46 protein-coding genes, 1 tRNA gene and 4 pseudogenes (1 of these 51 running past the window's edge) are annotated in these 57,671 nt (G+C 60.9%); 24 read left to right on the top strand and 27 right to left on the bottom strand.

Features of this window, described 5'->3' with window-relative positions; all coding sequences use genetic code 11:
- The 4 genes in view from coaBC to LKO31_RS01870 are tightly spaced (at most 3 nt apart) and all read left to right on the top strand, a layout consistent with a single transcriptional unit that may run on beyond the window.
- On the top strand, positions 1-1,250 hold the 3' portion of the coding sequence (gene coaBC, locus LKO31_RS01885) for a bifunctional phosphopantothenoylcysteine decarboxylase/phosphopantothenate--cysteine ligase CoaBC (RefSeq protein WP_227688431.1). The gene continues 1 nt to the left of window position 1, outside the view; only the last 1,250 of its 1,251 coding nucleotides appear in the window; its start codon straddles the left edge of the window (only 2 of its three bases are visible, at positions 1-2); it ends in the stop codon at positions 1,248-1,250.
- Positions 1,219-1,695 (top strand): dUTP diphosphatase, encoded by a 477-nt coding sequence (gene dut, locus LKO31_RS01880; protein WP_227688388.1) that lies wholly within the window; start codon positions 1,219-1,221, stop codon positions 1,693-1,695. The genes coaBC and dut overlap by 32 nt, the downstream gene beginning before the upstream one ends.
- 3 nt (positions 1,696-1,698) lie before the next feature.
- Positions 1,699-2,493: a HesA/MoeB/ThiF family protein gene (locus LKO31_RS01875; protein WP_227688387.1), complete on the top strand. Its 795-nt coding sequence runs from the start codon at positions 1,699-1,701 to the stop codon at positions 2,491-2,493.
- Positions 2,490-2,846 carry a hypothetical protein gene (locus LKO31_RS01870; RefSeq protein WP_227688386.1) on the top strand — a complete coding sequence of 119 codons (357 nt, stop codon included), beginning with the start codon at positions 2,490-2,492 and terminating at the stop codon, positions 2,844-2,846. Before LKO31_RS01875 ends, LKO31_RS01870 begins: the two co-directional genes overlap by 4 nt.
- Before the next feature lie 20 nt (positions 2,847-2,866).
- On the opposite strand, the gene LKO31_RS01865 is transcribed toward LKO31_RS01870, so the two are convergent.
- The 6 genes and pseudogenes from LKO31_RS01865 to LKO31_RS01840 form a co-directional block, all read right to left on the bottom strand.
- The gene (locus LKO31_RS01865) at positions 2,867-3,583 is read right to left on the bottom strand and encodes a class I SAM-dependent methyltransferase (protein ID WP_227688430.1); all 717 of its coding nucleotides are present in this window, start codon (positions 3,581-3,583) and stop codon (positions 2,867-2,869) included.
- A gap of 14 nt (positions 3,584-3,597) precedes the next feature.
- The gene (gene prfB, locus LKO31_RS01860) at positions 3,598-4,725 is read right to left on the bottom strand and encodes a peptide chain release factor 2 (RefSeq protein ID WP_227688385.1); all 1,128 of its coding nucleotides are present in this window, start codon (positions 4,723-4,725) and stop codon (positions 3,598-3,600) included.
- Between the two features lie 70 nt (positions 4,726-4,795).
- Positions 4,796-7,321, bottom strand: coding sequence for a penicillin-binding protein 1A (locus LKO31_RS01855; protein ID WP_227688384.1), 2,526 nt, complete (start codon positions 7,319-7,321; stop codon positions 4,796-4,798).
- Positions 7,322-7,444: 123 nt separating this feature from the next.
- On the bottom strand, positions 7,445-8,590 hold the full coding sequence (locus tag LKO31_RS01850; protein WP_227688383.1) for a DSD1 family PLP-dependent enzyme: 1,146 nt from the start codon (positions 8,588-8,590) through the stop codon (positions 7,445-7,447).
- Positions 8,587-9,876, bottom strand: coding sequence for a D-arabinono-1,4-lactone oxidase (locus LKO31_RS01845; RefSeq protein ID WP_227688382.1), 1,290 nt, complete (start codon positions 9,874-9,876; stop codon positions 8,587-8,589). Before LKO31_RS01845 ends, LKO31_RS01850 begins: the two co-directional genes overlap by 4 nt.
- A gap of 70 nt (positions 9,877-9,946) precedes the next feature.
- Positions 9,947-10,750, bottom strand: a pseudogene (locus tag LKO31_RS01840) (N-acetylmuramoyl-L-alanine amidase family protein); the annotation flags it as partial.
- A gap of 798 nt (positions 10,751-11,548) precedes the next feature.
- Between LKO31_RS01840 and LKO31_RS01835 the strand changes: the two are divergent.
- The 3 genes from LKO31_RS01835 to LKO31_RS01825 all read left to right on the top strand — a co-directional run bounded on the left by LKO31_RS01835 (position 11,549) and on the right by LKO31_RS01825 (position 18,372).
- Positions 11,549-14,659: an Rne/Rng family ribonuclease gene (locus tag LKO31_RS01835; RefSeq protein WP_227688381.1), complete on the top strand. Its 3,111-nt coding sequence runs from the start codon at positions 11,549-11,551 to the stop codon at positions 14,657-14,659.
- 313 nt (positions 14,660-14,972) lie between these two features.
- Positions 14,973-16,289, top strand: coding sequence for a M48 family metalloprotease (locus LKO31_RS01830; RefSeq protein ID WP_227688429.1), 1,317 nt, complete (start codon positions 14,973-14,975; stop codon positions 16,287-16,289).
- A 55-nt stretch (positions 16,290-16,344) separates the two neighbouring features.
- A complete protein-coding gene (locus LKO31_RS01825) occupies positions 16,345-18,372 on the top strand; it encodes a DsbA family protein (protein ID WP_227688380.1) in 2,028 nt (675 codons plus the stop codon).
- Here the strand turns inward: LKO31_RS01825 and nth are convergent.
- Both nth and dapB read right to left on the bottom strand, forming a co-directional pair.
- Positions 18,365-19,042: an endonuclease III gene (nth, locus tag LKO31_RS01820; RefSeq protein ID WP_227688379.1), complete on the bottom strand. Its 678-nt coding sequence runs from the start codon at positions 19,040-19,042 to the stop codon at positions 18,365-18,367. The genes LKO31_RS01825 and nth overlap by 8 nt on opposite strands.
- Before the next feature lie 2 nt (positions 19,043-19,044).
- Entirely contained in the window at positions 19,045-19,791 is a 747-nt protein-coding gene (gene dapB, locus LKO31_RS01815) for a 4-hydroxy-tetrahydrodipicolinate reductase (protein WP_227688378.1), read from the bottom strand.
- Between the two features lie 118 nt (positions 19,792-19,909).
- On the opposite strand from dapB, the gene cobB reads away from it, so the two are divergent.
- Entirely contained in the window at positions 19,910-20,614 is a 705-nt protein-coding gene (cobB, locus tag LKO31_RS01810; protein WP_227688377.1) for a Sir2 family NAD+-dependent deacetylase, read from the top strand.
- A 40-nt stretch (positions 20,615-20,654) separates the two neighbouring features.
- Here the strand turns inward: cobB and tadA are convergent, their stop codons facing one another.
- Positions 20,655-21,110, bottom strand: coding sequence for a tRNA adenosine(34) deaminase TadA (gene tadA / locus LKO31_RS01805; protein WP_227688376.1), 456 nt, complete (start codon positions 21,108-21,110; stop codon positions 20,655-20,657).
- Positions 21,111-21,239: 129 nt separating this feature from the next.
- On the opposite strand from tadA, the gene rpmB reads away from it, so the two are divergent.
- The 7 genes from rpmB to LKO31_RS01770 all read left to right on the top strand — a co-directional run bounded on the left by rpmB (position 21,240) and on the right by LKO31_RS01770 (position 25,301).
- Positions 21,240-21,533, top strand: a complete 294-nt coding sequence (rpmB, locus tag LKO31_RS01800; protein ID WP_227688375.1) for a 50S ribosomal protein L28 — start codon at positions 21,240-21,242, stop codon at positions 21,531-21,533.
- Between the two features lie 241 nt (positions 21,534-21,774).
- Positions 21,775-22,182: a glycine zipper 2TM domain-containing protein gene (locus tag LKO31_RS01795; RefSeq protein WP_227688374.1), complete on the top strand. Its 408-nt coding sequence runs from the start codon at positions 21,775-21,777 to the stop codon at positions 22,180-22,182.
- Between the two features lie 184 nt (positions 22,183-22,366).
- Positions 22,367-23,449 carry a Ppx/GppA phosphatase family protein gene (locus tag LKO31_RS01790; protein ID WP_407699233.1) on the top strand — a complete coding sequence of 361 codons (1,083 nt, stop codon included), beginning with the start codon at positions 22,367-22,369 and terminating at the stop codon, positions 23,447-23,449.
- The gene (locus tag LKO31_RS01785; protein ID WP_227688372.1) at positions 23,446-24,195 is read left to right on the top strand and encodes an RlmE family RNA methyltransferase; all 750 of its coding nucleotides are present in this window, start codon (positions 23,446-23,448) and stop codon (positions 24,193-24,195) included. Before LKO31_RS01790 ends, LKO31_RS01785 begins: the two co-directional genes overlap by 4 nt.
- A 65-nt stretch (positions 24,196-24,260) precedes the next feature.
- Positions 24,261-24,334 (top strand) — tRNA-Gly (locus LKO31_RS01780).
- Between the two features lie 58 nt (positions 24,335-24,392).
- Entirely contained in the window at positions 24,393-24,599 is a 207-nt protein-coding gene (locus tag LKO31_RS01775; protein ID WP_227688371.1) for a hypothetical protein, read from the top strand.
- A gap of 411 nt (positions 24,600-25,010) precedes the next feature.
- Positions 25,011-25,301: an Arm DNA-binding domain-containing protein gene (locus LKO31_RS01770; protein ID WP_227688370.1), complete on the top strand. Its 291-nt coding sequence runs from the start codon at positions 25,011-25,013 to the stop codon at positions 25,299-25,301.
- Between the two features lie 77 nt (positions 25,302-25,378).
- Here LKO31_RS01770 and LKO31_RS01765 read toward each other — a convergent pair whose 3' ends face one another.
- From LKO31_RS01765 to LKO31_RS01740, 6 genes are all read right to left on the bottom strand, one after another.
- Entirely contained in the window at positions 25,379-26,584 is a 1,206-nt protein-coding gene (locus tag LKO31_RS01765) for an acetyl-CoA acetyltransferase (RefSeq protein ID WP_227688369.1), read from the bottom strand.
- Positions 26,585-26,758: 174 nt separating this feature from the next.
- Positions 26,759-28,198, bottom strand: a complete 1,440-nt coding sequence (locus LKO31_RS01760) for a hydroxymethylglutaryl-CoA synthase family protein (protein WP_227688368.1) — start codon at positions 28,196-28,198, stop codon at positions 26,759-26,761.
- The gene (locus LKO31_RS01755) at positions 28,195-29,031 is read right to left on the bottom strand and encodes a MaoC family dehydratase (protein ID WP_227688367.1); all 837 of its coding nucleotides are present in this window, start codon (positions 29,029-29,031) and stop codon (positions 28,195-28,197) included. Before LKO31_RS01755 ends, LKO31_RS01760 begins: the two co-directional genes overlap by 4 nt.
- Positions 29,031-29,945, bottom strand: coding sequence for an SDR family NAD(P)-dependent oxidoreductase (locus LKO31_RS01750; protein ID WP_227688366.1), 915 nt, complete (start codon positions 29,943-29,945; stop codon positions 29,031-29,033). Before LKO31_RS01750 ends, LKO31_RS01755 begins: the two co-directional genes overlap by 1 nt.
- Positions 29,946-30,026: 81 nt before the next feature.
- Positions 30,027-31,340 (bottom strand): acyl-CoA dehydrogenase family protein, encoded by a 1,314-nt coding sequence (locus tag LKO31_RS01745; protein ID WP_227688365.1) that lies wholly within the window; start codon positions 31,338-31,340, stop codon positions 30,027-30,029.
- Between the two features lie 41 nt (positions 31,341-31,381).
- Positions 31,382-33,727: a TonB-dependent receptor gene (locus LKO31_RS01740; RefSeq protein ID WP_227688364.1), complete on the bottom strand. Its 2,346-nt coding sequence runs from the start codon at positions 33,725-33,727 to the stop codon at positions 31,382-31,384.
- Between the two features lie 410 nt (positions 33,728-34,137).
- Here LKO31_RS01740 and LKO31_RS01735 point away from each other — a divergent pair, with 410 nt between their 5' ends.
- The gene (locus tag LKO31_RS01735; RefSeq protein WP_227688363.1) at positions 34,138-34,488 is read left to right on the top strand and encodes a DUF4286 family protein; all 351 of its coding nucleotides are present in this window, start codon (positions 34,138-34,140) and stop codon (positions 34,486-34,488) included.
- A gap of 53 nt (positions 34,489-34,541) precedes the next feature.
- Here LKO31_RS01735 and LKO31_RS01730 read toward each other — a convergent pair whose 3' ends face one another.
- The 6 genes from LKO31_RS01730 to LKO31_RS01705 all read right to left on the bottom strand — a co-directional run bounded on the left by LKO31_RS01730 (position 34,542) and on the right by LKO31_RS01705 (position 42,959).
- Positions 34,542-35,636 carry a zinc-dependent alcohol dehydrogenase gene (locus LKO31_RS01730; RefSeq protein ID WP_227688362.1) on the bottom strand — a complete coding sequence of 365 codons (1,095 nt, stop codon included), beginning with the start codon at positions 35,634-35,636 and terminating at the stop codon, positions 34,542-34,544.
- 31 nt (positions 35,637-35,667) lie between these two features.
- Positions 35,668-37,281 carry an AMP-binding protein gene (locus LKO31_RS01725; RefSeq protein ID WP_227688361.1) on the bottom strand — a complete coding sequence of 538 codons (1,614 nt, stop codon included), beginning with the start codon at positions 37,279-37,281 and terminating at the stop codon, positions 35,668-35,670.
- A gap of 178 nt (positions 37,282-37,459) precedes the next feature.
- Positions 37,460-38,755 (bottom strand): amidohydrolase family protein, encoded by a 1,296-nt coding sequence (locus LKO31_RS01720; protein WP_227688360.1) that lies wholly within the window; start codon positions 38,753-38,755, stop codon positions 37,460-37,462.
- 32 nt (positions 38,756-38,787) lie between these two features.
- The gene (locus LKO31_RS01715) at positions 38,788-39,654 is read right to left on the bottom strand and encodes a DUF2889 domain-containing protein (protein ID WP_227688359.1); all 867 of its coding nucleotides are present in this window, start codon (positions 39,652-39,654) and stop codon (positions 38,788-38,790) included.
- Positions 39,655-39,864: 210 nt separating this feature from the next.
- Entirely contained in the window at positions 39,865-40,545 is a 681-nt protein-coding gene (locus LKO31_RS01710; protein WP_088440646.1) for a TetR family transcriptional regulator, read from the bottom strand.
- Between the two features lie 176 nt (positions 40,546-40,721).
- Positions 40,722-42,959, bottom strand: a complete 2,238-nt coding sequence (locus tag LKO31_RS01705) for a CoA transferase (RefSeq protein WP_227688358.1) — start codon at positions 42,957-42,959, stop codon at positions 40,722-40,724.
- Positions 42,960-43,507: 548 nt separating this feature from the next.
- On the opposite strand from LKO31_RS01705, the gene LKO31_RS01700 reads away from it, so the two are divergent.
- Both LKO31_RS01700 and LKO31_RS01695 read left to right on the top strand, forming a co-directional pair.
- A complete protein-coding gene (locus tag LKO31_RS01700) occupies positions 43,508-44,437 on the top strand; it encodes an acyl-CoA thioesterase (protein ID WP_227688357.1) in 930 nt (309 codons plus the stop codon).
- A gap of 22 nt (positions 44,438-44,459) precedes the next feature.
- On the top strand, positions 44,460-45,302 hold the full coding sequence (locus tag LKO31_RS01695) for an NAD(P)-dependent oxidoreductase (protein WP_227688356.1): 843 nt from the start codon (positions 44,460-44,462) through the stop codon (positions 45,300-45,302).
- 139 nt (positions 45,303-45,441) lie between these two features.
- Here LKO31_RS01695 and LKO31_RS01690 read toward each other — a convergent pair.
- Positions 45,442-46,739 (bottom strand): annotated as a pseudogene (locus LKO31_RS01690) (transposase).
- A 138-nt stretch (positions 46,740-46,877) separates the two neighbouring features.
- On the opposite strand from LKO31_RS01690, the pseudogene LKO31_RS01685 reads away from it, so the two are divergent.
- A pseudogene (locus LKO31_RS01685) lies at positions 46,878-47,536 on the top strand (NAD(P)H-dependent flavin oxidoreductase).
- 128 nt (positions 47,537-47,664) lie between these two features.
- Entirely contained in the window at positions 47,665-47,856 is a 192-nt protein-coding gene (locus LKO31_RS15155) for a hypothetical protein (RefSeq protein ID WP_407699232.1), read from the top strand.
- A 47-nt stretch (positions 47,857-47,903) separates the two neighbouring features.
- Here LKO31_RS15155 and LKO31_RS01680 read toward each other — a convergent pair whose 3' ends face one another.
- Together LKO31_RS01680 and LKO31_RS01675 are read right to left on the bottom strand one after the other, a co-directional pair.
- Complete coding sequence (locus LKO31_RS01680) at positions 47,904-48,764, bottom strand: SDR family NAD(P)-dependent oxidoreductase (RefSeq protein ID WP_227688355.1); 861 nt, start codon at positions 48,762-48,764, stop codon at positions 47,904-47,906.
- Entirely contained in the window at positions 48,761-49,234 is a 474-nt protein-coding gene (locus LKO31_RS01675) for a nuclear transport factor 2 family protein (RefSeq protein WP_227688354.1), read from the bottom strand. Before LKO31_RS01675 ends, LKO31_RS01680 begins: the two co-directional genes overlap by 4 nt.
- Before the next feature lie 178 nt (positions 49,235-49,412).
- Here LKO31_RS01675 and LKO31_RS01670 point away from each other — a divergent pair, with 178 nt between their 5' ends.
- Positions 49,413-50,252 (top strand): SDR family NAD(P)-dependent oxidoreductase, encoded by an 840-nt coding sequence (locus tag LKO31_RS01670; RefSeq protein ID WP_227688353.1) that lies wholly within the window; start codon positions 49,413-49,415, stop codon positions 50,250-50,252.
- Between the two features lie 62 nt (positions 50,253-50,314).
- Here LKO31_RS01670 and LKO31_RS01665 read toward each other — a convergent pair whose 3' ends face one another.
- Together LKO31_RS01665 and LKO31_RS01660 are read right to left on the bottom strand one after the other, a co-directional pair.
- Positions 50,315-51,343: an acyl-CoA dehydrogenase family protein gene (locus tag LKO31_RS01665; protein ID WP_227688352.1), complete on the bottom strand. Its 1,029-nt coding sequence runs from the start codon at positions 51,341-51,343 to the stop codon at positions 50,315-50,317.
- Between the two features lie 11 nt (positions 51,344-51,354).
- Positions 51,355-52,509: an acyl-CoA dehydrogenase family protein gene (locus LKO31_RS01660; protein ID WP_227688351.1), complete on the bottom strand. Its 1,155-nt coding sequence runs from the start codon at positions 52,507-52,509 to the stop codon at positions 51,355-51,357.
- Between the two features lie 166 nt (positions 52,510-52,675).
- Here LKO31_RS01660 and LKO31_RS01655 point away from each other — a divergent pair, with 166 nt between their 5' ends.
- Entirely contained in the window at positions 52,676-53,557 is an 882-nt protein-coding gene (locus LKO31_RS01655) for an SDR family NAD(P)-dependent oxidoreductase (RefSeq protein WP_227688350.1), read from the top strand.
- Here the strand turns inward: LKO31_RS01655 and LKO31_RS01650 are convergent.
- Positions 53,554-55,152, bottom strand: coding sequence for an AMP-binding protein (locus LKO31_RS01650; RefSeq protein WP_227688349.1), 1,599 nt, complete (start codon positions 55,150-55,152; stop codon positions 53,554-53,556). The two genes, LKO31_RS01655 and LKO31_RS01650, sit on opposite strands and share 4 nt — an antisense overlap.
- A 173-nt stretch (positions 55,153-55,325) precedes the next feature.
- Between LKO31_RS01650 and LKO31_RS01645 the strand changes: the two genes are divergently transcribed.
- Together LKO31_RS01645 and LKO31_RS01640 are read left to right on the top strand one after the other, a co-directional pair.
- Complete coding sequence (locus LKO31_RS01645) at positions 55,326-56,957, top strand: MFS transporter (RefSeq protein WP_227688348.1); 1,632 nt, start codon at positions 55,326-55,328, stop codon at positions 56,955-56,957.
- Positions 56,958-57,011: 54 nt separating this feature from the next.
- Positions 57,012-57,671 (top strand): annotated as a pseudogene (locus tag LKO31_RS01640) (IS3 family transposase); the annotation flags it as partial.

The raw sequence follows: 57,671 nt of genomic DNA, 5'->3' as shown, positions 1-57,671 counted from the left end.
TGACGGCCAAGCGCATAATTTTGATTATTGGCGGCGGCATCGCGGCGTATAAAAGCATCGAACTCATTCGCTTGCTGCGCAAATCAGGTCATGATGTTCGCTGTGTGCTGACGGCATCGGGGGCGCAATTTGTCACGCCGCTGACCTTGGCCGCGATCAGCGGCAACACCGTCCATCAGGCCCTGTTCGACCTGACTGCTGAAGTGGAAATGGGCCATATTGAACTGAGCCGCTCTGCCGATTTGGTCGTGGTCTGTCCGGCGACCGCAAATATGATGGCGAAAATGGCCAGCGGCTTGGCCGATGATCTGGCCAGCACCTTGCTGCTGGCGACCGACAAGCCCGTGCTGGCTGTGCCCGCCATGAATGTGCGCATGTGGCTGCATGCCGCCACCCAGCGCAATATCGCGGTGCTGCGCAGCGACGGCATAGAGGTGATGACCCCCGATGACGGCGACATGGCCTGCGGCGAATTTGGCCCCGGCCGTTTGCCCGAACCCGCCGCCATCCATGCGGCCATCACCGCCAAATTGGCCGCGCAACATGATGTGCTGGCGGGCCAACCCGATTTTGCGCCGCCCACCCCGCGCCCCTTGGCGGGACGCCGCATTCTGATTACCGCAGGGCCAACCCACGAACCCATTGATCCGGTGCGCTATATTGCCAACCGTTCCAGCGGCAAACAAGGCTATGCCATTGCTGCTGCCGCCGCCGAATTGGGCGCAGAGGTTGTGCTGCTGTCCGGCCCCGTGGCCTTGCCCACCCCCGCTGGCGTGACGCGCATTGACGTGGAAAGCGCCCGCGAAATGGCCGAGGCGGTGGATAGCAATTTGCCCGCCGATGCCGCCATTTTGGTCGCCGCCGTCGCGGATTGGCGCGCGGCGGATACATCGCCGCAGAAAATTAAAAAGGATGGCAGCGGCGCGGTCCCCCCGCTGATGCTAACCGAAAATCCCGACATTTTGGCTGGCCTTGCCAAAAGCGATAAACGCCCGCCCTTGCTGGTCGGCTTTGCTGCCGAAACCAATGATGTCATCGCCAACGCCACCGCCAAATTGGCGCGCAAAGGCTGTGACTGGATCGTCGCCAATGATGTCTCTGCCGACCCAATGGGCGGCGAAACCAATCAAGTGCATATCGTCAGCCCCACTGGCGTTACCAGTTGGGACCGCCTGCCCAAATCGGCGGTCGCCCGTAAATTAATGGAAAGCATCGCCGATGAACTCGACGCCCGCGCACCCCTTGGCTGATATTCGTATCGCACTGAAACGTCTGCCGCATGGCGAAGGCTTGCCCATGCCCGCTTATGCCAGCACCGGCGCAGCGGGCATGGATGTGGTCGCCGCCGAAAGCCTGACCTTGGCACCTGGCGCGCGCCATGCCGTCGCCACCGGTTTCGCTATGGCCATTCCAGCCGGATATGAAGTGCAAGTGCGCCCACGTTCGGGATTGGCGCTGAAAAATGGCATCACCTGCCTGAACAGCCCCGGCACGATCGACAGCGATTATCGCGGCGAGGTGAAAGTGATACTCGCCAATTTGGGACAAGATAATTTCACCATCACACGCGGCGACCGCATCGCCCAATTGGTGCCCGCCCCTGTGCAGCGCGCCAGCTTTGATCTGGTCGATGATCTGAACGACACCGCACGCGGCAGCGGCGGTTTCGGTTCAACGGGCGTGACGAGCGCCTGATCCTTGCTGAGTGACGCCGAACTGGATCGCTATGCGCGGCAAATCATCCTGCCGCCCTTTGGCGGGGCGGGACAAGCCAAGCTGAAATCCGCTCATGTCGCGGTGATTGGCGCGGGCGGGCTTGGCTGTCCGGCGATCACCTATTTGGCGGCGGCGGGCGTGGGGCGCATCAGCATTATCGATGATGATGTGGTGGAACTGTCCAATTTGCACCGCCAACCTTTGTTCAGCGACGATGATCTGGGCGCACCCAAGGCGCTGGTGGCCGCCCGCACCGGTCAGCGTATCAACCCCCATATACTGTTCGACCCCCATGTCACACGCCTTGCCAGCGACAATGTCGATGCGCTGCTGTCTGGTGCCGATATCATCTTGGACGGATGCGATAATTTCGCCACGCGATTGATCGTGAACGCAGCGGCGGTGCGCGCAAACACACCCTTATTATCCGCCGCTGTTGGTGCCTTTGACGGACAAATTGCTTTATATGAAGGATGGCGTTCCAACCAACCTTGCTACGCCTGTTTGGTCGGTGATGACCCGCACCGTGACGGCATCAATTGCGCCGAAGCGGGCGTGATGGGGGCTCTGGTGGGCATGGTTGGCACCATGGCGGCGCTGGAGGTCATCCGGCACCTGTCGGGTTGGGGACGTTCGCTGCTCGGGCGCTTGATGTTGGTGGATATGATGGACCGCCAATGGCGGGAAATAGGCGTGGCCAAGGATCCGGCTTGCCCTGTGTGTCACCATCAGACCGCCAGCGACAATCGCGGCCATGCGGGGACTTCCGTCCCGTGAATATCATCATCGCATCCCCTGACACCGGCCGCTTGATCGCCGCCTTGGAATTGGCCCTGACCAGCGCCGCACTGGGCAAATCCCCGCGCCTATTTTTGCAAGGCGAAGCGGCGGCGCTGATCGCCCTGCCCCTGCACGCCCCCCAAGACGCCGTGCGGCAGCCCTTGGGCCTGCCAACACTGGCGGATATATTGGATGAAATTTCCGCTGCCGACATTCCCATGACGGTGTGCCAAACAGGTTTGCTGATCGCGGGCCTTGGTCCCGATGCCATTTGGCCCCAAGCCCAAATGGGCGGTCTGGTCAGCTTTCTGGCCGGACCGGGTAGCGGCCAAAATCCGGTGATTTACTGACGGCGTGATGGACCGACGGATTAGGGGTTAACGCAAACCTGAATATTTTCAGGCGCGGGCAAGGGCGCAGCAGGCACGAAGCGCGCCATATATCCGCCCGCCTGTTGCTTGTCCTTATAGGACATCAGCTTATAGCCCACCGCCTCCATCTCGCAGACCAGCAGGCGAAAGGGTGTGCCATGCTGGGCCACAGGGCGATCGGCGTCGACCACAATCACTTGCCCGCCATCACGCAGCGCAGCGCGCAGCCGCCACAAAAAGGCATAAGGCTCGGCAATTTCATGATACATATGGACCATGAAGATGCGATCAAAGCTATTTTCGGGCAAGCGCGGGTCGTCTTCCGCCCCCAATTTTAACGATACATTATCCAACCGTTCGCGCGCGACACGGTCGGCCAGACGCTCGATCAATTCGGGCGAAATATCTTGCGCCAACACGCGCCCTTCGGCCCCCACCCGCACAGCCAGCCGCACGGTATAATATCCATCGCCCGCGCCAATATCGGCCACGGTCATGCCCGTTTTCACTTCCGCCGCGTTCATCACCTCTTCGGCTTCGTTCACGCGGTCGCGCACTTCTTCGGTGGACCAGTTGGTCGATTCCGCCGCCGCCACCGGACGATCTGCGGCAGGGAACATTTGGGCGCTTTCAACCCGATCTTCGCCGCCAGCCAGCGGCACGTCACAACCCGCCAGCCATGGCAAAACCGCCACCGCCAAACAGGTTGATATCATGCCGCTGCGGGTCATCAATCGATATCCTCGACGTCAGCCTTTTCGCCCGTCACCTTTTGCGACAAAGCCGCTGCCATGAACGGATCCAGCGCACCATCCAACACATCATCTGGCGCGGTGCTGGTCACGCCCGTGCGCAAATCCTTCACCAACTGATAGGGTTGCAGGACATAAGAACGAATCTGGTGGCCCCAACCGATTTCGGTCTTGGCCTGATATTCCCCCGATGCTTCGGCTTCGCGCTTTTGCAGCTCGGCTTCATACATGCGCGCTTTCAACATGCCCATCGCCGTGGCACGGTTTTTGTGCTGCGAACGGTCGTTCTGGCTCGCCACCACAATGCCGGTGGGGATGTGGGTGATACGAACCGCCGAGTCGGTGGTGTTCACGTGCTGACCACCCGCGCCCGATGCGCGATAGGTGTCGATCTTCAGGTCGCTTTCGTTAATTTCGATCTGAATATTATCGTCAATCACCGGATAGACCCACACCGACGAGAAGCTGGTGTGGCGGCGGGCCGAGCTGTCATAAGGCGAAATGCGGACCAGACGGTGCACGCCCGTTTCGGTCTTGGCATAGCCATAGGCGCTGTCGCCCTTGATCAACATGGTGGCGGATTTAATGCCCGCTTGTTCGCCGGCCTGATATTCGACCAGTTCCACCTTCATGCCGCGCTTTTCCGCCCAGCGCATATACATACGCTGCAGGATTTCGGCCCAATCCTGACTTTCCGTGCCGCCAGCGCCCGCGTGAATTTCAATATAGCAATCATTGCCATCGGCTTCACCGGCGAGCAGCGCCTTGACCTTGTCGGTTTCGGCCCGCTCCGCCAAGGCCGCTAGGCTGGCGACGGCATCGTCGACCAAGGCCTCATCACCTTCCATCTCGGCCAATTCGATCAATTCAATCGTATCGTCGCGTTCGGTTTCAATCGCACGGGTCGCCGCAATGGCTTCGTCCAAACGGCGGCGTTCGCGCATAACCTCTTGTGCAGCCTTGGGATTGTTCCACAAGCTGGGGTCTTCCACCTTGGCGTTCAGTTCATCAAGACGGCGCAGCGCGCGATCCCAATCAAGGAATCGGCGCAGCAGCGCCAATGCGCCACCAATCTTATCAATATGATCCTGCGCTTCGGCGCGCATAGCGTTGCTCCTGAAAATTATGGCTCACGCCCATAAAGCGTCTGGGGCGTAAGGGGAAGAAGCAGCAGGATCAAATAATCCCGCCGCGATCCTCCAGAAAATCTTTGTCACTGCGCCGTCCCTCGACGGCAACCGGTGCATCTTGTTTCTTGGCCGGTGCCGATGGGCGAATTTCTTCGGCCCTGATGGTGCGGCGCGGTTCGCTTTCGGGCTTAAAGGCTTCCCAAATCACCGACGCCATAGGGTCGGTGGTTGGCCAGCTGCCATAAACACGGCGGCCCGAACGGCGGTCAATCCGCACCATATGTACGCCCTTGGGCGCCACAAAGGGTATGGGTTGGCGGTCCTTCAGCGCCGCCACCGCAAATTCCCGGAAAATCGGGGCCGCCATATTACCGCCCTGTGCATATCCACCCATGCTGCGGGGCTGGTCAAAGCCCAGATAGACACCAGCGATCACGTCCGGCGTGCCACCCACAAACCACACGTCATTGGGGCCAGAGGTCGTCCCCGTCTTGCCAAAAATGGGAACGCCCAAGTCGCGCAAACGGGTGGCGGTGCCGCGCTGCACCACGCCTTCCAGCATATGTACCACCTGATAAGCGGTGATCGGGTCCATGATCTGTTTGCCGCTGGGCGCAAAGCGCGGCATGGCCTTGCCATCCCAATCCGCCATATTGCACCCATCACATGGACGCCAATTGCGCGGGAAGATCACTTTTCCGCGCCGATCTTGGGCATAATCAATCACCCGCGAATTCAGTTGACGCCCATGGTTGGCCAACATCGCATAAGCATTGGTCAGTTTTTCGACGGTGGTCGAACCCGACCCCAAAGCCGTCGCCAAATAGGGTTCATGTTCGCCAATGCCCATTTTGCGAATCGTGTCGACCACCGGTTCCATGCCCACTTGGCTGGCCGCACGCACCGTCATCAGGTTGCGCGATTGTTCCAAGCCCCAACGCATCGTGCGTTCGCCAGCGCCGCTGGACCCGCCAAAGTTGCGGAAACATTTATTGCCCTGCCGTGCGCCTTGATACACGCAAAATGGACCATCGACGATCATCGTCGCGGGCGTCATGCCATTGTCCAATGCGGCGGCATAAACAAAGGGTTTGATGGTCGAACCCGGCTGGCGTTCGGCCTGTGTCGCGCGGTTGAACGGCGACAAGCGCACATCAAAGCCACCCTGCATGGCATAAATACGGCCCGAACGCGGGCTTTCGATTACCATACCGCCGGAAATTTCGGGAATGTTGCGCAGCGTATAACCATCGCCGCCCGTGGACTTCACCGCAATCAAATCCCCATCTTTCAGCGCGCTAAAGGCACTGCCGCCAGTCTTGCGGTAATGCAGAGACGCCGCCGAAGACGGCAAACGTCCGGTGCTGCCATCCGCAAAGCCAATCTGCGCTGATCCCCCATTTTTTGACAGGATGGTCGCCACGCGCCAACCATCATAATCAATACCGATAAAGCTGGACGCCAAGCGGCTTTGCCATTTGTCATCGGCGTCAATGGTCGCGATCGGCCCCGACCAGCCTTTGCCCGCATCATAGCGAATCATCGCACGGCGCAGCGCCGTTTCGGTGGCATTTTGCATATTCGGGTCAAAAGGCGTGCGAACCCACAAGCCGCCCGCATAAACGCTCAGCGGGCCGTCCTCGGCTGTTTCACCAAATTCGGCGATTAACTGGCGGCGGACTTCTTCCATATAATATCCGCCAGCCTGCACGACGGCGCTATTGCCGCTCTCGCTCAGGCCCAAAGGCTGGGCCTGAGCGCTGCGCATTTGCGCTTCGCTGATCCAGCCATTTTTGCGCATCAAGCCCAGCACCAAATTACGGCGGCTTAAGGCTTCCTCGCTATAGCGCTTGCGGCCATAACGTTCTGGCGCTTTGGGCAGCGTCGACAAAAAGGCCATTTCATGCAGGGCCAATTCGTCCACATCCTTGTTAAAATAGGCGCGGCTGGCGGCTTGCACGCCATAGCTGCGGCGGCCCAGCGGAATCTCGTTCAAATATAATTCAAGAATTTGCTCTTTGGTCAGCGCGCTTTCGATGCGGGTCGCCAAAATCGCCTCACGCAATTTGCGCGTATAGCTTAATTCATTGGATAACAGCAGGTTTTTGGCCACTTGCTGGGTGATCGTCGATGCCCCGACAGGGCGGCCAGACCGAGTCACATTGGTGATAATGGCACTGACAATGCCCGGATAATCGATGCCGCCATGATCAAAAAATGTCTTATCCTCGGCGGATAAAAAGGCATGGATCAAGGTTGCCGGAAAATCATCATAGGCCAATTGCACGCGCCGTTCACGGGCATAGGTATGGACCGGCGCGCCATCCGCATCGCGTACAATCGTCGGCAATTGCGGTTCATAATCCTGAAGCTGGTCCACCGATGGCAGGTTGCGGGCAAAAATCACCCACAACAATATCAGGCCAGCCAGCCCCGCCAACGCCAACCATGTCAGCCAGCGAACCCATCGCTTGGCCCAATAGGGTTGAATATGCGCAAAAAGAGCATCGCGGGCGCTGTTCCAGCGCGTGCGAACATTGGTGCGAACTTCGGTCGAACGGTCTGCGGCCATAGGTTTCAGCCTCTATCGCGTGACGGGACGAAAGGAAAGGGAGCTTGCACCCTAGATGCGGTAAACCGCCAAAAGGCGTGGTCACATCGCCAACGCCCCTGCCCATAGCCCGCCAAAATCGCCCTAGCGCGAACGGCCCCGCGCGCTGACAGGCCATATATCCACCAACTGATCACCGCGCACCACATGATAATGGTCATAGAGATTCACGGTGGGGTCACAATGCGGCACCATCAGTTCGACCCGCGACCCGCTGGGCAATAGGGCCGCTATGTCGGGCCAGATCAGCGCCCCATGCTCGTCCCCCATAAAGGCGAAATGCGCCTGCTGCGGCCCGCCCGCACAGATTTGGGGCAAACCGCCATCGCTGGACAATGCCTTGAACCCCGCATCAATCGTTACCAGCCCGCTATGATTGGCGCTGACCACCGAGGCGTCGACAAATAAGGCCGTTTCAAACAGCGGCGCATCATCGCCCGCCAAATCGCAGTCCTGATATTGGCGGTCCATAAACACATAAGACCCCACCTGCCATTCGGTGAATAGGCCCAATTCCTTGTCAATTTGATGGGTTCCGGTGCCCGAACCGCTGATGATGTCGGGCGCAAAACCCGCGTCCCGCAGCGCCGCCACATGGGCGTGCAAGATTTGCGCACGGTCCACCATCGATGCGCGGCGGTCCGTAAAAGATTCAATATGCTGTTGTGACCCGCAATAAAATTGCACCCCGCGCAGGCGAAGCTGGGACAATGACGTGATGGCCTCTGCCAATTCCACCGCCTTATTGGGGGCAGTCACACCCGTTCGGGCAATGCCGGGGTCAATGTCGATCAACACATCCATCTGCGCACCAACGGCCAACAAAGCATCCTGCATATGCTGGGCCACCGCAGGATGATCGACCACCACCATCAAATCGGGCGCGCGCAGGGCCAGCGCCGCCATGCGGGCCAAAGCGGGCGCGCTGGTGATCGGCGATGTAATCAACAAACCCGTCACCCCGCCATCGGCCATCACCTCGGCTTCGCCAATTTTGGCGCAGCATAGCCCCACCGCTCCGGCCGCGCGTTGGCGCTTGGCGATATCAACGCTTTTGTGCGTTTTGCCATGGGGACGCAGCTTGACCCCCGCGCCCTGCGCAATCTGCGCCATGCGGGCAATGTTGCGGTCCAAAATTTCCGCGTCCACCACCAACACAGGCGTGTTCAATTGGCCCCGCCCATGGGGCAGATTGATCAAATGCTGGTGCAAATTGCAATCGTCCGTCATTCCCACAAATCCCGCAAATGGCTGTTCAAAAATTTCCCCTCGCCATCCATCATTCGGCGGATGATGCGAAATTGTTCGGCGTGAGGGTAAAGCTGGTCCACATCATCGCGCGTCAGGCGGTGGCGTTTGGCCCAATGGGGGCGACCACCATGGTCGCGAAAAATTGCCTCCGCCTCTTGGAACAAATGCTTCCACGGCATTTTGGCATATTGATGCATGCTGATCGCAGCGACAGGGCCAGCGTTCATCGGGCTGATGTCAATATCATCCCCCGCCACCGTGCGATATTCAAAGGGGAATGACACCGGCAGCCCTTTTTTGCGAATCCACGCGATCACTTCCCGCAACGCCGCCATGCCGTTGGCGAGGGGAATTTCATATTCCATTTCTTCGAACCTGATGGTCCGGTCGGACGGAAAAATACGATAGGCTGGCCCTTGGCGCGCACCCGTCACATCGCTTTTCATCATCAAGCGTTGCAGCATTGGCGTCAGCGCGGGCCAAAATGCACACAGATTCAAAATATGCCGGAACAATGTTTCGCTGACATCTTGATTGCTGGTTGGTGGCGGGCACGGGTCCGTCACATTCAGCCGTTTGACAATCGCCATATCGCTGTGGGGGAAGACCCAAAATTCCGCATGACGGTTTTGCTGCGTCCAATCCTCATAACCTTCATAGACCGCCTCCATCGGGCGGGCTTCCACCTGTTCGGCCAAATGAAAGGCCGGAACCACCGCAACCTCTATTTGCGTCGCGACGCCCAACAAGCCCAAAGACAGGCGCTGCGCCGCAAATAATTCAGGGTTTGTCTGGGCATCGCACCACCGGCTTTGGCCCTGCGCGTCGATCATTTGAAATCCCCGCGCCATGGTGGACAACGACCCCAGATCATTGCCCGTGCCATGCGTGCCCGTCGCCATCGCCCCCGCCAAGGCTTGGGGGTTTACATCGCCTTGGTTGGCCAGCGACAAGCCATGCTGCCACAATAGCTCTGTTATGCGCGCGATGCTCCATCCCGCGGGAACGCGCGCGCTTTGGCGATCCCTGTGAATCTGCAATGCCCCGTCCATCTGCGACAGATTGACCATTGCGGCGCGGCCCATACCCGCCCCATTACTCGGCGGCGCACAAAGCGGCATGAAACTATGCCCCGCCCCTGATGCGCGAATATGGTCATGGCGCAAAATCATCTGCGCCAGCTCTGCCTCATCCCGAGGCTGCAACATGGGTGCGGACGTGCGAACACTGCCCGACCAGTTGCGCCACTCCCCTTTGCTTTTCATATAAAGGCAGGCTGATGCCCGCAATGATGCTTGTCAACGCCGATCTGTCGCAGCCGAGCGGACATAGAAATCAGCGTTTATTGACCCGCCGCTTGGCAAAATGAATGCGCACCGCTTCGCGAACACCGCGTGCGATTTTCTGGGGGCCAGATGCCGACGCCAAAAAGGCCGCATCCTCGGCATTGGAAATATAGCCGGTTTCAAACAAGATCGACGGCGTATCGGGCGCTTTCAACACCGCAAAGGCGGCAAAGCGGTGAGCGCGGGTACGAAACACCAGCTCATCCGCCGCCTCGCGCTGCAATAGTCGAGCAAAGGCCGACGCTTCTTCCATCGTCTGGCGCTGCGCCAAATCCAGCAAGATGGACGACACATCGCCTTCCAACCCGCCCAAATCGACGCCGTTCAAAATATCCGCCTTATTTTCGCGGGCCGCCAGACGCTCAGCGGCTTGGTCGGACGCCACTTGGGACAAAGTATAAATGGACGCCCCGCGTGCATCGGCGCTGGCGGCGGCATCAGCATGAATGGAAATGAACAAATCCGCCTTCAGGCCGCGTGCCATGCCGCTGCGCTGTTCCAATGCCAAATAACGATCATCGCCGCGCGTCAACGCCACGCGCACACGGCCCGATGCCAGCAATTCGTCGCGAATGGCTTTGGCGATGGTCAGCGTAATATCTTTTTCGCGGCGGCCATTGTGCGGCGATATCGCCCCCGGATCATGCCCACCATGCCCCGCGTCCACCACCACCAACGGCAGGTCATCGTCCCGTGGTCCCTCCACCCGTGGCAATTCCAGCCACGGCTTGGGCGGACCAATTTTCACGCGCACCTCGGTGGGTGACGATGGCTTTGCTTTGGGACGGGCGGCGCCCATCATCATGGCAGACTGCACCTGCGGCATCGTCATTTGACCCAGAATCGCGGCTCCCCCCTGTCCGCCCATCGGGGGCGTCAAGGTTGCGGCGGCCATCAAGATCATGGGCAAAGACATGGCGGTTTATTGGCGGGGCGATGGATGATGGTCCAGTGGTTAATAGAAGCGCACAACGCCATGGTGCAAAAAAATTGGGCAATATGCCCCCCGTACCATGATCCAAAACACCGTTAATTCTAGGGGATATAGGATAATCCATGCCCCTCTCGGCTTGGTGGCCATGAAATTCATGCCACCCTTGTTGCAATAAATGCACCACCATCGACCATAAGTGACGTGCAGGAGGTTGCGGCATGGCAAAGCCGATGCTAGCACCCTAGGCATTGACGGTGCCGAACTCGGGCCGTCCGGCCTTTTGAAGAGCAAGCCGCCGCCCCCGCGATCATGCGGGCACGTGGGGCCTCTGGTGCCGGACGCACGATGATCGGCTTGGTGCCGTCAGTCCACTCGGTTGACCGGGCAGACTTGGCAATCGCAAGAACGCTTTCCTGCCCGTTCAACCCGTAACAGGTTGATGCTGCATGACGCTTGCCATGCCCCTTTCGGTCCGCGACCCTGGCGCTTTTGCCAAGGCAGCTACGTGGAACGAAGGCCGCATGTTTGCCCAACAAGGGGCAAGGGCGCAGCGCAGCAATAACAATTTCCCTTTCATCCCCGTTCGCAGCGGCTTTTTGGCCGACGAACCAGCGGGATTTTTATTAGGCGCGCTGCGGTGCGCTTGGAGTGTTCATAATGACAACACGCATGTTGATAGACGCGCGGCATCGGGAAGAAACCCGTGTCGCCGTCACCAAAGGCAACCGGATTGAAGAATTTGATTTTGAATCTGCTGAACATAAGCAGTTAAAAGGCAATATTTATCTGGCGAAGGTTACGCGCGTCGAACCTTCGTTGCAGGCGGCATTTGTGGAATATGGCGGCAACCGCCACGGCTTCCTTGCTTTCAGCGAAATCCACCCCGACTATTATCAAATCCCCAAAGAAGATCGTGACGCCCTGATCCGCGAAGAGGCGGAACATGCCGCCGCCGCCGCGATGCGCGCCGAAGAAGATCTGGACGATCTGGAAGGCGATGTCGCGGATGTCGAAGGGTTTGACGACGACAATGGCGACCGTCCGGCGGCCCCCGAAGTCGTGGGTGAAGCGATTCATGGCGATGGTCAAGATGATGACCGCGACGCCGATGATTCGGACAGCGACGATCAAGACGATCAAGACGACCAAGATGCCGAAGCCCGTGACGGTGACGGTGATAATGGCGACAGCGAGGGCGAAGGCGCGGAAAATGGCGAAGGCCATGACAACCGCCGCCGCCGCTACCGTGGCCGCAAGGGCCGTAATGGACGCAATCGCCGCGACGAAGATGACAGCGAAAACCGCATGTCACTGCGCCGCCGTTACAAGATTCAAGACGTTATCCGCCGCCGTCAGGTGTTGCTGGTACAAGTCGTCAAGGAAGAACGTGGCAATAAAGGCGCGGCGCTGACCACCTATTTGTCGCTGGCGGGCCGTTATTGCGTCTTGATGCCCAACACCATGCATGGTGGCGGTATCAGCCGCAAAATCTCCAACGGTGCTGATCGCCGCAAGTTAAAAGCGATGATCGACGAAATGAACCTGCCGCCATCGATGGGCTGCATTGTTCGCACCGCGGGCATGAGCCGGACCAAGACCGAAATTAAGCGCGACTTCGATTATTTGGCCCGTCTGTGGGACGAGATTCGCGACCGCACGATTCACAGCAGCGCGCCTGCACTGATTCATAGCGACAGCGACCTGATCAAACGCGCCATCCGCGACATTTACCACCGCGACATCGAAGAAGTGCTGGTAGAGGGCGAGGACGGATATCGCGCCGCCAAGCAATTTATGCGGCTGCTGATGCCCAGCCACGCCCGCAAGGTAAAGCAATATGCTGACCCTATTTCGCTCTATCAACGATATGGGGTGGAAGATCAGTTGAACGGTATGTTGAATCCCGTGGTTCAATTGAAATCCGGCGGTTATTTGGTGATCAACCCCACAGAAGCTTTGGTGTCCATCGACATCAACTCTGGCCGGTCGACCCGCGAACATAATATCGAACAAACCGCGCTCAGCACGAACCTTGAGGCGGCGCATGAAATCGCCCGCCAATTGCGTTTGCGCGACATGGCCGGCCTCGTCGTGATCGATTTCATCGACATGGATCACAGCAGCAACGTCCGCAAGGTCGAGCGCGCAATGAAAGACGCGCTGAAAAACGACCGCGCGCGCATCCAAATTGGCCGCATTTCCGGCTTTGGTTTGATGGAAATGAGCCGCCAGCGCCTGCGCACCGGCGTGCTCGAAGCATCGACCCGCCCTTGCCCGCATTGCGACGGTTCGGGCCTGGTCCGCACCGCTTCGTCGGCAGGCCTCAGCGCGTTGCGCTTGATCGAAGAAGAAGCCGCACGCGGCAAGGGCAGCAAGATTTTGCTGCGCGCCAGCCAAGAAGCGACCTTCTATCTGCTGAACGAAAAGCGCCGCGAAGTTCAAGATATCGAAGAATTATATGGCGTTATCGTCATCATTCTTCCGAACAATGAAATCGAAGGCGGCCGTATGACCGTCGAAGTGAGCGGCCCACCGCCCTTGGTTCGCCGCAGCTATGCTCCTGTTCAGTTGCTCGAAGACGACAGCGACTTCGACGATGAAATTGAAGAGGATGAAGACGAGCAAGACGAGGATTCGGAACCGCTAAGCGATCCGCAAGGCAGCGCCCGTCCCGAAGGGGAAGAAGGCGACGCAGAAGCGGAGGGTGAAGGCGAAGGCCGCCGCCGCCGCCGCCGCCGCCGCCGTGGTCGTCGTGGTCGCCGCGATGAAGAGCAAAATGACGAGCAGCAAAACGACAGCCCTGCTGCCGAAACGCTCGCCAGCGAATCGGACGCATCGTCCAATGGCGACGGGCAAACCGACGTCGATGCCGATGCAACTGCACCAATGGACGAAGGCACAGTCGCCGCGCCACGCGACGATCAGCCCAAATCCCGTCGTCGCCGTGGCGGTCGTGGCCGTGGTTCCAGCGCCAGCGCGGTGGAAAGCACATCGGAAACGTCCAGCGACACGCCGTCTGAACCCACGCCCGAAACCACGGCGGAACCCGTGGCAGAAACGCCATCGGGCGCGGAAAGCACAGCCGACAGCGCAGCAGTGGTGGACCGTGCTGATGCTGTTGAAACGGCGCCAGCCGCGACAGAGGTACACGCTGCCGAAGCGGAAGCCCCAGCGGAAAAGCCGAAGCGCAAACGCGCCCCGCGCAAAACCGCAAAGGCCAAGGCCGAAGAAGCTGCCGAACAGGCCGCAACCGAAGCCGCGATCGCGACAGAACCTGCTGCGCCCGCCGAAAGCGAGCCAGCTAGCGCAGCATCCGATGATGCCGCAACCGCAGAAACCGCCGAGCCTGCACCCAAAAAGCGGGCACCGCGCAAGCGCAAAACCGCCGCCGAAACCGCTGCGGCCAAGGCCGAAGCGGAAGCCAAAGCGGCCGCAGCCAGCGTCGATGCCCCCGCCGAGGCGGAAGCAGAGGCGGAGGCCATAGCTGTAGAGGCAGACGCTGACGCGAAACCCGCACCCAAAAAGCGGGCACCGCGCAAGCGCAAGACCGCTGCGGAAACGGCCGCCGCCAAGGCTGAAAAAGCCGCCGCAGCAGACAGCAGCGACACCTCGACAGGCCAAGCCGACGCAGATGTTGCAGCCCCCGCAGAGCCAAGCCCAGTGCCAGCGCCAGCCGCTGCGCCTGCCGCCGAAGCCGCGCCGGATACCACATTGGCCGAAGGGGAAAGCCCCCGCCGTGGCTGGTGGCAACGCACCTTTGGTGAATAAGCTCGGGTAACCGCGTCCCATCGCTGCGACCTCGGCATCCCAGCCCATGGTCGGCAACATGGGGCAAGGGCCAACGCCGAAAATCATAATGGGGCCGCCTATCGCACTTGCATAGGCGGCCCCACTTGTTTCCGAAGCGCAAGCGCGCCACATTCGCGGCATGGCTTCACACATAGTTCAGTTTCGCCCCGCCAATATCGGACCTATGTTGTCCAAAACCATGCCTGTTCGTCCATCTGCGCCGCGCTGCGTCAAGCAGCGCCAACCATGGTCTGTGATCAGCCGCTGGGCGCTGGGCGTTGGCGCAGCGGTGATGATCGCGGTGCAGCCAGCCGCCGCCCAATCGATCTTGCGCGACGCCGAAACCGAAGCCTTGCTACAAGATATGATGGCCCCCATCTCGGTTGCGGCGGGACTAAAGCCCAATCAGGTTCGGGTTCATTTGCTGGGCGACCCCAGTATTAACGCTTTTGTCGCCGGGTCGCAGGATGTGTATGTCTTTAGCGGGCTGATCAACGAAGCCGGTTCGGCCAATGAAGTCCAAGGCGTGCTGGCCCATGAATTGGGCCATATTATGGGTGGCCACGCCATTCGCCATGCCGAAGGCGCGGGCGCTGCCACCAACATATCGCTTTTGTCCCTATTGTTGGGGGCGGCCGCCATGGCCGCTGGCGGCGGCGAGGCCGCGATGGGCATTATGATGGCGGGCCAACAAGCCGCGCTGGGCAAATATCTGGCGTTCAGCCGCGTCCAAGAATCAACCGCCGACGCCGCCGGTGCCCAATATTTGTCCAAAGCTGGCATTACCGGAAAAGGCAGCCTCGATTTCTTTAAGCGCCTGCAAAATCTTGAATTCCGCTATGCCGTGAAACAGGATGATGATCAGGCCTATGGCCGCACCCACCCTTTGTCAGGCGACCGTATTCAGGCGCTGCGCGAAAGCTATGTGGTGGACCCTGCATGGGATAAGCCCAGCGACCCAGCGATTGAAAAACGCTTTCAGCGCGTGAAAGCCAAGCTGTCGGGCTATATGTCAGAACCCGCCCGCACCTTGCGCAATTACCCCGAAAGCGACACCAGCATTCCGGCCCGCTATGCCCGCGCTTATGCTTGGCACAAAAGCGCCTATCCCCAAAAAGCATTGGACGAAGCCAAAGCCTTGCTGGCGGCGGACCCCGAAGACCCCTATTTTCTGGAATTAGAAGGGCAGGTTTTGCTGGAAAGCGGGCGCCCGGCCGAAGCCTTGCCGCCGCTTCGCAAAGCCGTTGCCAACAGCCGTAATCAGCCGCTGATCAGCGCCATTTTGGGTCATGCGCTGATTGCCACCGAAAATCCTGACAATTTCGCCGAGGCCGAAGAAGTGCTGAAAACCGCCGTGGCGCTGGACAATCAAAACCCCTTTGCATGGTATCAGCTGGGCATTGTCTATGCCAACAAAGGCGACCAGCCCCGCGCGGCGCTGGCATCGGCGGAACGCTATCAACTGATGGGCAACAGCAGCAGTTTGGCGCTACGGAACGCGGAAATCGCGATGCAGGGCCTTCCGCCGCACAGCGCCGATTGGATACGGGCACAAGATATTTCGCTCGTCGCCCGCGCCGAGGTAGAACGCGGACGCAAACGGCGTTAGTCTGTCGTGCGAAACCATGGGACCTGCTGCGTCATCTGCGGCCAAAGGCATTGATGTGACTGATAAAAACGACGAGTATTACCAGCCTTGGGTACAGGGCAAACCAGTGGGAAATGAAGCGCCGCTGCACAGCGATGACGCAGCTGCGCCGCATACCCAAGGTGCCATGCACAGCCAAGGCGGACCACAGGACCCGAATCTGCCGCCCATGGGCATGGATCTGGCCCGCTATGCCGATCAGGAAAAGGGCGTGCGCCCGCCATTGCTGGATGCGGCAAAGGTCAAACAAGGCACCGCCACAGCCTTGACCAAGCTGCGCGCCGCCTCGCTGCGTTTTGCGGACTGGACCATCGCATTGGGGCAAAAGGCCGATATTCCGACCCGTGTCGAGAAAATGGAAATCCCCCGCCGAACCAAGGATCTTGCTCGCCGCAGCGGGGCCGCCGCTGCCGAGGCGACCCGCACAGCCGCCGAAGCCACGCGCACGGCGGCAGAGGGAACAGCCAAAGCCAGCAAGGCCAGCGCAGCGAAAAGCAAAGAGATTTGGGAAAAAATGGCGCTGGCCGACAAGGTTGGCAATATCGCCAGCGAAGCCGGTCGCGGCCTGACGGACATGGCGGATAAAACCAAACAAAGTTTGGGCCAAGTCGCGCGGGCGGGTAAAGAAACCCTTGAGGACACCGCCGAAAAACTGCGTCCCCAGCGGAGCGAAGAAGAAGCGCCCACGCCGCCGCTATCGGGTCTGGAGCAATTACTTGCCCGCGAAGAGCAGGAAGAGCGCAAAGCTGCCGACGCCAAATCGACCGCCGAACTGCCCTTATTCTCCGAAGATCAACCGCGCCCCGCGGCCATGATCGAAGAGCTTGGCAGCGCGGACAGCCTTGATGGCCATAGCAGCAGCGAGGACGGCGATAACATAGCCGCGCCTGAACCCGCGACAACCAGCGCAGCAGATGTCCAGCCCATTGCGGCAGTCAAAGACGCCGCAGCGCCTGTGCCTGTGCCCGCTCCGCCATCCGTCCCTGCACCGCAGTCCATGGTGCCGCCGCCAACCGCACCGGTCCCGTCCGCCGCGGCAAGCGAGACAGCGCCGCATATCTCCCCCAGCGCGGCAACAGCAGCGACACCGACGCCGGCCCCCGCGCCCATGGCGGCCCCGCCGCCTTCCCCAGCGCCGGCCATGGCCCCTTCGTTTTTTGATGAGACTATGACGCAAAATCATGCGCCCCCCTCTGGTGCGTCCACCCCTGATGCTCGGCCCGTTCCAAATTATGAAGTGGTAAACCGCGCCCCTGCAGCCCCGACTTCTGCGGCCCCAATGTCTGCAGCCTACGCCCCAGCCCTTCCTGCGTTCAGCGCACGGACATGGGCCTTGGGCGGCGCGGCGCTGATCGCGCTGCTGGGCAGTAGCTATTGGCTGGGCAGCCGTTTTGGCGGCGGCATGTCCAAAGCCGATGTCGAAACGATCGTGGCCGATTATATCACCACCAACCCCCAGATCATCCCCGCCGCGCTCGAGGCCCAGCGGGACCGCGAAATTGCCAAGGCCATCGACGCCGTGCGCCCCGCGCTGGAAAAACCCTATGCGGGTGCATGGGGCGGCAATGCCGACGGCGATGTGACCTTGGTGGTGTTCACCGACTATGCTTGTGGTTTCTGCCGCGCCAGCGTGCCGGACATCGACCGCTTACTGCGCGAAGACAAACGGTTGAAGGTAGTCTACCGCGAACTGCCCATCATTTCGCGCGAAAGCCGCAGCGCCGCGCTCATGGCCTTGGCAGCGGCGCGTCAGGGCAAATATGACGCCTTCCACCACGCCATGTTCGCGCAAAGCAGCCTAGCGCCCAGCGCGATCATCAAGGCCGCGGAACAAGCGGGCGTATCCTTGGACGGCAGCGGCGACGCCACCGCCGACGAGGCTTTGTTCCAGCGCGAACTAGAAAGCAATTTGGCGTTGGGCAATCAATTGCAACTCAACGCCACACCAACATGGGTGATTGGCGACCAATTGATGCAGGGCCAAGTCGGCTTTGATGCGCTGCGCGACGCCATTGCCCGCACGCGCACCAAACAAGCTAGCTAGGGTCAGCCGCAGCGTTTTTGGCGCTGCGCGTTTTGGGGGCCTCTGTCTTCGGTTTAAACCGACAGAGGTCCGCGACGGGACAACGCCAGCATTCCGGCGTGCGGGCTTTGCAAATATAGCGGCCATGCAAAATCAGCCAATGATGCGCCCCCACACGAAAGGGCTGGGGCGTTTGCTTATCCAGCTTGGCCTCCACCTCATTCACATTTTTTCCGGGGGCGAGGCCGGTGCGGTTGCCCAAACGGAAAATATGGGTGTCGACCGCAAAAGTTTCCGCGCCAAAGGCACAGTTCATCACCACATTGGCCGTTTTGCGCCCCACCCCCGGCAGGGTGGTCAGCGCATCACGGTCGGCGGGCACTTCCCCGCCAAAATCGCGGACCAGAATTTCGGACAGCGCAATCACATTCTTGGCCTTGCTGTTAAACAGGCCAATGGTTTTGATATGCTCTTTCAAGCCGTCCTCGCCCAAATCGACCATTTGCTGCGGGGTCTTCACTTGCTCAAACAGCAAGCGCGTCGCTTTGTTAACGCCAACATCGGTGGATTGCGCCGACAAAGTCACGGCCACTAGCAATTGATAGGTGTTGCCAAAGGCCAGCTCCGTTTCCGGATCTGGGTTCAGCTCCGCCAATCGCCGATAAAATTCAAAAATGTCGGCTTTTTTCATGCTCAGGCGCTCTCGCTGCCCGCATCCAGCCCCAAGACTTGCGGCATATGATAGCGGCCCTTTTTCTGCTGCAGCAACCACGCCGCTGCTTTCACTGCGCCGCGCGCAAAGATCATACGGTTTTCAGCATGATGGCCCAATTTGATAATTTCTTCGGGGCCAGCGAAAATCACATCATGGTCGCCCGCCACCGTGCCGCCACGCAGCGCAGCAAAGCCAATATCGCCGCGCTTCCGCGCGCCCGTCATTCCATCGCGGCCACTATCGCTATGGCTCGCCAAATCAATGCCGCGCCCTTCTGCCGCCGCTTCCCCCAGCAGTCGGGCCGTGCCGCTGGGCGCGTCCACCTTCATACGGTGGTGCATTTCGACAATTTCAATGTCCCAATCATCATCCAGCTTGGCCGCCGCTTCGCGCACCAAATGGGCCAACAAGGTGACGCCCAGCGACGTATTGCCCGTTTGCAGCACAGCAATATCCTTCGCCGCATCATCAATCAGATAATGGTGCCGTTCTTCTAGTCCCGTGGTGCCAATCACCATTGCACAGCCATGCGCCACAGCGGCATCCAAATGCGCTTCCAAGGCATCGGGGGACGAAAAATCGATTAGGACATCCACCGCCGCCGCCAAGGCCGCGACATCGCCGCCTTTATCAATGCCCTGATGCGTCAGGCCTGCTTCCTGCGCGGCTGCGGCCAAGGCTTTGCCCATCCGGCCTTCGCTTCCGATGATACCGACGTTGCTCATATGCCCGAAACTCCCTTGTGCCGCCTGCGCTTGTTCAAATCTGCCCCACCCTTTAGAAGGAAAGCAACAGAAGACCAGCCCCCCGCCGCTATCGCAGGGGGGACAAAATGGATGATCTATGGGAAATATTCGCAACATCGTTGTGCTGACAGGTGCCGGTATTTCGGCGGAAAGCGGCATTCAAACCTTTCGCGCGTCAGACGGTTTGTGGGAAGATCATCGTATCGAAGACGTCGCAACCCCCGAAGCTTATCAGCGCGATCCCGATATGGTTCACCGATTCTATGACGCCCGCCGCGCAGCGGTTCAGACCAAATCCCCCAATGCCGCTCATGAAGCCTTGGCCTATCTAGAGGGTGCTTGGCCCGGTGAATTTCTGCTCGTCACCCAAAATGTCGATGATTTGCACGAACGCGCGGGGTCAAAGCAGCTGATTCACATGCACGGCGAATTGGCGCAGGCATGGTGCACCCTTTGCGACCAGCGCCACCCTTGGGCCACCCCGCTGATCGACTATCCCCCCTGCCCCAGCTGCGCCTCGCCCTATAGCTTGCGTCCCGACATCGTGTGGTTCGGCGAAATGCCCTATCGCATGGATGAAATTTATGACGCCTTGGCGCGGTGCGACCTGTTCGTATCGATCGGCACATCCGGCAATGTCTACCCCGCCGCCGGCTTCGTCCGCGAGGCGCGAAGCCATGGCGCGCGCACGCTCGAACTCAATATGGAACCCAGCGAAGGCAGCGCATGGTTCACCGAATCCCGCCAAGGCCCCGCCACCCAGTTGGTGCCGCAGTGGGTCCATCAAATTTTGGGATTCTAAAGATAGACGGCTTAGCGCCCGAATCACCCCTTGGCCGTCATCATCGTCTTGCGGAAAAAAAGTTTATCAAAAGCTCGGCCGCTTCTTTTTCGCCGATCATGTCAAAAATTTCTGGGCGGTGGTGAATGGTCGGTTGGCTGAACAGGCGCGGGCCATGCATCACCGCCCCGCCCTTGGCATCACCCGCCCCATAATAGAGCCGCGATATGCGGGCATGGGCGATGGCACCTGCACACATGGCGCAAGGTTCCAGCGTCACAAACAGGTCGCACCCGTCCAAACGTTCATTCCCCAAAGCCGCAGCAGCAGCGCGGATGGCGACAATTTCCGCATGGGCGGTGGGATCGTGGCTTTCGCGGGGACGATTTTGACCTTCGCCAATGATGATACCATCCTTGACGACGACGGCTCCAACGGGCACTTCACCTGCATTCGCAGCGAATCGGGCCAGCTCAAGCGCGCGGCGCATGGGTTCGGGAAGAGGGAATGGTGGCATGAACTTACCGCTAATCCCTTGACGAATCTTCGGCAAGCCGATAAGCGCGCGCCTTTACCGGCTTATCCGTGTTGAGGCTGATTTTTACCATCGGCAGGGACGCCGACCAGATTTGTAAGGACGAAGACAATGTCGCGCATTTGCGAACTGACCGGCAAGGGCCGCCAAGTTGGTCACAATGTTAGCCACGCTAACAACAAAACCAAGCGCACCTTCCTGCCGAACCTGCAGAATGTAACGCTGCTTTCGGACGCGCTGGGCCGCGGCGTAAAGCTGCGCGTTTCGACGCATGGCCTGCGCACCGTTGAACATAACGGCGGCTTGGACAACTGGCTTGTTAAGGCCCGTGCAGACCAGCTTTCGGACAGCGCCCGCAAGCTGAAGAAGGAAGTCGAAAAGAAGCGCGCCGCAACCGCCGCTTAATTTTCTGATCCTTGACGACGCAAATCGGCGGCCGATGCAAATCGGGCCGCCTTTTTGCTGTCTGGCGTATCGGTGATACGCGCCCTCCCGCCGCAGCTATCGCTCGAAAAATGCGAAGAAAAGCAAATATGAACCTCAGCCAACAAGATTGTTCAGCTAAGGGTCAAGGCGAATCACGCATAAGCTTTTTATCGACGCAGCTTCCCGCCGAAACGCAGGACCGCCGCCAAGGAGATTGAAGATGAAAAAGTTTATCGCGCTGTCCATCACTGCCATGATGTCGACCGCCACTCTGGGTCTGGCGGCCCCTGCTGCCGCTGCAACCCCTGTTTTCATGGACCATAACAGCAGCCTGTCGCAAAGCGCGGAATATCGCCGTGGTGACCGCTATGACCGCCGTTATGATCGTCGCTATGACAACCGCCGTTATAACAACGACCGCCGCTATTACAGCAACAACCGCTACAACAACCGTTATCGCCGCTGCGACAATGGTGACGGCGGCACCGTGATCGGCGCGATTGCTGGCGGCTTGGCCGGCCACGAAATCGCGGGCCGCGGTGACAAAACGGTTGGTGCCATTGTCGGCGGCGCTGTTGGTGCCATTGCAGGCCGTGCCATTGACCGCAGCGACGGCCGACGCTGCTAATTTCCCATCAGCTCTCCCTTGCTGATTCTCCCCTCCTCACCCGCTCAGCCAAGGCTGGGCGGGTTTTTCTTATCTGTAGCGCGGGGTTGCTATCGGCGCACTGTCCGCCTAGGCTGGTATCCAAGTGCTCGTTCGCAATTGGCGGACGTTTGAATTAGACAGGTATCGATTAGCCATGCGGCATATGGCAACCCCAACGGGGTGTGTGCGGCCGCCTAAAACGGCGGCCAAAAAGAAAATCAGGACCGGTGGCGACATACGTCCACTGGCCTCAGCAAAACCACGCACCTATGGTGCGATTGACCTTGGAACCAATAATTGTCGCTTGCTGATCGCCCGTCCAAAAGACGGAGAATTGGTGGTCATCGACGCCTTCTCTCGTATCGTTCGATTGGGGGAAGGGCTTCATCACAACAATGAAATCAGCGCAGCAGCAATGGATCGCACGGTTGCGGCTTTGGCGATATGCGCCGATAAATTGCGGCGGCGCAATGTCGACTTGTCCCGTGCGGTAGCAACCGAAGCCTGCCGACGTGCCAGCAATGCCCAGCATTTGGCTGACCGCGTCTATGCCGAAACGGGCATTTATCTGGACATTATCACGGCGGCCGAAGAAGCACGTCTGGCCGTGCTGGGTTGTCACAATCTGATGGAACCGGGCAACGGCCCCGCGTTGATCTTCGATATTGGCGGCGGGTCAACCGAATTAATGCATGTCGACATTAACAAACATGATGTGGTGATCCGTGATTGGGTCAGCGCGCCATGGGGCGTTGTGTCGCTGACCGAACATGCGCCCGTTGCCGAGGACAGCCTCGAGGCGCGCCGCGCCAGCTATGCCCATATGCGCGACGTCACACGCCAAGCCTTCGCGGAATTTGCTGCCCGCGCCCAGCGCCACAGCGGCAAGAAATTGCGCTTGCTGGGCACCAGCGGCACTGTCACGACATTGGCCAGTGTCTTTTTGGACCTGCCACGCTATGATCGCCGCGCTGTGGACGGCGTGTCGGTGCCCGCCCAAGCGATGCGCGACATCAGCCGCCGTCTGGCAGAGGCTAGCTTGCCTGACCGCGCCGAAATTGCCTGTATTGGCCGCGAAAGGGCAGATTTGGTCGTGGCCGGATGCGCGATATTGGAAAGCATCATGGACCTATGGCCCGCGGAACGTGTCGGCGTCGCCGATCGCGGCATCCGCGAGGGTATTTTAAGAACTTTGGCTATGGCGGGACGGGACATTCCCGTGACACGTCGGGAATTTCGGAAATGAGTGGCGGAAAAAAGAAAAGTGGTGGCACCAGCGGCGGCAGCGGTCGTGGCGGTTTGTTTGAACGCGTTAAAACAGCCAAGCGCCGTTCCGTTTCCTCGACCCGCTGGCTGCAACGCCAATTAAACGACCCTTATGTGCGCCGCGCTCAGGCCGAAGGCTATCGTTCACGCGCCGCCTATAAGCTGATCGAACTGGACGACAAATTCAGCTTTGTGAAAAAAGCCCGTGCGGTGGTCGATTTGGGCATTACGCCGGGCGGCTGGTCACAGGTGGTTCGCAAGGTGAACCCACGCGCCAAGGTCGCGGGCATTGATCTTTTGCCCTGCGAGCCGCTGGAGGGCGTAGAAATCCTCACCATGGACTTCATGGATGATGCAGCCCCCGATGCGCTGCTACAGGCCTTGGGAACCGCTCCTGACCTTGTCATCTCCGACATGGCCGCCAACACCGTAGGGCATGCGCAAACGGACCATTTGCGTACCATCGGCTTGGCAGAAACCGCGGCCGACTTTGCGGTGCAAAATTTGGTCAAGGGCGGCACATTCATCGCCAAAGTATTCGCTGGCGGCGCGGACAAACAATTGTTGGACGTGCTGAAACGCAATTTCACCACCGTCAAACACGCTAAACCCCCCGCCAGCCGCAAAGGATCGCCGGAACTTTACGTCATCGCCCAAGGCTTCAAAGGCCGCGACGACGGCGACACCACGCATGGCGATGCCGATACCCATCTAGATGACCAGTAAAAATAATCGGCATAGGCCCAAAGCTCTTGAGCCTGTGCCCCGCTTCTTCTAAGCGCAACAGGCAAGCGGGTGTAGCTCAATGGTAGAGCAGCAGCTTCCCAAGCTGAATACGGGGGTTCGATTCCCCTCACCCGCTCCAAAGCTTCCAAACGCATGAAGCTTCGGCGTTATTTGAACTTCCACCAAGATATAGCCGTATGGCGCGCCAGCCATCAGGGCGCCAGCGCTCCAACACGCCCCGCTTCATGAACGGCAAAGCCTATTTCAACACCCCCAGAGACATGGTCGTCAGGACTTTGTCCTATATAGCCTATGACTCTGGCGTGGTGGCGATCGCTGATTTCCACCGCTGCGGTATTTCCCGTTACTGGGACCGCGAACCGAAGGTCCGCGATCTAGCATAGAAGTATGGCTCTTTTACCGCGCGGCTCGGACTGTCGCGCGGCATAGTCTTGCGCTTTGGTTGTGCGATACATGCTTAATTTTAAGAGCAGAGTCGTGCACCCCCTGCGGTTTAATCCGAGGGGTTCATTGTTATTGATGATATGTAAAGTTGGTTGCGGGAGTAGGATTTGACCGCTGCAAAACTCGTTTCAGCCTCCCCTCGCATGCTAGGACCGTTACCCACTCATCAATGAAGGAGTGACACTCGGCTGATAGTGGGCCGACTGGAGACAGTCCGTTTCTGCTCCCAAAGCGAGAAAAGCGGACGTTCGTCAAAGCCCTCCGCGGATCCCCAGAGCGGTACACGCCACATTCGCCGCGCTAGAATTCGACAAACTGGATCTTGTTGAGCGAGATGCTACACCGACCATGTGGTCAAGCGTCTCGCCAAGGTGAAGGATTATATCATCTGGGACGACGAATTGCCGAGTTTCAGAATCCGGATATTTGCATCGGGCAAGCGCAGTTACATTATTCAGTATCGGACCCAAGGGCGATCGCGGCGTCTGACGATCAGCATGCACGGCATCTGGACCCCCGAAATGGCGCGCCGCGAGGCGCGCATTCAACTGGGTCGCGTGGCTCAAGGCGACGATCCGCAGGAACAGCGACAGATCGACAGGCAAGCGATAACGGTCAAGGAGCTTGCGCCTTGTATCTGACCGACCTCAACGCCGGGCTTATTATCGGCAAAGGCGGGCGGCCGAAGAAGCAATCGACCATCGACACCGAATATCTCTTACGCGTCTTCGCGACCGATGATCGCGATTGACGACACATTCTGGTTCGGCATGCCGCCAAGATTGTGGCTCAATGCGAACACCGGGTTGTTCTGCCGCTGCCGCTCGCCCGCGCGGCCAAGGATCTGGAGATAATTTTCGTAGATCATCCGGAGCCCCGAGGCGCCGATCGGATGGCCGAAGCATTTGAGCCCGCCGTCGATTTGGCACGGCAGCGCGCCGTCGGCGTCGAAAAAGCCGTCGAGCACGTCGCGCCAGCCCCGGCCTTCCTTCGAGATATGGAGGTCCTCCATCGTCACCAGTTCGGTGACCGAGAAACAGTCGTGGACCTCGATCAGGCTCAGCTGCTCGCGCGGATCGGTGATCCCCGCCTCGTCATACGCCTTGGTCGCGGCGACGCGGGTGGTGTGGAAATAGCTGCCGTTCCATCCCGACGCCTGCATCTCCCACCCGTTCGAAGTCGCGAGCTGCAGCGCCTTCACCGTGACGATGTCGGTCTTGCCCAGCGCGCGCGCGATTTTGGGGGTCGTCACGATCGCGCAGGCGGCGCCGTCGCTGACCCCGCAGCAGTCGAACAGCCCCAGCGGCTCGGCGATCATCGGTGCATTCAGAACCTGCTCCATCGTCACCGCCTTTTGCAGGTGCGCCTTGGGGTTCTTCGCGCCATTGGCGTGGCTCTTCACCGACACATGCGCCATCGCGCGCTTGAGGTCGTCCTTGTCGACGCCGTGGACCCCGCGGTAGGCACTGGCGAGTTGCGCGAAATTGCCGGGCGCTGACCCGGTGATACCGATCATGTCATGTGTCGTGCCGCGGGTGCGGACGGGCAGCCCGCCATAGCCGGTGTCCTTCAGCTTTTCGGCCCCCATCGCGAGCGCGATGTCGCACGCCCCCGACGCGACCGCATAGACCGCGCCGCGAAAGCTTTCGGTCCCGCTCGCGCAATAATTCTCGACCTTGGTGACGCCGATATCGGGAAGGCGCAGCGCGACCGCGAGCGGGATGCCGCTCGGCCCGATATTCTGCGCGTCGAACGCGGCGCCCAGCCACGCGGCGTCGATCCGGCTCGCCTCGATCCCTGCGTCGGCCATCGCCTCCTCATAAGCCTCGAGCATCAGCTGGTCCTCGTCCTTGTCCCAGCGTTCGCCGAACTTGGCGCAGCCCATGCCCAAAATCGCGACCTTGTCACGGATACCCTTGGCCATAATCTCGTCTCCAATCTTCTTCCCTCTCCCCTTGGGGGAGAGGGTTGCAAAGACTTGGCAGCTTGCTGCCTAGTCGGAGTTGGATGAGGGTTCGGCAACGTCGATCCCTCATCCAACTTGGCCTAGCCGCTTCGCGGCAAGGCTGCGTATCCTTCTCCCCAAGGGGAGAGGGATTTAGAAAGCTGGCGCGGCTTTCCAGAAATATCTCCGAAACCTACGGTTCTCGTCATAGGCCTTGATCCGGAACATCATGCGCAAGTCGGCGCCGACGTCGAGCGCGCCGCCCGTAAAGTCGGTGAACTCGGTCATCATCCGCCCGCCGCCGTCAAAGTCGATGTTGCCATAATAGCTCGGGGGGTCAGACGAATAGGTGAGCGCGTCGGCGGTCCACGTCAGCACCTTCGCGGACACCTCGGCGAGCGGATAATCCTCCTGCGTGCCGACCGCATAGTCGTTCGCATTGACGCTGACCTCGCTCTTCGGGAATTGTACCGTTCCCGTCTTGGTGCACCGCCCGCCGACGAGCCCGAGCACCGCCTTGCGATTACGCCACAGCGCGGTGAGCGCGGTCTTGCTGTCATGCTCGGCGCGCATGCCGCGGTCGAGGTGGAGCAGCCCGCGGTGGAAGAGATATTTGGCATAGTTTGCCGATTCGATCCGCCGCGCGAGCCAGCCCGACACGCCGAGCCGCGATTTGACCGACCCGATCGCATCGGTGACCTCAAAGAGCAAAAGGTCGCAGCCCTGCCCGAAGCTGGCGAGCAGTATGCGCGCGCCGGGCTTCGCGCCCTCGAGCGCCGCCGCCAGCATCACCAGCGCATGCGCGGCGCCGGCATGGCCGAGCGTAGCGGTCAGCCCGTCGGCGACCGCCGCATCGGACACCCCTGCCTTCTTTGCCAGCATCTCGGGCACGCCCTTAACCGCGACGGGGACAATGAAATGATCGATCGCGTCGCCCTCGATCCCCGCCTTGGCGAGCAGCGCTGCGATCGCCGGGGTCATGATGCGCGCGAAGCCCTCGTCGCGCACCCAGCGCGCTTCCCAGTCATAGTCATGCGCGGCCCCCGCCTCGCGGAAATGATCGACGAAATCGACCGTCACACTTTGGCTCGCGACCAGCTTCGCAATCGGCGTCCCGCCGCCGATCAGCAACGCCGCCGCCGCGTCGCCGGCGGTCATTTCGCGCTCCGACGCGGGTCTCGGGGTCGCGATCTCGGCGGCGCAGACGAGGGTCGTCGTCCGGCCTTCGAGTGCGACGAGCAGCGCCGACGTCGCCGCGCGCTGCGACCCCGTCACGTCCATCGCCCCGACCGCATCAGGCAGGTTCAGCGCTTCCTTGACGATCCCCGCATTCTGCCGGTCGGCGAAGGGCAGGGTGGTCGATGCGATCACGACGCGTTCGACGCTCGCCCGATCGACACCATCGAGGGCATCGCGCGCCGCTTCGACCGCCATCGTCACGCTGTCCTCGTCCCAGTTCGCGACTGCCTTCTCGCCCTTGGCGAGCCCGCCTAGCCCGCCCGCGAACCAGCCGTTGGTTGCGTGGATCGCGCTGCGCTGCAGCCGCGTGATCGGCACATAGGCGCCAAAGGCCAGGATTCCGAAGTCGCTCATGCCGTCTCCGCATAGCCGTTGGTGAAAACAATCTTGTCGCGCTCGACGACGCGGGCGCGGAAGGCGAGCCTGCCATCGTCCTCATGCCAGATCGACGTTTCGATCGTCTCGCCGGGATAGACCGGCGACGAGAAGCGGCCGTCGATCCGCCGGAGCCGCGCCGGGTCATTGCTGCAGCGCGCGGCAAGCAGCGCGCGCCCAATTACGCCATAGGTCGCGAGCCCGTGCAGGATCGGCCCGTCGAACCCCGCGCCCGTCGCGACATCGGGATCGATATGGAGCGGGTTGAGGTCGCCCGACAGCCGGTAGATCTGCGCCTGGTTCGCCACGGTAGCCAGCGTCACGACCGTATCGGGCGCGCGGTCGGGGATCGGATGCGGCACCGGCGCGCCGTCGCTCGTTCCGCCGAAACCGCCGTTGCCGCGCAAAAAGGTCATTGCGCGCGATGTCGCCAGATGTACGCCCGCGCCGTCGTGGATTTCGCGCGTCACCATCGCGATCGCGCCCTTGTCGGTGCCCTTGTCGAACAGCGCCTCGATCCGCGTCGTGCCGGTGATCTCGCCCTCGACCGGCAGCGGCGCGTGCAGGATCGTCGATTGCTCGCCGTGCAATATCTTCTGCCAGTTCGCGCCCAGCGCCGGGTCGCGCCAGATGAAGCCGGGATAGCCCAGCGTCACCGCCATCGTCGGCAGCGCCTTCAGCCGTTCCTCGAACAGGAAATCGAGCTCGGTCGCGCCGATGCCGAGCGCATAGAGGATCGTGTCGCGCCGCGTCAGTTTCTGCCGCGCGACGATCGGCGGCATCGCCAGCAGCTTGTCGGGATCGATCGCCATCAGATCGGGTCGTAACCAAATATATCCCCCGACCGCTCGGCCGGGTCGGCGAAGCTGCTGCGGAAGGTGGGCAGCATCTCGTTTGCGATGGATTCCGCGGTCCAGCCTTCGTTCTTCTGCATCGACCGGATCGGGCGCGGTTTCGAAAAGAGGAAAATCTCGTTCTTGCGCACACCAAAGACCTGGTTCGATACCTCCTTCGACGCATCGCTCGCCAAAAACGCCACCAGCGGGGAGATCTTGTCGGCGGTCATCGTCTTCATCCGCTCGATACGCAGCGCCTCGGCTTCATTCGTCGCGGGGATCGTCGCGATCAGCCGGCTCCACGCGAAGGGCGCAATGCAGTTCGAGCGCACCCCGGCGCGCGCCATGTCGAGCGCGATCGACTGCGACAACCCGACGATGCCCAGCTTCGCCGCCGAATAATTGGCCTGGCCGAAATTGCCGATCAGCCCGCTCGTCGAGGTGAAATGGATAAAGCTGCCCGAGCCCTGCTCGCGGAAATAGGGGGTCGCGGCCTTCGATACGTTGAAGCAGCCGTTGAGGTGGACGTCGATCACCGCGTTCCAGTCCTCATGGCTCATCTTGTGCCAGATGCGGTCGCGCAGGATGCCGGCGTTGTTCACCACCGCATCGATGCGCCCGAAATGCGCGACCGCGTCCTCGATAATGCTCGCCGCGCCTTTGGGGTCGGCGACGCTCGCGCCGTTGACGATCGCCTTGCCACCCGCCGCCTTGATATAGTCGACGGTCTGCTGCGCAGGGGTCAGGTCGGCGCCTTCGCCCTCGGCGGTGCCACCGAGATCGTTGACGACGACTGCCGCGCCTTCCTTTGCGCAAAGCAACGCGATCTCACGCCCAACGCCGCGTCCTGCGCCCGTTACCACCACCACCTGCTCGCTCAACAAACCCATCGCTATTTACTCCTAAAACGGATCACCGGAGATTGGCCCACCATTATCCGGCAAATCTTATGTGGTGCGTCGTCCCACCGCTTACTTCCAGAGATAGTTTTCGGACGAGGGATTCAGATGGGCAAACCTGTTCCGGACCTCGTTCAGCGGCAAGACGTCTGCCACGCCCCCGGTTCGCAAAGCGTCCACCTGAAGATGCCCCTTGATTTCCAGGCGCGCGATCTGGTTGCGATGCACCTCATCGGGTCCATCCGCCAACCGGAGCAGGCGTGCATTGGCATATGCGGCCGCCAGGAAATGGTCATTGCTCGTCCCCCCACCGCCAAACATCTGGATAGCCCAATCGACGATCGTGCAGGCCGCAGTGGGCGCCGCAACCTTGATCATCGCGATTTCGGCTTTCGCTTCCTTGTTGCCGACCGTGTCCATCAGATGGGCCGCGCGCAAGGTCAGCAGCCGCGTCTGTTCGATCAGGATACGCGCGTCGGCGATCCTCTCGAGTGTCACGCCCTGTTGGGCCAGGGGCATTCCGAACGGCACGCGAACCGCAGCGCGCCGACACATGCGCTCCAATATGCGCTCGCACATTCCGATCAGGCGCATGCAGTGGTGAATACGGCCTGGCCCGAGCCGCCCTTGCGCGATCTCGAATCCTCGGCCTTCGCCAAGCAGAATATTGTCGGCAGGGACGCGGACATTGTCGAATACGACCTCGGCCGCGCGGTCGGGTACGCCGTAAAAGCCGAAAACCGGCAACGGACGAATGACATCTACGCCGGGCGCCGATTTGGGGACGAGGATCATCGATTGCTGGCGATGGCGGTCGGCGCCCTCGGGATCGGTCTTGCCCATGAAAATGATGATTTCGCAGCGCGGGTCGGTCGCGCCGGTCGTGTACCATTTGCGCCCGTTGATCACATAATCGTCGCCATCCCGGATGATCGAACTGGCGATGTTGGTGGCGTCCGACGACGCAACCGCGGGTTCGGTCATCGCGAAGGAAGACCGGATTTCTCCGGTCATCAAGGGCGCAAGCCACCGCGCTTTTTGCGCCTCGGTCCCGTAGCGAAGGATCGTCTCCATGTTGCCCGTGTCGGGAGCGGAACAATTGAAGACTTCCGGCGCCATGAGCGAGCGCCCCATGACTTCGCAAAGCGACGCATATTCGAGATTGCCGAGCGGGAGGCCGGTATCCCCTGCCCCGTGCCAGAGGTTCCACAGGCCCTGCCGGCGCGCGACGAGCTTGAGTTCCTCGATAATCGGAAAGACTGCCCACGGACCCAGCGTTTCGGCCTGCCGGTAAAATTCGGCTTCATTGGGGTAAATGTGGGCGGCCATGAAATCCTCAAGTTCGGATTTCAGCTCGCTGGCCCGGTAGGACATCTCGTACATCAAAATTCCTCAGAGGGGACCAGTCGGGCCCCCTGGCTTAAGCTTTATTTGCCGCCAAACGCGATCCGCACTTCGAGGCCGACAGTCCGCGGCTCGCCGAGAAAGGCGAGATTATATCCAAGGCTCGCATCGAAATCGAGCGCATTGGTCCGATAGGTCTTGTCGAGCAGGTTCTTGCCCCACAACGCGATCTCTACATTCGGCTCGCTGTTCAGCGAATAGGCCAGCCGCCCTTCGAGCAAGCCATAGGCCTTCTGGCTCGTTGTGGCCTGGTCGAGCGCTTGCCCCCGAAAGAAGACATCGTCCTGCCAGCGCCACGCCGCATAGAGACTGAGATCGCCATTCCCGACCGGGACGCTATATTTACCACTCACCGTATATTGCCACTCGGGGACCGGGAACGGTTCCTTGGACCGATCGTTGCCATTGGCCTCCACGAAGCGCGTGTAGGCCGTATGCGTCCAGGCACCGCTGGCGTTCAAGGTCAGTTCGGGAATCGGCTGCCAGATCAACTCGGCTTCGCCGCCGTAGATATTGCCCTTGGCAGCATTGTTGATCACGGTCACGATCGTGTTGTTGACGACGATCAGGCTGCTCTTCTGGATATCGCTGTAATCGGTGTAATAGCCTGCCAGATTGAGCCGCACCTTGCGGTCGAAGAGGTCGCCCTTGAAGCCGATTTCATAGTCAGTTGCGGTCTCGGGATCGAACGCAATATAGGGGTTGGCGCCGCCGCTGCTACCGCCGCGCACATTAAAGCCTCCGCCGCGGAAGCTGCTCGAGGTCTTGGCGTAAAGAAGAATGTCCGGCGTTGCCTGCCAGTCGATACTTGCAAGGTAGGAAGGCTTCTTCGAGCTAAGATCGAAGGGCGCAGAGCAGATCGCCGGGTCGGGCCGGACAACGATCGGCACCACGCATCCAAGCGCGTTGGCGCTGCGGATGTCTACGTCTTGGGTAACCTTGGTGTAGCGGAAACCACCGGTGACCTTGAGCGTGTCGGTGAGCGCGTAATTCGCTTGCGCGAATCCTGCATAGCTTTCGTTGGTGACGTAATAGTTCGCAAAGCTCGGGCTCGCAGGATTGATCAAACCGAGTTGCTTTGTCTGGCTCCCCTCCCACCCATGTTCGTGGCTGTAAAAACCGCCGGCGATGAGTTCGAGATTGCCGATGCTGGCAAGAAGCTGCACTTCCTGCGTGAACTGGTCCGAATAGACGAAATTACGCGGCCGCACGATTTCGAACCGCGACTGATCATAGTCCTGCTGGTCGTTTCGCGCCGTGTTGCGATAACCGGTGATTGACCGAAGCGTCACATCACCAAGGTCGAGACTGACATCTCCCGAGAAGCCGTAAATTTCAAGATAAGCAAATACCCGCTCGACGCCTTTGGTGTCGTATCGATTTCCAGCCGGGAACATGTCAGCCTGGAGAAGATTATAAGCGGTTGTATAATTCGCTACGGTCCGGGTTAGCCCGAGTTGTGCGACCGCCTGATTAAGCGCCGAAGCAAGACCGTTGAGCGGCGCTCCCGATGGGCTGAACGCGAGCGGATTGAGGCGCGTTACGCGCGAAACCGAGCCGTTCGAGGTCAGCTTGCTATAATCGGCGGTCAAAAAGACACTGAGATTCTCGGTCGGCTCGGCGAGAACAGACAGCCGGGCGGCGCGGTCATATTGGTCCCCTAGCTTCTTGCCGATCGCATTGCGGCCATAGCCGTCCTTGGTGGCGATCTGGCCGGCAAAGCGGACACCGAGTACGCCATCGATGAGCGGCGCGCCCACCGCGGCCGTCAGTTGCATTGTGCCGAGATTGCCCGCCGAGCCCTGAAAATATCCGCCCGCGTCAGAGAGATCGGGACGCTTGGTTCGCAACAGGAGGGCGCCGCCGGTGGTATTCTTCCCGAACAGCGTGCCTTGGGGGCCTTTCAAGACCTGAATCTGGTCGACATCGAGGAAGGCCGAACGCAGGCCGATCTGGCGCGGCAGGTTGATTTCGTTAAGATAGACCGCGACCGAGGGATCAGTCACGAGGAGCGAATCCGCCTGCGTCTGGCCACGTATCGCGATATTCGCCGTGCTCGGACCGCCATTCCCGGTCGTGATCGACATGGCCGGCGCGAGCCCCTGCAGATCCTTGATGCCGCGAACCGACGAATCCGTCAGCTGCTCGGTGCCCACCACGGTGATCGCGAGTGGTACCTTCTGTACGCTTTCCGAAACGCGCCGCGCCGTAACGATAATATCTTCGACGCCTCCGCTCTGGAGCCGATCGTCCGTCGCAGCATCCTGCGCCGCTGGCTCATGCCCGTCCGCCTGAAACGCGAAACCAGGCGTCGAAACCGACAGCGCCGAGACAGACGCTGCAAGCAGCAACAATTTGGATGTTCTCATGGTCCTCTCCTCCCAGATTTTATTTATTTCCGGGTTGCAGTTTAACGCTTTTCGTCGGCGACCTGTGCTGACTGGATACGGGCCTTTTTTGTTCGCCGCTGCCTCCCATCGGCCGGAATGACCCCGGCACCAGCGTCATATATTGAATGACCGTCACAATCACAAACGCCGATACGGCTCCATTTATGCTCTTCGTTCCGCGCAATTGCGCAGACCGCATTGATCCGTACCTGGCCCCCTGCATCAGGGCATTGATTGCGATCCTCTTTCACTTAACATGTCCCACCGCTGGCCAAATGCCGCCAGCAGAGCAAAGGCGGTGGGATCGCATCTGCCTTTGAGGCGCGATCCTTCAGGAGCAATGCCGCTACACGTCGGGTCGGCGAGCCGAACCCGCAAGGATAGATCTCATGACAAAACAACTCTTCATTATCATTACTGAGGCACCCACCCCTGAAGGAGAAGCGGCTTTCGAAACATGGTATGTCGATCGCCACATGCCCGACGTTCTCGCGGTACCCGGCTTCACCGCAGCGCAGCGCTTCAGGCTGGCGCCCGAGCCGGACAAGCCCGATGCCCCGACCAGATTCCTCACGATCTACGAAATGGAAACCGACGATCGGACGGCGGTCATGGCCGAAGTGCGTCGCCGCGCGGGCACTCCAAAAATGCCGCTTTATCCCGGTGAACGGAAATCTCCTGCGGCGACAATGTTTGCCGAGGCCGTTACGGCCCGGATGGCGGCGCCAGAGCGGGAGTAGCCGTTGCGATCAATCGACCGCGACCGGCACAAATGCACGATGAGGATAGCCCGTCAGGCTTGGGCTAGAATGCTGACATGCAAGGCACGTTCGCCCGGAATTTCACCTGCAAGCGTCTTGATTCCCCGCTCGAGCTGATCGATCGGAAGGCTGTGCGTGTGCATGAGGCCCAGTGGCAAGCGCCCGCTTTCGATAACCCGGATTGCCTGTTGGGTTGCCCAATGACCCGAGGCAAGAACGCCGATCATCCTGATCTGCTTCATCATCAACGTGTCGAGCGGAAACCCGTCCATGAGGCGTGAATCCTTAAGGCCGCTCAAGACAATCCGCCCCTTGTTACGCACCGCCTTGATCGCGTCGAGCACGGGTTCGAAGACATAGGGCGTCGTGTCGCATACGAGATCGACGCCGCGCCCGTTGGTAAGCTCGGCAATGCGGCCCGGTATGTCTTCGTCCTCCGCGATCATCGTCACGGTCGCCCCGAGCTGGCGGGCGATGTCGAGCTTGAACGCGTCCGAGCGCAATCCCGTCACGATGATTTGCGATGCGCCCGCCTCGACCGCAGCGACGACGCAGGCAAGCCCGCGTTGACCGCTGCCCAGAATGAGGACCGTCTCGCCGACTTGCAGTTCGCCATGCGCGAGGAGCCAGTCATAGCCTGCCGCGAGCGGGTTGAAGAGCAGTGCGTCTTCGATCGAGAGGCTGTCCGAAACGGGATATAATTTCGTGCGCGGCACGATCTCCATATATTGTGCGAAACCACCCCATAGGCCGCTGCGCTCGTGCAGCGATCGAAATCCGTAATAGAAGCTGTCGATGCATTTGGAGTCGGCCATGCAACCGCTGCATGTCCCGCAGGGCGCGATGCCATGGACCGCGACGCGGTCCCCTTCTTTCAGGCCCCAGCGGCGCACGCCTTCGACATCGATCTTCGCAATCCGGCCAACCGTCTCATGCCCCGGAATCACCGGATATGACATGATACCCGCGCGCGCCGTTCCGCCATGATACTGCTTGATGTCGCTGCCGCACATGCCGCAGCCTTCGACGGCGAGGATCGCTCCGCCAGGAGGCGGATCGACGGGAACATCGAGTTCGCGGATCTCGATATTGTTGTCGCCCACGAGGACGGCTGCCTTGGCCTTCAATGCCTGTCCCCTTCCTGCCACCCTGTCCCGCTCACCGCTTGGCGAGCTCGAAGCCTGCGTCTTCGCGATCCCAAGTCGCAGGAGTCCGGCCCTCGTCGCGCAACTGATATTTAAGAACGCGCCCGACGGGATTGCGAGGCAATTCGTCGCGAAACTCGATATAACGCGGCACCGCAAAATAGGGGACCCGGTCCGCGCACCAAGAGCACATCTCCGCCTCGGTCATCTTGCTTTCGCCATTAAGAACGATCGTGGCTTTCACATCGTCCTCGGCGCTTTCGGACAAGACCGAGTGGATTGCGACATCGACGATATCGGGGTGGCCGCGAAACGCCCGTTCGAGTTCGAAGCTCGAAATATTCTCGCCGCGTCGACGCAGATAATCCTTCTTACGGTCGACAAAATAGAAATAGCCGTCCTCGTCGATCGAGCCGATGTCCCCGCTGTGGAGCCAGAGATTCTTCATGATCCGGAGGGTCTCTTCGGGCCGTCCCCAATACCCCTCGAACATGACGTGCGGATAGCGGGGACGAATGATGATCTCGCCGGGCGTTCCGACCGGCACGTCATTGTCTTCGTCATCGACGATGCGGACCTCGAAGCTTGGATCGACCTTGCCCGAAGAACCGGGCTTGGGAAAATCGTCGTCGTGCAGGCTCGTAACGGGGCTGGCTTCAGTCAAACCATAAACATTGCTCCCCGTGACCTTGACGCCGAAGCGCGTCCGCCACTTCTCGCGCACTTCCGGCGGGAAGGGAGAGCCGCGAATGGCGCGAAGTTGCCCAAAGCACCGCTTCTGCGCCTCATTGTCGGGCGCATCGGCGACGAATGCGAGCATCGATCCAAGCAGATTCGCCAGCGTTGCCCCGCTGCGTTCGATTTCGGGCCAAAAGTTACTGACCGAAAAGCGGGGGTAAAGGACGCCGCGGCTGAACGTCATCGCCGACGCCAAGACCGTCGCGGCTAGCGCATTGAGGTGAAAGAGGGGCAGCGGCGACCAGCTGATATCGTCCTTGGTGCGCTTGCCGTTGATGACGGCGTTGCGTGAAAGATTGCACACATAATTGTGACTGATGATGCAGCCCTTCGAGGGCCCCGTCGTACCGCCGGTGTAGATCAGCATCGAGATATCCGAATATTTGTTCGGATCGGCTACGGGATCTTCGCTTCCGAGAATGTCGTCGAAGCGCTTGAGGTTCAATCCTTCGGCCGCGAGCGGCGCATCGCCCCGCTGGATGACGGTGTGGACCAGCGGCAGCTCCTCTTTGATTAGGGCAAGGCGATCGGCATAATCCGGCTCGACAAACACCACTTCAACACCGGCATCGGCGAATTGATGGCGCAGATACTCGCCCTTGTACGCGGCGTTTACCGGAACATAGACGGCGCCGATCTTGTTCGCTGCGAACCAAATCAAAATCGCCTCGACGCTCGTGTCGAGAAGCGTACCGACCCGGTCACCCTGCTTGACCCCGAGAGCGAGCAGACCATTGGCGAGACGGGTCGACGCAGAATCGATATCGGCATAGCTATATTGGATGCCGCTGAAATCGAGGAAAATGCGCTCTGGCGCCTCCTTAACCGCGGCGGCGAGAACGCCGGTCACTGTTTGCTGGGGGGGCTTGATCGGATCTGGGTGGGTCATTTCTCTCTCATTTCCTGCGGGCGTGCGATTAATCGCTTCTGCCTAGCGTCAGCCCGGTGCCGACAACATGGCGACACCTTTGGCTTTGCGACGCGATTTCACATAAATCGCCGCGATCGGGGTGGAGGAGAGCCATTCGGACTTCACGAGCCCGCCCCCGATCGCGGCTAAAGACTGCTCAGACGGTCGACAGCATCTTCTGCACGTCGCCCGACGTGATCGGCTTGCCGGGCTCCCACTTGGGGGCAAGGCCGCCAAGCGAGGCCTGTTCGGACGTATCGACGCCCTTGGCGGCCGCCTGGGCGCGCAGTGCGCCGACCGTGCAATTTTCGCGCCCAAGCAGCGGAAATGGATCATAGCTGTAGAAGTGCATCGCATTGCCGTGCGTGATCTTGTCGATCTCTTCCTTCGAAAAATCCTTCACCCCGCGCCAGACTTCCTCGGGCGATAGCGGCCACACGCAATCTGAATGCGGGTAGTCGCATTCCCACGCGATATTATCGATGCCGATCGCGTGGCGGTTCACCAGACCAAAATTATCCTCGATAAAACAGGTCAAGAAGTGGCGCCGGAATATTTCGGTGGGCGTCAGCCCGCCGAGGTTAAGGTTCGTCCATGCGCTATGCTGCCGTACCGTAGTCTCCGCGCGCTCGAGGAAGTAGGGAACCCAGCCGATGCTGCCTTCCGACAGCGCGATCTTGAGATCGGGAAAGTCCTTCCAGAAAGACGCAAAGAGCCAGTCTGCCGCGCTGTTGGCGATCGAGATCGGCATCGAGGTAATCCACGAGCTGATCGGCGACAGGTCTGACGCATGCGCGGCATGAGACCCGGTCCCGATATGAGCGGACAGAACAACCTTGTTGTCGTTGCAAAGCTCCCACAACGGTCGCCATTGCTCGTCGTGCAGGCTCGGCAGGCCCACCATTGCGGGATTGTCTGGGAAGCTGCACGAATGCACGCCAAGCGCGATCATCCGCTTCATTTCAGTCAGCGTGAGGTCGATGTCCCAGAGCGGCAACAGAGCTAGCGGAATCATGCGCCCGGGATAGGGCCCGCACCAGTCCTGAACATGCCAGTCATTATAGGCCTGGATCGTGGCCAGCGCGAGACCCTTGTCGTTCTGTTTCAGAAACCGGACGCCGGCAAACCCCGGAAACTGAGGGAAGTTGATCGATCCGAGCACGCCATTCGCGTCCATATCGTCGATGCGCGCATGAATATCATACGTGCCCGCGCGCAGATGGTCGAACGACATGGGTTCCATCCCATATTCTTCCTTGGGACGGCCAACCACGGCGTTTAGCCCGAGGCCGGAGTTCTTCTTGCCCTCGATCACCCACGCCTGACCGTGCTCGGTCGTGACGACCTGCGGCTCTTGGCCTTTATATTTTGGCGAGATGTGCCGGACGAACATGTCGGGGGGCTCACAGACATGGTCGTCCACACTCACTAGAATCATATCGTCAATTTTCATCGGTGCCTCTCCACTTGTTTGAACATGGTGTATCAGATTTGTGACGGGTCGTCACTATCTAGCGTTACAGTTGGCGACGAACAGATATCTTCCGCGTCTTCAAAGGCAAGCCAACCGTCGTCGCCGGCCGTGAGTTGATGAGGTCGATCCGAGTGATCGCGCGACGTGCCCTTCTCACGTGTCGCCAGCGAGGCCCGCTCGGGTTGCTGGACCCAGCAACCGCCGCGAGCGACCGCATGCGGCTGCCGATCGAGTTCTTCGGTGCGGCCGCGCCCGCCGGAAATGAATATCGCGCGCCGCAAAACCAATGCGGCCTCGGCATCGTCGGTATCGAGGCTCGTCCCTGCCCAGGCAGTGAACCCGCGTCCCAGCATGTGCCCACGATATGGGTCGGGGGCTTCAATGATGCCGTCCTGAAAAGCCCAGCGCAGGACCGTCTCGCCATCGCGCCGCAGGGTAGCCCGCCGCTGCTCGACCGCGGCGCCGTCCTCCACGAAAGCATGATAATGCCTCGCGCTGCCACCGCGCGCCGCAAGCGCGATCGCAAGCGTGGCGAGGTCGAACTGGTGCGTGCATTGCAGCAGCGCGTCGTGAATCCTGAAGAACTGCGTGGTATCGCGTAGAAGGCGCTGACCTACTAGCTCATCAAGGCGGCCCCCGGCAGCGCCACAGAGGGAAAAGGGCTGCCGGAGCGCCGTCGCCTCGACATTGGTGACCCGGGTACCATCATGGCGGATCAAAACCCTGAAATGATGAAAATCATCTTCCAAGGCACTGCGAACCTCACCATCGATGGCGTGCAATCGGATGATCCGATGGAGCCCCGCAGGGGGAGCCGACGCAGCTTTCGTCGGCGCAGCGCCTTGCGAGTCGGAGGAACGGCCGGTGGTCATGACCATGCAATAGGCGCCGGGCAGCTTGCGATGAAGCTCCGCGCCGGGGGGATTGTCTCGCCCCACCACGCTCACAAAGCATAAGTACGGTGGGTCGGTCCCATGCCAACCCGGATGCAAAGCGCCGGAGGCAGCGTCGCCGAGGCCTGTCGCAATGACGGCGTCCGGCCGCGCGCCTCAGCTATGCGTTCGCGTCCCGGCGGCGGGAGACGGCGGCTAGACTTTGCCTTTCCCCAAGAGCTGGCAGATCAGGAAAACCTCCGCGTCGATCAGCCGTTTGCGAGACATATCGGGCGATGCGTGGCGAAAGCGGATGAACGAAGCAAGCCGTTCCATCGAGCCCGACACGACCGATGCAATCGCGAGCGGTGGAGTTCGCGCGCTCAAGTCCTCGCCGCGCATCTCCTCGATTTTTTCGGCCAGCGCGAACAGAAGCGGACCCAGCATCTTGCCGCGCGCGTCCCTGAACCGCGCTTCGCCCTCGTCGGCAGCGAGGTTGCGGATTCGCAAGAGGGCGTAATATTTATCCCAAAATGCGAGATATTCGTGCACCAATTCGCGGACGCTCGTCTCGAGACGTTCTAGTGTAATGCCCCGAGCGTAAGCACCAAGGTCGGGCATCTCTGCAGTGGCCTCTTCGAGCAAGGCGAGCACCACCTCATCGACGTCGGCGAAATAAATATAGAAAGTAGAGGGAGCGACACCGGCTAGGGTCGTCAGTTCGGAAACCGTAATCATGCGGAGCGACTTCTGTTCGATCAGGCGGGCAGCCGCAGCACATAGGCGCGAGCGCGTGATCTCCGACTTCGCGCGCTTCGATCGAGCAGCATTCGCCCGGCGTACCGGCACGCCGTCGGGTTTGCGCGGCTTTTTTTCAGTCAAGGCTTCGCTGGACACGATTCATTTTCCCTGTTTTGCACCGGTCCGGCTTCGACGCAAACCGCCCGCTCGCGCTGCTGACCGCGTTTCTCTGCGATAAGGATCGCAGGCCGTGACGGACTTCACATGAGGCCCTAATATATAACTCCGCGCAATGGCAAATTCGCGCCCCGGTCGAGCGGAGGGCGCGCCTCCTAGCGCGCGCCATCATGCACCACCCCCGCGCCAACCAGCTCGGCGGTTTCGTCCGCCAGCCCGATTTCGTCGAGCACCGATACGCTATGTTCGCCAACGTCGGGTGGCGGCAGCGCTCCCGTCGCCGGGCGCGCACCGAAATGCAGAAAGGCACCCGGCATCTCCAGACGACCGAGCCTTCCGTGCTGATAGGATTGAACAAGTCCGAGGCGTCGATTGTCGCGATCATCGAAAAAGGCGTCGCGATGATCGGTATGGGCAGCGACCGCGAAGGCGCCTGCCGCGTTTGCCATTGCGATCACGGCCGTGGTCGACTGAGCTGACAGGATTGGTTCCAGCGCTTCGGCATTTGCGGCGCCCGCCAGGAGGCACAGTCGGTCAAATACTCCGGCACCTTCGGCGACGAGCGCTATCCAGCCGTCTTTCACGGCATAAAGCCGGCGTTCGGGTCCAACACCAAGCTGGCGCGCGTCGAGACGACGGAAAGGCGACAGTGTTCCGTCATCGAGAACGATCGTCTCGCTGACCGTCAGGATGCTGGCTCCGAGCAACGAGCCCGCGGCCACCTGTCCCTCGCCGGTCCGGTCGCGGTGATAAAGCGCGAGGGACATCGCAAGCGCCGACGCCAGCGCCGCTTGATGGTCCATCATACCGAAGCGGTGCCACATAGGCGGATTGCCCTCGCCCGCACCCTCGAACTCCCATCCCGATTGCGCCTGGAAGAGCTGGTCGTAACCCGGCCAGTCCTTGCGCGGCCCGACAGGCCCATAGGAACTCACATGGCAGAAAATGAGATCGGGCCGGATGGCCATCACCTGGTCACTGGCGAGCCCGAGCCGCCGGGCGGCGGGCATGCGGATATTGTGATGGACGATATCCGCCCACCGAACGAGACGTTCGACAACATTGGCCGCGTCCGGAGACTTCAGATCGAGCGCGAGCGACCGCTTTCCTCGCTGCGCGCCGAGAAAGGCCCCCTCCACGCGGCGCATCACGTCACCTCCGGTTCCCTCGACCTTGATGATGTCGGCCCCCAGATCGCCCAGAATCATCGGTGCCAGCGGACCTGCGACGAACGAGCCGAAGTCGACAATATGAACGCCCTCGAGCGGGAGACTATCGGGCGCACGCTCGCGGCGTGGCGCGGGCACGTCATCCCAGATCGAAATCGGTGTCGTCCCAAACGCCGGTGCAGCCGACTGCATGCGCATCGGTGGTTCGACGCTGCATGGCACACCTGGTTGCTGTGTCCTCCCGAGGTCCGGGTCCTCGACGTCGATGACATATCCGTTCGCGATTGCCTGTTCGTCGCGGTAAATGGCTCCCATCGGCACGTCGGCCTGCACCGGAATATCCGATGCCCACAGATCGGCCAGCCATTCAGCGCTCGGACGAGTCTTGAACACATGGGCGTTGGCACCCCAATTGATGCACGTATGATTGCTAGGCCATCCCCGGTTAAGGTCTTCGATGCGCTCCGGCCCAAGGGCATCGAGCGCAGCGCGCATCAGCGGGGCGTCGTCTGGCGGCGCCTTGACGTGGATCCATACGCCGTCGCTACATTCGAATTGCGGGGAAATCATGGCTTTGCCCATGCTGCCGACAAGGGCCTGCGTCGCATGCTCCGCCCTGCGCCAGAGCATCGCCGCCGGTAAAAGCGCGCCCTGCACCAGACTGGTCGACACGGATCCCGCGCCGCCGCCCCTGCCCGCCTGGATCAGGCGCGCCACGACGCCGATGGCCGCGAGATAGGCCGCGCCCCAGCTGCCCAGAGGGAAGCGGAGATAGATAGGACCTTCGCGTATCCCGCGCTGCTCATCCATCAACCCCGATTCTGCAAGCACAAGCGTATCGTCGACGGGACGATCGGCAAGTGGATGGCCTGCCGGCCAACTCCCGATCGAAGCGTGTATGAGGTGCGGATATTGCCGTGCCAGCCCCGTCTCGTCCAACCCGGCGCCGCGTTGACGGTCCGTAGACCAGTCGGTCAGAACGACATCGGCTGCCCTGAGCAGGCGATCGAGCGACCTGCGCTGGTCCTCCTCCTCGATGGCCAGTCCAACGCTTTTTTTGCTGCGATTCCACACGGCGAAGGAGGCAGAGCCGCGCGCGCCGGCGTCAGCTTCGACCTTGATCAACTCGGCCCCAGCTTCGGCCAAGAGGAGGCCGGTCACCGAGAGCGCATGTCCTCCGGCAATCTCGACGACGCGAATTCCGCGCAAAATACCCTCGCCCATAGGCACCCTTTCCATCGGTCTCGGTGAGTGCTGATATTAATGAAGGAGTATCATAAATAACGCGGTGTGGAAGATGCATTTCGTTGCCGCCCCCATCGCCCGATGCCGCAATGCCCGCGGCGGACGGCCCAGATTACTCTGCAATTGTGTACCGAGCCTAGTTCGCAAATTGTCTCCGGGTGGATTTGCGACGAGGCACGCGAAACGTCGCAGTCCCGAACGGGCATCACGAATGCTATGTATGTTTGCACATGAGATCCTTCGAATGCGATGTTTTCCCCAGATTCGCTGGCAATGCCCATGCCGAAGGCAGCCGGCAGCCGGCTAGATCGGCTAGATCGGCTAGTCGGAAACGGTCGATCCTTCCGGTCAATCGCGATCGGCCACGGCTCAGCGCGTCAGTTCAACCACGCCCGGCTTCGGCACCGTCGGCCGCCCGATTGATGCGAGCCGCGCAAAGCCGACAAGCGATTTGGCATAATCGTTATGCGTGCACTCACGTCGCGCGGCGAGCATGGTTGCTTTCACCGATACTATATGGACAGCCGATGACAAACCTGGATCGAAATCTGGCGCGCGAACGCCTGAGCAAGGCTCGCGGCGAATCTGCGACCGCGAATGATAGCGACACCCTCACTGCACTGATCCGGTCGCTCACATTGGTCGAAACAGGCACCGACCGGTTTCAGACCGCGCTCCCCGTCGAAAAGTGGCAACGCCTGTTCGGCGGCGAGATTCTCGCACAGGCCCTGACGGCGGCGTCGCACACCGTTGCTGCGGATCGTCTGCCCCATTTGATCCATGGTCATTTTCTGCGTCCCGGCCGGCCGGAAGTACCCATCGCGTTTCGTGTAGAACGCGACAGGGATGGCGCCAGCTTCTCGTCCCGCAGGGTCGTCGCGTACCAGGAGGAGGTCCTGGTCTTTACCCTTGGCGCTTCCTTTCATCCCGCCGAAGCTGGCTATGCCCATCAGGAAGACATGCCGGATGTCACACCGCCGGAAGGCCTCCGCAGCGAGGAAGACATCCGGCGCGAACAGGCGGGCGCCATGATCGGCGCGGTTCGCGACTTCGCCCTGCGGAGCATGCCCATTGAACTCAGGCCAGTGACGCCGCGCGATTTCGTCTCTCCGGTGCCGCAACCGGCCGTCCAGCATTTCTGGTTCAAGCCCAAGTCGAGCGTACCGGACAATGGCCTGCTTCTCCGCGCCGTGCTCGCCTATGTGTCCGACATGATGTTGCTCAGCACGGCCCTGCTCCCTCATGGCACCCATTGGTCCACCACACGGATCCACAACGCCAGCCTCAATCACAGTCTCTGGCTTCATGCGCAGCCCGATTTCAGCGACTGGATGCTTTATTCGCTGGATAGCCCCTGGGCAGGCGGCGGCCGCGCTTTGTGCCGCGGACGAATATTCGATCGCGCAGGAAAACTGGTTGCGAGCGTGGCCCAGGAAGGGCTGCTCCGCCTGCGCTGAACCAACGTAACGAGGGAGAAATATGATGGGACAAAAGCAGACAGCAGGGTTCATCGGCCTGGGCGATCAGGGCGCTCCGATCGCGCGCCGGATCGTCGAAGCCGGATTTCCACTCACGATTTGGGCGCGGCGCGAAGCCAGCACCGCCCTATTGTCCGATACGGCGGCGAAAGTTGCGACGACGCCTGCAGCGCTCGCCGCCGACTGCGACATCATCGGCATTTGCGTCGTCAACGACAGGGATGTGCAGCAGGTTACGATCGAATCTGGGCTGCTGGATGCGATGCGTCCGGGCTCGGTGCTGGCGATTCATTCCACCCTGTTGCCCGAGACCGTGATCGGACTCGACAAAGCTGCGCGAGCGCGCGGAGTGCATGTCCTCGACGCTCCGGTCAGCGGCGGCCATAACGGCGCAAAGGCCGGGACGATGACCGTGATGGTTGGTGGGACGAGCGAGGCGCTCGATATTGCCCGGCCTATCTTTAATAGCTTCGCGCGCCTCGTCGCCCATCTTGGACCCGTCGGATCGGGGCAGCTGATCAAGCTGCTCAACAACAATCTGGCCTACGCCAATGTCGTAGCCAGCATCGACGCCCTCGAACTCGCCGAGCAGCTCGGCATGGATCGCGAGGTTGCTATCGAGGTCATCAAACTCAGCTCCGGCGCGAGCAACGGCTTCGCCATCGTTGCGGACCCGCGCACGTTTCGCAAAATTAGCGGCCCCGGCAGCAACATGCCGAAGGATGTTCATCATCTCGCCGAAGTGGCCGAAGCCATCGGGTTAGGAGACGCGCCTCTGCTCGCGCTTTCTCGGACGGCTCAAGCGAAGATCGCCGAGCTTGCTGCCCGGCTAAGCGACGCCTGAGAGCGCCGCGGAACCAACCATGTTCCGGTCGATAAGACCGTCGCCGGCAGCATCTCCTGGTCCTATTCCGTTGAAAAAGTCGGGCCTGGCGTCGTCCTGCGGCAACCCTTCATTCGGCTGAGCGAACCGCTAATCCCCCTCAGGCTGGTGCGCGGCTCTGCAAGGGAATGATCTTTGCCATTTTACGAAGGTTTTGGGCTGCTGCGGCTAGATGGAACTCATCCTTTGCTCCGTTGGGACCGCGCAAACGCAAGCGATCCAGCTTCAAAATGCGTTTGAGGTGCGCGAACAACATCTCGACCTTCTTTCTCTGACGCCTCGACACGAGATAAGCATCGGTTGTAGCAATTTCGCGGGCTAAGTCGCGGGCACCTTCATGAATGGACCGGGTGACTTTGCGGGCCGGCGTTTTTGGTGAGCATTGCAGCCGATGGATGCAGCTTTGGTAATCTTGCTGGCGCGCGCGATAGCGGATGAAGCCGTCCTTATCGGCGTGTGGACGGGCTGTTTTGAAGTTGCGATTGGAGCGGCGCAGGCGATTGCCCGCAGGGCATATATAGCTGTCGTCATCATGATCATAGGTAAAGTCGGTGCGTTCAAAACTGCCATCCTGACGTGTGGATTTGTCGAACACGGGGATATGCGGCTCAATGCTTTTATCTTCCACCAGCCACGCCAAATTGGCCGCCGTCCCATAAGCTGTATCGGCTACAAGGCGTTCAGGCCAGATGCCGAAGCGCTCCTGTGTGCGGTCGATCATACGCCGCCCCGCCGTCACTTCCGCTTGCCGCACGGCAGTTGTAGCTTCGACATCCACAATCACCGCATGATCAAGGTCTATCAGATAGTTGGTGCTGTAGGCGTACAAGGCTGCATCACGTGTTGCGACGGTCCAGCGCGAGGCTGGATCCGTCAAGGCGATCCGCTTTGGTGTGACGGGTGTCGCATCGCCGAACGCGGCATCATCCAGCACTTCGAGATATTCGCGCACGGCGCGGCTTCCCGCCTCAGGAAGTTCATATTCTTCGCCAGGAAGCGAGCGTTGCCGATGGACGTCGGCGCGGATCAAGCTTGCGTCGAGCGCGAAGCCTTCGCCGCCAACTAAGCCTTCGGCTATGCAGCGCTCGACGGTCATCTCGAACAGATGTCGCAGCAAATGACTGTCGCGGAATCGGCCAGGTTGAGGTGCACCTCTTCGCAGAGCTGCCGTTCAGACCTGATGCCCATGCAATAGCCGATAAGCAGCATCCGGATCATCAACTCGGGATCAATCGATGGCCGTCCGGTCTCACTGTAAAATGGCCGCAGATGTTCGCGGATGCCGGTAAGGTCTAAGAACCTGTCGATCGACCGCAGAAGATGATCCGCCGGAACATGCTTCTCAATGCTGAAGCTGTAAAACAGCTCCTCCTGCACAACGGACCGTTCACCCATCATCAGCTTATCTCCCGATAACCCGATGATTGAATCAGCACCGCAGCTTCATTGCAAGCGGGAGTTTTTCAACAGAATAGGTCCGGCTCCTGCCCTTCAACAAACAATCCCGGGATCGGCCGGGCCCAGAATGGACCAGTCATGCCTTTCAAAACACGCATCACCGAAATGCTGGGTATCGAGCATCCGATCGTCCAGGGCGGAATGCAGGGCGTGGGCTATGCCGAATTGGCAGCTGCCGTGTCGAACGCCGGCGAACTCGGCATCCTGACCGCGCTGACGCAGCCATCGCCGGCCGCCCTGAGCGCCGAGATCGAACGTTGCCGCGCGATGTCCGACAAGCCGTTCGGCCTGAACCTGACCGTGTTCCCGACGATCAATGCACCCGATAATAACGCCTACTCGCAGGCGATCATAGGCGGCGGAATCAAGATCGTCGAGACGGCGGGAGCGCCTGCGGTGCGCGAAATCTGGGAGATGCTGAAACCCCATGGTGTGACCATCCCGTACAAATGCACGGCGGTTCGTCATGCGCTGTCGGCCGAGCGCGCCGGTTGCGACATCATCTCGATCAACGGTTCGAATGCGCGGGCCATCCGGGGGAGGATGATATCCCCGGCCTGATCCTGATCCCCGCCACTGCCGACAAGGTGAAGATCCCGATGCTCGCGTCGGGCGGCTTCGGCGACGGCTGCGGACTTGTCGCCGCGCTGGCGCTCGGCGCCGACGGCATCAACATGGGCACGCGCTTCTGCGCGACCGTCGAGGCGCCGATCCACGACAATGTGAAGCAGGCTTAGATCGAGAATGAGGAACGTGGCAGCTTCCTGATCTTCCGCAGCTTCAAGAACACCGCACGCGTCGGCAAGAGCGAGGTCAGCGAAGAAGTGGTGCGCCGCCTACCCAGCCGGGCGCACAGTTCAGCGACGTGCAGGAGCTCGTTGCGGGCGCGGCAGGCCGTGACCTGCTCCTGACCGGCGATCTGTCGAAGGGCGTGTTCTGGGCCGGCATGATCCAAGGCCTGATTCACGACATTCCGACCTGCGAGCAATTGATCGACCGGATCATCGCCGACGCCGACGCGATAGTCAATCAGCGGCTGGCATCGCTTCGCGCGTAAAAGGCCGCTTCCGCTGACGGGTCGGCGTGACCGCCGACCGTTCGCCGTCACTCGCGGGCCTGCCCTTGAATCTGGGTCCACTGACGCGACGGCGTGCGCTGCCATCCCGCGGCGGCGGCGGTGCCGCCATCGACCGGCAGGTTGATGCCAGTGATATATCGCGCCATCGAAGAGCATAAGAAGGCGACCGCATCACCGCACTCGATATCGTCGCCCTCACGTCCGAGCGGGATCAGGCGGTTCATTGCGTCCTGAGCGTCAGGACTGCGCTGGACCCAAGTCGAAGGGTCGACGGGGCCGCTGCGATTGCCGCGGCCGCCGGGGGTGATCGTGTGATCCGGCGACACGGTGTTGACCCGGATCGCGTCGTCCGACAGCTCGAGTGCCATCGACTGGGTGAAGTTGATCATCGCGGCCTTGCACGCCGCATAGACCGCATAGCCCGGCGCGGCGCGCGTAGCTTCGATCGAGGAAATCCCGACAATCGATCCTCCGCGGCCACCCCTTACCATGACCGGAATCACAGCCGACGTCGCAGCGAGGAAGCTGACGAAATTGATGTCGATATGCCGGCGCCAACTGCGCTCGCTCTGATCGGCAAACGGCTTCTTCGCCACCCCGCCGACATTGTTGACCAATATGTCGATGCGGCCAAACTCCACGTCGGCGGCGGCGACCATCGCAGCAATCCCGGCCGTATCCATCATGTCGGTCGTGACGCCCAACGCCCTGCGGCCGCGATCGCGAACGCGCTCGCAAACCTCCGCGTTTCGCTCCGGCACGATGTCGGCAATGACAAGATCGGCGCCGAAGTCGGCGAGCCGGAGCGCGCAAGCCCGGCCAATTCCGCCGCCGCCGCCCGTGACGATAGCAACCTGGCCGGTCAGATCGAGCCCGGTCTCGATCATGACGTGGGAAGCCCGGTCAGCGGCAGGAACGCCGGCAATGGAGCGAAGACCTGCGGCGGATGGGGAAGCTCCCAGCGCAGCGGCGCATCGACGGTTCGCCTGGCAAAACGCCAGCCGGCCGCAGTTCGAACCAGTTCGTCCTGATAGACACCAAAGATCATTTCGAAAGTGCCTCCTGTCGGCCGCTTGATCTCGCTGAACCACCATCGCGCCGTTGCGCGGTCGCCGTCGATCTCCACAACTCCCGAATGGGTGAGCTGCATCAGAAACTCACGTTCGACCTCGACCAGGCGCTTGAAGCGCTTGCGCAGCTTCTCAATGCCTTGAAGGGGCGCGCCGGCGGCTGGCGAGTGCAGGATGCCGTCTTCGGTATAGACCTCCGCCATGGCCTCACCATCGCGGCGATTGACCGCATCGGTATAGGCCGCGGCAAGGCTGCGGATCGCCAGTTCATCTTCAGCTGCGTTCACGGCCCTCATCTCCTTTGCTCGCTCCTTGGCTGGCCCCATTTTGCAACGAGCGGCGATTTTTTTCCATCGCTGCATTGAGGGGAAAGTCGTCGCCTTCCGCGCAAGCCGCCCCTTTCCGATCGACGGTGGCTGCGGCGACTGTCCAATCAGGAAAATGAAAATTCACAGGGAGATTCGCGTGAGCAACGACAAGTTCGACTTGACGGGCAAGGTTGCCATCATTGTCGGCGGAACGCAGGGCATGGGCCTGAATATCGCCGAGATGTTTGCCGCGAGCGGTGCCAGGATCATGATCTGCAGCCGCACGGCGGGCGACACCGAGGCGGTCGCAAAATCGCTCAACGAGCGGTTTGGCAATGGCGACGAGATCGCCGCCGGCTGCGCTGCCGACATGACGATCAAAGACCAGCTCCAAACTGTCGTCGACAGAACCGTGGCCAAATTCGGGAAGGTGACCACGCTGGTCGCGTCACCCACGGTGCGCCCCTTCTTCGGCTCGTCGCTTGACACGCCGGATGAAGAACTCGATGCGCAATATCTCTATGTCTTCAAGAGCAGGTTCTGGATTGCGAGCATGTGCATCCGCGAGATGCGCAAGAGCGGCGGCGGGTCGATCATCTTCATCGGCTCGGGATCGGCTTTCGAGGCGACGTCCGAGCGTTCGGTCTATTCGTGCATCCGTGCCGCGGAGGCAAAGCTGATCCAGAATTTTGCGGCCGAGTTCGGGCAGGAGAATATCCGCGCCAACATCATCTCGCCCGGGCTCATCGATTCGAGCGGAGCGCAGGCTTTGTTTCAGGATCCCGCCGTCACCAGGACTTTTACGGAGCGACTGCCGATGAAGCGTGCAGGTACGACGCGCGAGATCGCCTCGGTCGCGACTTTCCTGGCGAGCGAAGCGAGCTCCTTCACCACCGGCGCCATCGTCCCGGTCGACGGCGGACGTAACCTGCACGCCCAGCCAAACAAGCTCACCGACCAGTTTGCACCCGAAAAAGATGCCCGCCATCGCGGCTGATTTCAGATGAGCGGAGAACTCGCAGACAGCGCGGGGCGGACGCCGAAGGCGCCCGTCCCGTTTTAAATCACGGCATCGGCGCCGATGAACTGCCCTTTCTGGACGCGCTGATCGCCACCGATAAAATCTATCAGATGGGCGCGCTTGACGAACAGATGCGCCTCTACTTCGGCGGTGAAGCCAATCGCTCCATGCACCTGGATTCCGGTCGCGCCATTTTTGAGCGCCGCATCGACGGCGACGATGCGCGAAGCGAGCGCATGAAAGCGCGATTCGTCGCTGTTCTTAGACAGGATGACCGAAGCAAAGGATACCTGGCAGGACGCGACTTCGGCGGCAATCGCCATGTCGGCGCACTTATGCTTGATCGCCTGGAACGAGCCGATCGGTTTGCCGAATTGCTCGCGCACCTTCGCATAGTCCACCGCGCCGGCGAGCGCCGCTTCAGCAACCCCGGTAGCATAGGCCGCGATGAGCAGATTGGCGCGCGCATGATCGATGCCGTCCTTGACCGACGACCAACTCAGCGGCTTGCCACTCTCTAGTGCAGCGCGCATCAGCCGCATGTGGCTGTCCATGCTGAGCCGCTCGCTCTGGCCAGTAAATTCCTCCCGCCGGAACAAGGCGATCGCGTCGCTGGTCAGCAACACAATGAAGTCGGCCTCGTTTGCCTCGATCAGGTGGAACTCGCCGGAGAAAATACCATCATCACCGGCGACGGCGCCTCGCGGCGTCGCGAGACCCACCGCACTGGTTCCCGCCATGATCGCCGCGGCAATGTCGGGCATCGTGCGCGCGGCAAGATGCGCGCCAAGCGTCGCGCCCAGAACGCCGACCGATACGAGCGCGCGGCCGAATTCGATGTAGGTCAGCGCCTCTTCGACCGCGCTCAGACCGAGGCCGCCGCCTTCCTCGGGCACGCCGAGCCCCAGAATTCCGAGCTCGGCCATTTTCGGCCAGAGCGCGGCATCGGGATTGCCGATCTGCCCGAACTTGTCCGGGCGCAGCCTTTCGAGCGGGGCGCTGGCCGCCAGAAAGCCGCGGACCATATCGACAATTTGCTGTTGTTCTTCGGTAGGAAGCAAGTTCATGATAAAAGACCTTATCGCGGCAGGCCGAGCACGCGCTCGCCGATGATGTTGCGCTGGATTTCCGACGTGCCGGCGGCAATCGTGTTACTGTAGGTCCGCAGATAGGGGCGGATCCAGGGATCGTCTTCGGGCAGTTCGATCGAATCGGGGCCGATGATGTCGAGCGCGATACGGCGGATCCGCTGTTGCAGCTGACTGAAGAAGGCGCGTGCCAGCGATGCCTCGGAGCCCGGCGGCGCGATCGCCGCGCGGGAGGCGATGCGGTAGGTCATCGCGCGCACGGCGGTCACCTCGGCGCGGAGCTGCGCCAGTCGCTGCCCGATGTCGTCATTCTCGAGCGCGCTGGCACCAAGGCGTTGCCGCGCCATGTCGACGAGCCGCTCGACGACTGCGCCATAGCGGATGTTTTCGAGCATACCCGCGGTGCCGCGCTCGAACCCGAGAGTGGACATCGCTACATTCCAGCCATCGTTCACCTCGCCCACCACGTTCGACAGCGGGATCCGCACATCGGTGTAGAAAACCTGGTTGAAATGATGGTGGCCCGGTGCGGTCATGATCAGGATCGGGCGCAGCTCGATCCCGGGTGTCTGCATATCGCAGATCAACCAGCTGATTCCCTTGTGCTTGGGCGCGGCCGGGTCGGTGCGAACGAGCAATTCCTGCCAGTCGGCCAGGTGCGCCGAACTGGTCCAGATTTTCGATCCATTGACGACGAGTTCGTCGCCGACGATTTCCGCCCGGCATTTCAGCCCGCCAAGATCGGAGCCATTGTTGGGTTCTGAAAATCCCTGGCACCAGGCGACTTCGCCGCTCAATATTTTCGGAAGATGATATGACTTCTGCTTTTCGGTGCCGCGCGCCATGATTGTTGGAGCGGCATGATTGCATCCGACGAACAGCAGTTCGGCGTTGGGCCCGCCGGCCTTGGCATATTCTTCGTACCAGATGAGCTGGTGGGTGAGCGACAATCCGCGCCCACCATATTCGACCGGCCACGATACCCCGGCCCAGCCGCCCTCGAATTGCTTGCGCTGCCAGCCAAGGTCGAACTCGCGCATTCCAGGACCATCGGGTGGCCGGACCTCGCGGGGGATATTCGCATCGAGCCATTCGCGCGCTTCGGCCCGGAAAATCTCGTCCTCGGCCGTATAATCCAGATTCATTGTGCCTCGTCCCGTCCTGATCCGTGCGCCAGCGCACAATTCTTCTTAACACAATTGCGTCCCGGCAATTATGCGAAGTTCGACCGCCGCGATGCACCTTGGCAATAACCAATCGCGCGATAGCCGTTATGCCCTCCGGCAAGACAGGCTGGACAAGGAGAGCGCCATGGGTTTGCTGGATGGCAAAGTTGCGATCGTAACCGGAGCGGGCGGCGGGCTCGGGCGAGCCTATGCGCTGCTGATGGCGCGCGAGGGTGCGAAGATCGTGGTCAATGATTATGGCGTCCCGTCGGCAGGCGGCGACCCGGTGTCGGACAGCGCGAACGAAGTGGTCCGGGAGATTGTTGCAGCGGGCGGCGAGGCGGTCGCGAATGCCGCGGATGTCGGGACAATCGCCGGCGGCCTTTCAATCTTCGAGACCGCCATGTCCGCATTCGGCCGCGCCGACATCCTCGTCAACAATGCCGGGATCCTTCGGGATCGGACGCTGATCAAGATGGACGAGGCGGACTGGGACGATGTGATGCACGTTCACCTCAAGGGCACCTTTTGCGTGACCAAGCCGATATTTGCTTGGATGCGGGAAAATGGCGGTGGCGTAGTCGTCAACACGACATCGACGTCGGGTCTTTCGGGCAAGTTCGGGCAGGGAAATTATGGCGCCGCCAAGGGCGGCGTCTGGGGTTTTTCGAACACTTTGGCACTTGAGGGTCAAAAATACGGCATCCGTGTCTGGACGCTCGCGCCCGCCGCCAATACCCGGCTGACCGAGGCCGTCACCGATGACGATTACAAGGCGGTCTATACGACCGACAGGGTCGCAGCGGTCGTGCTTTACATGGTCAGTTCGCTGTCGGGCGACCAGACGGGCAAGACCATCGTAGCGGGCGGCGGCATCGTCCGCGAAGTCCGGCTCGAGCGTGGGCCCGCGCTCCTTCCCGAAGCAGATTTCTCGGCGCACACGATGGCCAAAGCGGTTGAGAAGGGCCTCGTCATGTTGCCGCGCGACGATGGATCGCCCAGCCTGATGCGGCCTGACCGAGGCTAGGATAACGCCTGGCGCAGGTCCCGGCGCAGTTCCGCCTTCCTGATCTTGCCCGCGGGGGTCCGCGGGAGATCCCGCGCAAGGATCACGCGCTCGGGCGTCTTTTGCCGCGCCGCACCAAACGCCTGGAAGGCTGCATCGATGGCCGCCCGATCGAGGGCGAGGCCGTCATCGACAATCAAATAGGCGCAAACGCGTTCGCCAAGGCGGTCATCGGGATAGCCGACGGCTGCAGCCTCGCGAACGCCGGGAATCCGGAGCAGCAAATCCTCGACCTCGCGCGAGGAGATATTCTCGCCGCCGCGAATGATGATATCCTTTTTGCGATCGGTAATGGCGAGCAGACCCGCTGCATCGAGGCGGCCAATGTCGCCCGACAGGAACCAGCAGCCGGGAAGCCACGCGCCGGCGTCGATGGCGGGATCGCTATAGCCAAGAAACATATCGGGACCGCGCGTCGCCACTTCGCCTTCCGCACCGGTTTCGACGTCATTGCCATCGTCGTCGACGATGCGAACCTCGACGCCGGGGCGCAATCGGCCGTCGGTCGTCATGCGGACGTACAGCGGATCGCCGTCCGCACCCTGCGTGACGGTTGGATGCTCGCTCATCCCGTACCGTCGGAACATGTGAATTCCCGCCGCCTCGGCGCGCGCTACCAGCGATTCGGGAATCGTCGCGCCGCCCGTGCCGCAAGCGCGCAGCGATCCCATGTCGCAGCCAATCGCATCGGCAGCATCGAGCAGCGCGAGATAGTGAAATGGCGTCCCCGCCGTGTGGGTGATGCGCTCCGAGTCAACATAGCGTGCCGCCGCTTCAGCATCATAGGTTTCGAACAATATGGTTCGCCGCGCCGCTGCGGCATGCGCGAGGACGCCAAGCGCGCCCGCCACATGGCCCGCCGGATAAGGCGACATCACGCGGCTGGCGGGGTCATTGTCGGGATAGCTTTGCCAGACTTCGGCCAATAAGCTGTTGGCGCTGTGGAGCACACCCTTGGGGTCGGCAGTCGTTCCCGACGTATATACCATGAAGGCCGGATCGTCGGCAGCCACTCCGGGCCAATTGTCCGTGGCCGCAAGTCCCTCGAAATCGTCCCAGCGCATATAGTCGCCAGCATCGCCGTCGCCTACGACGACAACGGCTTTGAGGTCGGGTAATTGTCCGCTGTCCCGCACGTTCTGGACGCAATCGGTTTGCCTCCACCGATCGGGTATGAAAAGTATTTTCGCGCGTGCGTCACGCAACACGAACCCGAGCTCGTGCGGTCCGTAGATCGTTACAATGGGAAGAATGACGCAGCCGAGTGCCGCCGCAGCCTGGTAGACGAGCGCAGTCTCGATCGAATTGGGCAACTGCATCGCTACGACGTCGCCAGCCGTCAGACCGAGGCCATGCAGGGCACCGGCAAGCGCGCGCCCGCGCTTACGCAACTGGCCGAGTGAAATCGAGCGAGGCCCGCGGGCGGCGTGGACGGTCAGAAGGACCTCGGGATGGCCGCTGGCTGCGGCCTCGAAAGCTTGGCCGAGCGTCTGGTCGCGCCAGTGGCCGTCGGCTCGCCAACGGGCTTGCAAGTCTTTGTCAGCGCGCAATTGCATGACGCTTCGTTATCGAGGGCCGACCGCAGTGACTATGGCCTAGTTTCGCCGATCAAGCCCGTAAACGCATAGGATTTTTGCTCGCCCTGTTGGCAGGCTTTCATCGTCGACACGGCAGGCCGCGGGACCGGCACCGCACGGACCGGCCTCGTCGCAAGAGAATGGATGCCGGCATGATCTCTACCGAAATGATCGAACCGCTGAAGCAAGGCCTGTTCCGCCGCATCTGGACCGCGAGCCTGTTATCGAACACCGGACGGATGATCCAGGGAGTCGGGGCGGGCTGGGCAATGGTCGAAATGAGCGGTACGCCCGAACAAGTGGCGTTAGTCCAGACCGCGCTTACTCTGCCGATCACCCTTTTTGCCCTGCCCGCGGGCGCGATTGCCGATATTTACGACCGGCGTCTCGTCATCCTCTTCGCGATCATTGCCTCGCTTGTCGGCTCGATCCTTTTGTCGATCGCGGTGTTTGGGGGCCATGTCGGCCCCGCCAGTCTTCTTCTGTTCACCTTTCTCGTCGGCAGCGGAATGGCCCTGTTCGGCCCTTCGTGGCAGGCGTCAGTCGGCGAGCAAGTCACCCCCGCGCTGCTCCCGAGCGCGATTGCGTTGAACAGCGTCAGCTTCAACATAGCGCGCAGCTTCGGCCCTGCGGTTGGCGGTGTCATCGTCGCTTGGGCCGGGGTCGCCGCGGCCTTCATCGCCGCCGCCGTCTGCTACCTGCCGTTGATCGTGGTGATGATCCTGTGGAAGCGCGCCCGGGAGATCCCGCGGCTGCCGCCCGAACGGCTGGTCGAGGCCACGATCGCGGGGCTTCGCTATGTCCTGCACTCGCCCCGGATCCGCACTCCGTTATGGCGAACATTTTCGGCGGCCTTTGCCGGAACTGCGATCGCCGCCCTGCTTCCGCTTATCGCTCGCGACATTTTGCACGGAGACTCCCGGATCTTCGGATTGCTGCTAGGCGCCTTCGGCGTCGGGGCTGTGCTAGGCGGCCTCGCGCTCGCATCGCTGCGCGCCAAATTATCCACCGAAGCGGTGATGAGACTTTGCAGTTTTGGCGTGGCAGCGATGGCCGTCGTGGTCGGCAGCAGCCGGTCCGAACTCATCACCTCGCTCGCGCTCGCGGTGGCGGGCGCGGGCTGGCTGATTTCGGTCGCGATCTGCAATATCAGCATTCAGCTGACTGCGCCGCGCTGGGTCGCAGGCCGGACGCTTGCGACCTTTCAGGCCGCGACGGCCGGCGGGATCGCGCTGGGCGGCTGGGCATGGGGCCGGGCTGCGACCGAAATCGGACTTTCGGGCGCGCTCTATGCCTCGGCGGCGCTTCTGGTCGCGGTAGCGCTGATCCTGGGACAATGGATGCCGATGCCGGTGGTCAAGGTGGAAGACAAGGAAATGTCAGCCCAGCGCAAGGAGCTGTCGGCGAGGCTTGCCCTCACCCCGCGCAGTGGCCCGATCGCGGTCGAGATCGACTATCGCGTCGCCCCCGAAAAGGCGCGTCGCTTTTACATCTTGGTCCAGCAGTTGCAGCGTAGCCGCAAGCGCAACGGCGCCCGCTCCTGTTCGGTGGCACGCGATATTCGCGATCCCTGGATCTGGCGCGAACGCTACGTCTGCGCGACCTGGCTCGATTTCCTGCGCCAGCGCGATCGACCGACCGTCAAGGAGGCGCAGATCCAGAAAGAGGTCGCCGCCTTGCATGAGGGCACCGGCCCGATCCGAGCGACCATCATGCTCGAACGCCCGATGGGGTCGGTTCGCTGGAAGGAGGCGACCCCCGACCATGGCCTTCTGGACTTGTAACGGTTTTGCGCCGGTCACCTGAGCGTTTTAAGCTCGCAACAGGAGACCAACGAGATGATCAAACATAGCGAAGAGTTTAAGCAGGAGGCGGTTCGTATAGCGCTGACCAGCGGATTGCCGCGCGACCGAGTTGCATCTGATTTGGGGATAGGGAAATCGACGCTCGGCAAATGGGTGTCGCAGTATCGGCCCAGTGATCTGGTTTCAGCGCCGCAGGCAGATCTGGCACGTGAGAATGAACGCCTTCGCCTTGAGAATCGTGTGCTTCGGGAGGAGAGGGAAATCCTAAAAAAGGCCACGCAGTTCTTCGCGAGCCAAAAGCCGTGAAGTTCGCTTTTGTGCATAGCTGGCGGCATCGCTGGCCTGTTGAGTTGCTCTGCCGTGTCATGCTTGTCAGTGAGCGCGGATATCGTTCCTGGCGCTCGCGACCTATCAGTCGGCGGGAGCGGACGGACATAAAAGTGCTGGCCCATATCCGAGAACAATACAGCCTTAGCCTCGGCAGCTATGGTCGTCCGAGGATGACGATGGAATTGAAAGAGGCTGGGCTCGACGTTGGCCAGCGCCGGGTCGGGCGGCTGATGAAGATCAACGGGATCAAGCCGGTCCGCACGCGCAAGCACAAGGTTACGACGGATAGCCAACATCGCCTGGGTGTCGCGGCGAACTGGCTGGACGGGGATTTTGCCGCTGATGCTCCCAACCGTAAATGGG

The organism is Sphingopyxis yananensis, from assembly GCF_020687785.1.
Classification (GTDB): Bacteria; Pseudomonadota; Alphaproteobacteria; order Sphingomonadales; family Sphingomonadaceae; genus Sphingopyxis; species Sphingopyxis yananensis.
The sequence above is the reverse complement of the archived record's forward strand: the minus strand, read 5'-3'. Positions and strand labels throughout refer to the sequence as shown.

Bases quoted from the DNA above. Each gene is read 5' to 3' on its own strand.
- LKO31_RS01695 (WP_227688356.1), top strand. From the start codon at position 44,460: ATGATGGGACAAAAGCAGACAGCAGGGTTCATCGGCCTGGGCGATCAG.
- LKO31_RS01700 (WP_227688357.1), top strand. From the start codon at position 43,508: ATGACAAACCTGGATCGAAATCTGGCGCGCGAACGCCTGAGCAAGGCT.
- prfB (WP_227688385.1), bottom strand. From the start codon at position 4,725: ATGCGCGCCGAAGCGCAGGATCATATTGATAAGATTGGTGGCGCATTG.
- LKO31_RS01790 (WP_407699233.1), top strand. From the start codon at position 22,367: ATGGCAACCCCAACGGGGTGTGTGCGGCCGCCTAAAACGGCGGCCAAA.
- LKO31_RS01720 (WP_227688360.1), bottom strand. From the start codon at position 38,755: ATGAAAATTGACGATATGATTCTAGTGAGTGTGGACGACCATGTCTGT.
- nth (WP_227688379.1), bottom strand. From the start codon at position 19,042: ATGAAAAAAGCCGACATTTTTGAATTTTATCGGCGATTGGCGGAGCTG.
- LKO31_RS01785 (WP_227688372.1), top strand. From the start codon at position 23,446: ATGAGTGGCGGAAAAAAGAAAAGTGGTGGCACCAGCGGCGGCAGCGGT.
- LKO31_RS01850 (WP_227688383.1), bottom strand. From the start codon at position 8,590: ATGACGGACGATTGCAATTTGCACCAGCATTTGATCAATCTGCCCCAT.
- LKO31_RS01740 (WP_227688364.1), bottom strand. From the start codon at position 33,727: ATGAGAACATCCAAATTGTTGCTGCTTGCAGCGTCTGTCTCGGCGCTG.
- dut (WP_227688388.1), top strand. From the start codon at position 1,219: ATGAACTCGACGCCCGCGCACCCCTTGGCTGATATTCGTATCGCACTG.
- LKO31_RS01855 (WP_227688384.1), bottom strand. From the start codon at position 7,321: ATGGCCGCAGACCGTTCGACCGAAGTTCGCACCAATGTTCGCACGCGC.
- LKO31_RS01795 (WP_227688374.1), top strand. From the start codon at position 21,775: ATGAAAAAGTTTATCGCGCTGTCCATCACTGCCATGATGTCGACCGCC.
- LKO31_RS01765 (WP_227688369.1), bottom strand. From the start codon at position 26,584: ATGGCCAAGGGTATCCGTGACAAGGTCGCGATTTTGGGCATGGGCTGC.
- LKO31_RS01725 (WP_227688361.1), bottom strand. From the start codon at position 37,281: ATGACCCACCCAGATCCGATCAAGCCCCCCCAGCAAACAGTGACCGGC.
- LKO31_RS01845 (WP_227688382.1), bottom strand. From the start codon at position 9,876: ATGAAAAGCAAAGGGGAGTGGCGCAACTGGTCGGGCAGTGTTCGCACG.
- LKO31_RS01705 (WP_227688358.1), bottom strand. From the start codon at position 42,959: ATGGGCGAGGGTATTTTGCGCGGAATTCGCGTCGTCGAGATTGCCGGA.
- LKO31_RS01655 (WP_227688350.1), top strand. From the start codon at position 52,676: ATGGGTTTGCTGGATGGCAAAGTTGCGATCGTAACCGGAGCGGGCGGC.
- tadA (WP_227688376.1), bottom strand. From the start codon at position 21,110: ATGCCACCATTCCCTCTTCCCGAACCCATGCGCCGCGCGCTTGAGCTG.
- LKO31_RS01715 (WP_227688359.1), bottom strand. From the start codon at position 39,654: ATGGTCATGACCACCGGCCGTTCCTCCGACTCGCAAGGCGCTGCGCCG.
- LKO31_RS01830 (WP_227688429.1), top strand. From the start codon at position 14,973: ATGATCGCGGTGCAGCCAGCCGCCGCCCAATCGATCTTGCGCGACGCC.
- LKO31_RS01760 (WP_227688368.1), bottom strand. From the start codon at position 28,198: ATGAGCGACTTCGGAATCCTGGCCTTTGGCGCCTATGTGCCGATCACG.
- rpmB (WP_227688375.1), top strand. From the start codon at position 21,240: ATGTCGCGCATTTGCGAACTGACCGGCAAGGGCCGCCAAGTTGGTCAC.
- dapB (WP_227688378.1), bottom strand. From the start codon at position 19,791: ATGAGCAACGTCGGTATCATCGGAAGCGAAGGCCGGATGGGCAAAGCC.
- LKO31_RS01645 (WP_227688348.1), top strand. From the start codon at position 55,326: ATGATCTCTACCGAAATGATCGAACCGCTGAAGCAAGGCCTGTTCCGC.
- LKO31_RS01650 (WP_227688349.1), bottom strand. From the start codon at position 55,152: ATGCAATTGCGCGCTGACAAAGACTTGCAAGCCCGTTGGCGAGCCGAC.
- LKO31_RS01775 (WP_227688371.1), top strand. From the start codon at position 24,393: ATGGCGCGCCAGCCATCAGGGCGCCAGCGCTCCAACACGCCCCGCTTC.
- LKO31_RS01735 (WP_227688363.1), top strand. From the start codon at position 34,138: ATGACAAAACAACTCTTCATTATCATTACTGAGGCACCCACCCCTGAA.
- cobB (WP_227688377.1), top strand. From the start codon at position 19,910: ATGGGAAATATTCGCAACATCGTTGTGCTGACAGGTGCCGGTATTTCG.
- LKO31_RS01755 (WP_227688367.1), bottom strand. From the start codon at position 29,031: ATGGCGATCGATCCCGACAAGCTGCTGGCGATGCCGCCGATCGTCGCG.
- LKO31_RS01680 (WP_227688355.1), bottom strand. From the start codon at position 48,764: ATGATCGAGACCGGGCTCGATCTGACCGGCCAGGTTGCTATCGTCACG.
- LKO31_RS01865 (WP_227688430.1), bottom strand. From the start codon at position 3,583: ATGATATCAACCTGTTTGGCGGTGGCGGTTTTGCCATGGCTGGCGGGT.
- LKO31_RS01835 (WP_227688381.1), top strand. From the start codon at position 11,549: ATGACAACACGCATGTTGATAGACGCGCGGCATCGGGAAGAAACCCGT.
- LKO31_RS01665 (WP_227688352.1), bottom strand. From the start codon at position 51,343: ATGAACTTGCTTCCTACCGAAGAACAACAGCAAATTGTCGATATGGTC.
- LKO31_RS01750 (WP_227688366.1), bottom strand. From the start codon at position 29,945: ATGGGTTTGTTGAGCGAGCAGGTGGTGGTGGTAACGGGCGCAGGACGC.
- LKO31_RS01660 (WP_227688351.1), bottom strand. From the start codon at position 52,509: ATGAATCTGGATTATACGGCCGAGGACGAGATTTTCCGGGCCGAAGCG.